At 72.3% G+C, this 54,777-nt stretch carries 42 protein-coding genes (1 of these 42 cut by a window edge); 27 read left to right on the top strand and 15 right to left on the bottom strand.

The window, feature by feature from the left end; genetic code table 11:
* Nucleotides 1-287: 287 nt before the first annotated feature.
* Nucleotides 288-1,070: a GNAT family N-acetyltransferase gene (locus Q8791_RS18215; RefSeq protein ID WP_330092927.1), complete on the bottom strand. Its 783-nt coding sequence runs from the start codon at nt 1,068-1,070 to the stop codon at nt 288-290.
* Nucleotides 1,071-1,630: 560 nt separating this feature from the next.
* On the bottom strand, nt 1,631-2,872 hold the full coding sequence (locus tag Q8791_RS18210) for an MFS transporter (RefSeq protein ID WP_330092926.1): 1,242 nt from the start codon (nt 2,870-2,872) through the stop codon (nt 1,631-1,633).
* 629 nt (nt 2,873-3,501) lie between these two features.
* On the opposite strand from Q8791_RS18210, the gene Q8791_RS18205 reads away from it, so the two are divergent.
* From Q8791_RS18205 to Q8791_RS18185, 5 genes are all read left to right on the top strand, one after another.
* Nucleotides 3,502-3,882 (top strand): hypothetical protein, encoded by a 381-nt coding sequence (locus Q8791_RS18205; protein ID WP_330092925.1) that lies wholly within the window; start codon nt 3,502-3,504, stop codon nt 3,880-3,882.
* 153 nt (nt 3,883-4,035) lie between these two features.
* Nucleotides 4,036-4,359 carry a putative quinol monooxygenase gene (locus tag Q8791_RS18200; protein ID WP_330092924.1) on the top strand — a complete coding sequence of 108 codons (324 nt, stop codon included), beginning with the start codon at nt 4,036-4,038 and terminating at the stop codon, nt 4,357-4,359.
* Between the two features lie 83 nt (nt 4,360-4,442).
* Nucleotides 4,443-5,492 (top strand): aldo/keto reductase, encoded by a 1,050-nt coding sequence (locus tag Q8791_RS18195; protein ID WP_330092923.1) that lies wholly within the window; start codon nt 4,443-4,445, stop codon nt 5,490-5,492.
* Between the two features lie 380 nt (nt 5,493-5,872).
* Nucleotides 5,873-7,957: a WD40 repeat domain-containing serine/threonine protein kinase gene (locus Q8791_RS18190; RefSeq protein WP_330092922.1), complete on the top strand. Its 2,085-nt coding sequence runs from the start codon at nt 5,873-5,875 to the stop codon at nt 7,955-7,957.
* Between the two features lie 309 nt (nt 7,958-8,266).
* On the top strand, nt 8,267-8,764 hold the full coding sequence (locus tag Q8791_RS18185; RefSeq protein ID WP_330092921.1) for a GerW family sporulation protein: 498 nt from the start codon (nt 8,267-8,269) through the stop codon (nt 8,762-8,764).
* 76 nt (nt 8,765-8,840) lie between these two features.
* Here the strand turns inward: Q8791_RS18185 and eccD are convergent, their stop codons facing one another.
* Nucleotides 8,841-10,175: a type VII secretion integral membrane protein EccD gene (gene eccD / locus Q8791_RS18180; RefSeq protein ID WP_330092920.1), complete on the bottom strand. Its 1,335-nt coding sequence runs from the start codon at nt 10,173-10,175 to the stop codon at nt 8,841-8,843.
* Between the two features lie 219 nt (nt 10,176-10,394).
* On the opposite strand from eccD, the gene eccCa reads away from it, so the two are divergent.
* From eccCa to Q8791_RS18115, 13 genes are all read left to right on the top strand, one after another.
* Complete coding sequence (eccCa, locus tag Q8791_RS18175) at nt 10,395-14,363, top strand: type VII secretion protein EccCa (RefSeq protein ID WP_407942022.1); 3,969 nt, start codon at nt 10,395-10,397, stop codon at nt 14,361-14,363.
* Nucleotides 14,364-14,710: 347 nt separating this feature from the next.
* Nucleotides 14,711-16,045 carry a PQQ-binding-like beta-propeller repeat protein gene (locus Q8791_RS18170; protein WP_330092919.1) on the top strand — a complete coding sequence of 445 codons (1,335 nt, stop codon included), beginning with the start codon at nt 14,711-14,713 and terminating at the stop codon, nt 16,043-16,045.
* Between the two features lie 369 nt (nt 16,046-16,414).
* Nucleotides 16,415-16,807 carry a hypothetical protein gene (locus Q8791_RS18165; RefSeq protein ID WP_330092918.1) on the top strand — a complete coding sequence of 131 codons (393 nt, stop codon included), beginning with the start codon at nt 16,415-16,417 and terminating at the stop codon, nt 16,805-16,807.
* Between the two features lie 411 nt (nt 16,808-17,218).
* Nucleotides 17,219-18,349, top strand: coding sequence for a hypothetical protein (locus Q8791_RS18160; protein ID WP_330092917.1), 1,131 nt, complete (start codon nt 17,219-17,221; stop codon nt 18,347-18,349).
* A 312-nt stretch (nt 18,350-18,661) separates the two neighbouring features.
* On the top strand, nt 18,662-18,988 hold the full coding sequence (locus tag Q8791_RS18155; protein WP_330092916.1) for a hypothetical protein: 327 nt from the start codon (nt 18,662-18,664) through the stop codon (nt 18,986-18,988).
* Nucleotides 18,989-19,136: 148 nt separating this feature from the next.
* Nucleotides 19,137-21,662, top strand: a complete 2,526-nt coding sequence (locus tag Q8791_RS18150; protein WP_330092915.1) for a TPR repeat region-containing protein — start codon at nt 19,137-19,139, stop codon at nt 21,660-21,662.
* Nucleotides 21,659-22,252: a hypothetical protein gene (locus Q8791_RS18145; protein WP_330092914.1), complete on the top strand. Its 594-nt coding sequence runs from the start codon at nt 21,659-21,661 to the stop codon at nt 22,250-22,252. Before Q8791_RS18150 ends, Q8791_RS18145 begins: the two co-directional genes overlap by 4 nt.
* A gap of 322 nt (nt 22,253-22,574) precedes the next feature.
* On the top strand, nt 22,575-22,910 hold the full coding sequence (locus Q8791_RS18140) for a hypothetical protein (RefSeq protein WP_330092913.1): 336 nt from the start codon (nt 22,575-22,577) through the stop codon (nt 22,908-22,910).
* A gap of 46 nt (nt 22,911-22,956) precedes the next feature.
* The gene (locus Q8791_RS18135; protein WP_330092912.1) at nt 22,957-23,250 is read left to right on the top strand and encodes a WXG100 family type VII secretion target; all 294 of its coding nucleotides are present in this window, start codon (nt 22,957-22,959) and stop codon (nt 23,248-23,250) included.
* Nucleotides 23,251-23,264: 14 nt separating this feature from the next.
* Nucleotides 23,265-23,612, top strand: a complete 348-nt coding sequence (locus Q8791_RS18130) for a hypothetical protein (RefSeq protein WP_330092911.1) — start codon at nt 23,265-23,267, stop codon at nt 23,610-23,612.
* Between the two features lie 104 nt (nt 23,613-23,716).
* The gene (locus tag Q8791_RS18125) at nt 23,717-26,245 is read left to right on the top strand and encodes a serine/threonine protein kinase (RefSeq protein ID WP_330092910.1); all 2,529 of its coding nucleotides are present in this window, start codon (nt 23,717-23,719) and stop codon (nt 26,243-26,245) included.
* Nucleotides 26,246-26,391: 146 nt separating this feature from the next.
* The gene (locus Q8791_RS18120; RefSeq protein ID WP_330092909.1) at nt 26,392-27,321 is read left to right on the top strand and encodes an AEC family transporter; all 930 of its coding nucleotides are present in this window, start codon (nt 26,392-26,394) and stop codon (nt 27,319-27,321) included.
* Between the two features lie 292 nt (nt 27,322-27,613).
* Complete coding sequence (locus tag Q8791_RS18115) at nt 27,614-29,530, top strand: serine hydrolase domain-containing protein (RefSeq protein ID WP_330092908.1); 1,917 nt, start codon at nt 27,614-27,616, stop codon at nt 29,528-29,530.
* Nucleotides 29,531-29,770: 240 nt separating this feature from the next.
* Here Q8791_RS18115 and Q8791_RS18110 read toward each other — a convergent pair whose 3' ends face one another.
* From Q8791_RS18110 to Q8791_RS18095, 4 genes are all read right to left on the bottom strand, one after another.
* Complete coding sequence (locus Q8791_RS18110; RefSeq protein ID WP_330092907.1) at nt 29,771-31,174, bottom strand: dihydrolipoamide acetyltransferase family protein; 1,404 nt, start codon at nt 31,172-31,174, stop codon at nt 29,771-29,773.
* A 22-nt stretch (nt 31,175-31,196) separates the two neighbouring features.
* The gene (locus Q8791_RS18105) at nt 31,197-32,177 is read right to left on the bottom strand and encodes an alpha-ketoacid dehydrogenase subunit beta (protein ID WP_330092906.1); all 981 of its coding nucleotides are present in this window, start codon (nt 32,175-32,177) and stop codon (nt 31,197-31,199) included.
* Between the two features lie 3 nt (nt 32,178-32,180).
* A complete protein-coding gene (gene pdhA / locus Q8791_RS18100; protein ID WP_330092905.1) occupies nt 32,181-33,296 on the bottom strand; it encodes a pyruvate dehydrogenase (acetyl-transferring) E1 component subunit alpha in 1,116 nt (371 codons plus the stop codon).
* Between the two features lie 869 nt (nt 33,297-34,165).
* A complete protein-coding gene (locus tag Q8791_RS18095) occupies nt 34,166-34,789 on the bottom strand; it encodes a sigma-70 family RNA polymerase sigma factor (RefSeq protein ID WP_330092904.1) in 624 nt (207 codons plus the stop codon).
* 291 nt (nt 34,790-35,080) lie between these two features.
* Between Q8791_RS18095 and purS the strand changes: the two genes are divergently transcribed.
* The 6 genes from purS to Q8791_RS18065 all read left to right on the top strand — a co-directional run bounded on the left by purS (nt 35,081) and on the right by Q8791_RS18065 (nt 40,773).
* Nucleotides 35,081-35,326 carry a phosphoribosylformylglycinamidine synthase subunit PurS gene (gene purS, locus Q8791_RS18090; RefSeq protein ID WP_330092903.1) on the top strand — a complete coding sequence of 82 codons (246 nt, stop codon included), beginning with the start codon at nt 35,081-35,083 and terminating at the stop codon, nt 35,324-35,326.
* A gap of 251 nt (nt 35,327-35,577) precedes the next feature.
* Nucleotides 35,578-36,054, top strand: coding sequence for an ATP-binding protein (locus Q8791_RS18085; protein WP_330092902.1), 477 nt, complete (start codon nt 35,578-35,580; stop codon nt 36,052-36,054).
* Between the two features lie 394 nt (nt 36,055-36,448).
* The gene (purQ, locus tag Q8791_RS18080; RefSeq protein ID WP_330092901.1) at nt 36,449-37,144 is read left to right on the top strand and encodes a phosphoribosylformylglycinamidine synthase subunit PurQ; all 696 of its coding nucleotides are present in this window, start codon (nt 36,449-36,451) and stop codon (nt 37,142-37,144) included.
* 31 nt (nt 37,145-37,175) lie between these two features.
* Nucleotides 37,176-37,709 (top strand): hypothetical protein, encoded by a 534-nt coding sequence (locus tag Q8791_RS18075; RefSeq protein WP_330092900.1) that lies wholly within the window; start codon nt 37,176-37,178, stop codon nt 37,707-37,709.
* 72 nt (nt 37,710-37,781) lie between these two features.
* Nucleotides 37,782-40,076: a phosphoribosylformylglycinamidine synthase subunit PurL gene (gene purL, locus Q8791_RS18070; protein WP_330092899.1), complete on the top strand. Its 2,295-nt coding sequence runs from the start codon at nt 37,782-37,784 to the stop codon at nt 40,074-40,076.
* A 457-nt stretch (nt 40,077-40,533) separates the two neighbouring features.
* On the top strand, nt 40,534-40,773 hold the full coding sequence (locus Q8791_RS18065) for a hypothetical protein (RefSeq protein WP_330092898.1): 240 nt from the start codon (nt 40,534-40,536) through the stop codon (nt 40,771-40,773).
* Between the two features lie 3 nt (nt 40,774-40,776).
* Here Q8791_RS18065 and Q8791_RS18060 read toward each other — a convergent pair whose 3' ends face one another.
* The 6 genes from Q8791_RS18060 to Q8791_RS18035 all read right to left on the bottom strand — a co-directional run bounded on the left by Q8791_RS18060 (nt 40,777) and on the right by Q8791_RS18035 (nt 50,513).
* Nucleotides 40,777-42,708: an endonuclease/exonuclease/phosphatase family protein gene (locus Q8791_RS18060; protein ID WP_330092897.1), complete on the bottom strand. Its 1,932-nt coding sequence runs from the start codon at nt 42,706-42,708 to the stop codon at nt 40,777-40,779.
* Between the two features lie 241 nt (nt 42,709-42,949).
* On the bottom strand, nt 42,950-43,891 hold the full coding sequence (locus Q8791_RS18055; RefSeq protein ID WP_330092932.1) for a glycine betaine ABC transporter substrate-binding protein: 942 nt from the start codon (nt 43,889-43,891) through the stop codon (nt 42,950-42,952).
* 127 nt (nt 43,892-44,018) lie between these two features.
* Complete coding sequence (locus tag Q8791_RS18050; protein ID WP_330092896.1) at nt 44,019-45,983, bottom strand: ABC transporter permease; 1,965 nt, start codon at nt 45,981-45,983, stop codon at nt 44,019-44,021.
* A 1-nt stretch (nt 45,984) separates the two neighbouring features.
* Nucleotides 45,985-47,226, bottom strand: coding sequence for a quaternary amine ABC transporter ATP-binding protein (locus Q8791_RS18045; protein ID WP_330092895.1), 1,242 nt, complete (start codon nt 47,224-47,226; stop codon nt 45,985-45,987).
* A complete protein-coding gene (locus Q8791_RS18040) occupies nt 47,223-48,797 on the bottom strand; it encodes a GMC family oxidoreductase (protein WP_330092894.1) in 1,575 nt (524 codons plus the stop codon). Before Q8791_RS18040 ends, Q8791_RS18045 begins: the two co-directional genes overlap by 4 nt.
* A gap of 189 nt (nt 48,798-48,986) precedes the next feature.
* Nucleotides 48,987-50,513, bottom strand: coding sequence for an aldehyde dehydrogenase family protein (locus Q8791_RS18035; RefSeq protein ID WP_330092893.1), 1,527 nt, complete (start codon nt 50,511-50,513; stop codon nt 48,987-48,989).
* A gap of 321 nt (nt 50,514-50,834) precedes the next feature.
* On the opposite strand from Q8791_RS18035, the gene Q8791_RS18030 reads away from it, so the two are divergent.
* Together Q8791_RS18030 and Q8791_RS18025 are read left to right on the top strand one after the other, a co-directional pair.
* Nucleotides 50,835-51,497, top strand: a complete 663-nt coding sequence (locus tag Q8791_RS18030) for a class II aldolase/adducin family protein (RefSeq protein WP_330092892.1) — start codon at nt 50,835-50,837, stop codon at nt 51,495-51,497.
* A 122-nt stretch (nt 51,498-51,619) separates the two neighbouring features.
* A complete protein-coding gene (locus Q8791_RS18025) occupies nt 51,620-52,027 on the top strand; it encodes a VOC family protein (RefSeq protein WP_330092891.1) in 408 nt (135 codons plus the stop codon).
* A gap of 51 nt (nt 52,028-52,078) precedes the next feature.
* On the opposite strand, the gene Q8791_RS18020 is transcribed toward Q8791_RS18025, so the two are convergent.
* Nucleotides 52,079-52,846: an alpha/beta fold hydrolase gene (locus Q8791_RS18020; RefSeq protein ID WP_330092890.1), complete on the bottom strand. Its 768-nt coding sequence runs from the start codon at nt 52,844-52,846 to the stop codon at nt 52,079-52,081.
* A gap of 154 nt (nt 52,847-53,000) precedes the next feature.
* Between Q8791_RS18020 and Q8791_RS18015 the strand changes: the two genes are divergently transcribed.
* Nucleotides 53,001-53,534 carry a DinB family protein gene (locus tag Q8791_RS18015; RefSeq protein ID WP_330092889.1) on the top strand — a complete coding sequence of 178 codons (534 nt, stop codon included), beginning with the start codon at nt 53,001-53,003 and terminating at the stop codon, nt 53,532-53,534.
* A gap of 331 nt (nt 53,535-53,865) precedes the next feature.
* Here the strand turns inward: Q8791_RS18015 and Q8791_RS18010 are convergent, their stop codons facing one another.
* Nucleotides 53,866-54,777: the 3' portion of a helix-turn-helix transcriptional regulator gene (locus tag Q8791_RS18010; RefSeq protein WP_330092888.1), read on the bottom strand. It continues 267 nt past the right edge of the window; the window shows 912 of its 1,179 coding nt (coding positions 268-1,179); the start codon falls outside the window, past its right edge; its stop codon occupies nt 53,866-53,868.

Here is a 54,777-nt window from a genome sequence, read left to right as displayed (position 1 = left end):
GTGGGTAGTGTGGGGCATCGAGGGCCTTCCGGCGAGTCGGTGCAGATGTCGCAATCCACACCGATACCGGAGGCCCTCTTCGCGTGTGTCAGGGGGGTGGGTGTTACCAACCTCCGTGGTCAGTACACCTAGGGCGTACCGGACCCGCGACGGGCGGGGCGGCCTTCCTGGCCGCCCCGCCCGTTCCGTGTGCGCGGGCTCGGACGCGGACGCGGGCCCGCCGCGGGCCAGCCCGTCCGGCCCGCAGGCGGACCGGACGGGCCGGAGGCACGCACGGGGGCCACGGCTCAGGGCGGGGACCAGACGTAGGGGGTCGTGGTGGTGACGCCCTCGAATCCCAGGCGCCGCAGGATGGGTGCGCTGTCGCCGGAGGCGTCGACCTGGAGGTAGCGGACACCGCGCGCGGCGGCGATGCGGGCACGGGCCGCCACGAGGGACCGGTAGATCCCCTTCCCCCTCCACTCGGGGAGGGTCGAGCCGCCCCACAGCCCGGCGAACTCGGTCCCCCTCCGGAACACCAGCCAGGCGGCCGACACCACCTCCCCGTCGGCCTCGGCGACCATGACGGCGACACCGTCCGGGTCGGAGGCGACCAGGGCGATCAGGTCGTCTCCCAGCCAGCTCCAGTCGCCGCCCCACACCCGTGACTCCATGGCGGCGATCCGGCGCATGTCGTCCGGCTCGGAGACCCTCAGGAGGGCGACCTCGTCGGGCGGCGCCCCGGAGGCGATCACGTCGGTCCGGCCGACCATGACGGTCTCCCGCTCCTCGGGCACGAAACCGGCGGCGCGGAGGCGGTCGACGAGCTCCTCCGGCCGGTCGTGCCCGTGGGTCTTCCACTCCACCGCCTCGCCCCGTGCCGCGAAGCGGTCGCGCTGCCGCACGATGAGCCTGTCCAGTGCGTCTCCGCGCACGCCCAGACGGGGCGGCGCGGTGACGAGCCCCCGCCGCCGGCCCACCAGGCGTGTCACCGGGCCGTCCCGCTCGGCCGTCACCCCGTGCGGGAGATCGGCGGGGACGCCCCGCAACTGCTCGTCATAGGCCGCGAGCAGGCCTTCGATGTTCGTCACAGGTCATGACACCACGGGTCCGGCGGTCGCGGTCAACCCGTTTTCGGAGCGCGCCGGACCTCGCGCCCGCCTCCGGTCGGGGCACGCCTCCCGGCCGCCGCCCGGCCCCTGGCGGGTCAGCGCCTCCACTCCGCCCCGGGACCTTCTTCCCCTTCCACCTCCGCGCGCACGCGCGCGAGGGACGGGTTGGAGCACGCCCGCGGTCCGGGATCGGGCTTCCCTCGCGGGTGCGCGCGGGGAGGAGGGCGCCTGCCCGCGAGCCCTCGCGCGCGCACGCGCGCGAGGAGGAGAGGTGCGGGGCCCCGAGGGCTGATCCAGCGGGCCACTCGCGCGTGCGCGCGTGTGGAGGAGACGACGGCTCGGCCGCCGGGCGGCTCCGACGGGCCCTCCCGGCGCCCGGGGCGTGTTTCTCCGGAGGCTCCCGGGTCGGCGGGCGGCCTTCCGGGCGGCCTCCCCGCAGGACGGTGTGCGACGTTCGGCCCGGCCGTGCCTCACGAGCGCGGAGGCGCAGCGAGGGGAAACCCCGCGGACGCGAGTCCGTAAGGATGCGAGAACACGACCTAAGCGCGGGAGCGCGGGCGGGCCAGCACGAAGCAGTAGAGCACGGCGGTCGCGGCGACCGTCGTCACGCACATCGGCACGAAGGCGAGCTGGTAGGACTCGGGCTCGTCCGGGAGCGCCTGGAGGATCGCCCCCGCGGCCACCGTGCACAGCACCGCGGTCGTGAAGCCGCTCATGTTGACCAGGCCGGAGGCGACTCCGGTCCGGCTGGCGGGGATCCCGTCGCGGGCGAAGTCGAAGGAGATCGTCGGCGCGAGGGTCTGACCCGCCGCGCTCACCGCCATCACCGTCAGCCCGACGGCGACGGGCGTACCCCCTGGCCACACGACCAGCAGCACCCAGCCGACGCTCAGCGCCGCTCCGAGTGTCAGGGCCAGCCACCGCCGCACGTGGGGGCGGCGGCCGACCAGGACGCCCACGAACGGGGCCACCCACAGCCCTCCCGCCGCAAGACCGGTCAGGGTGAGCGCCGCGGTGCCCTCTTCCAGCCCCAGGCCGCTCACGAGGAACGGGTAGCCCCACAGCACCATCATCATCGTGAAGGGCGCCATGACGGCCGCGTGGTGCGCCATCCCGATGAGCGGGCCGCGCGCGCGGAGCGCCTCCTTGAGCGACTCCCACACCGAGATCGGGTCGGCGACGGTGGAGTGCCCGGCCGCGCCGACGGGGCGGTCGCGCACGACCAGCAGCACGAGGAGCGCCATCAGCGCGGTCAGGGCCGTGGTGGAGAGGAACGCGACCACCCAGCCGACCTGGCCCAGGGCCCAGGCGAGGGGCGCGGCGCTGGCCACCTGACCGGTGCCGCCGACCACTCCGGTGAGGCCGCTGACGAGGGCGTAGCGCGCACGCGGGAACCACAGGGCGGCCAGCCTGATGACGTTGAGGAAGACCAGGGCGTCGCCGAGGCCGATGAGGAACCGTCCGGCGACCGCCGTCTCGATGCCGGGCGCGAGCGCGAACAGGCAGGACCCGACCACCATCGCCACCATGCCCATGACGAGCGTGTAGCGCGGGCCGAGCCGGTCGGCGAGGAGGCCGGCCGGAACCTGGAGGAGGACGTACACCAGGAGTTGGAGCATCGGGAGCAGGGACAGCAGCGCCGGGCCGACGTCGAACCTGGCCTGGGCCTCCAGTGCGGCGACGCCGAGGCCGTTGCGGTGCAGCATCGCCAGGAAGTACCCGCCGACGGCGACTCCCCACACGAGCCAGGCGCGGGCGCCGCCCGTGGGCTCGGCGGACATGGTTCTCCCGTTCGGGGTAGTCCGGTCACCGGATGTCTCAGTCTCTGTCACTGGGCGACTTCTCTCCGTTTTGTACGACCTTTCCAGTGTCCTCCAGACGCGCGACCGCCCTTTACACCGGGGTAACACGGTGTGCAAAACCGGCCGATGCCCGACGGCGCGGGGGAAGGCGGCGTCGGCAAGACCCGGACTTGACAGGGTCAAGAGCGCACAACCTGCATGTAGTGACTTTTAGTTACCGAAAGCGCGCCAAGAGTCGCCAAAACGGGTGAGACTCGCGACAGCACGCGCAGGACTAGAGGCTTTTTATCCATCCCTCACAACTCGAACTCCAGATCGAAAAGAATCTTCTGAACAGGAGGTTCTTGGTTTTGCCCAGTCGATACCCTTTCGTTAAATGTGACATTGGTCACTCGCCAAGGCCTCGACTGCGAGGGGTGAGTTGCTGCTAGCATCCGGAGCGCAAAGAATAACTACGAGGTAACGACACCGTTCACACCTCACCAACTTTGTGGAGGGAATCCCGCCAAGGTCCCAGGACGGGCGGAACCCCCTCGAACCGCGGCGACGTGGCCGCACCGAGCACACACGGTCAGCACCGCGGCAACCGAGACCTACTGGAGACGACCTTGAGTCACTGGCGCCTGAACAATCCCCGGGCCTCCCGGGCGAAGTCGGCTCTCGCCAGACGAATCAAGCACAAGCCCCGGCACGCGTTCTGTGCCGAGCGCGCGATCACCGCGCTCCTGGGAGAGCTCGTCGCCGCGACCCAGCGCCACTTCTACTGGTCGGGCACCACGGAGATGGCCGTCATGTCGGTCCAGCGCGACGTCAACGTCTGGTGCCGCGACGGCCGGTTCTTCTGGAACGACCTGTTCCACGGCGGCACGGTCTCCCACCCCGCGAGCGACCCCGTCGGCGCAGCCGAACTCCTCAACCCCTTCGCACGGGGACCCGAGCCCGTCTACAGCCACGGCTTCGGCGCCGCACGCCAGCCGGTCGCCGCCTGACGCCTCCGCGCTCCGTCCCCGCCTCTCCCGCACCTCCCGCCCGGGCCCACGCCCGGCGCCGCCGTGCGCCCCGACGCTCTGGAACACTGGTGCGGGGGACACCCGTGTCCCCCGCACCAACGCCCAGAGCACAGTGAGGAGAGACCGGGAACCATGATCCTGATCGTCGTCAAGTACAGGGTCAGGCCGGAGGCCGTCGACCGCTTCCTCGACGAGGTCGCCGACTTCACCGCCGCCACCCGGGCCGAGCCCGGAAACCTGTGGTTCGAGTGGTCCCGCAGCGTCGAGCGCGAGGACGAGTTCGTCCTCGTCGAGGCGTTCCGGGACGGCACGGGCGAGGCCCACGTCAACAGCGATCACTTCCGCGCCGGCCTGGCCAGCATGAAGCCGCTCCTCGCCGAGACCCCGCTCATCGTCAGCCGTGTCGTGGACGGCGAGGGCTGGGACCGCATGGGCGAGCTCACCGTCGACGAGTAGTCGTTCCGGTACGCCGCCCCTGCGGTCGGACCACCGGACGGGTTAGTCTGCCGGTCGGTCATCCGACGACGGGAGGGCGGTCCGTGGGCACCTACACGGCGCGCGAGGAACGGTACGACACGACGGAGTACCGCAGATGCGGTGACAGCGGGCTGCACCTGCCCCGCCTGTCACTGGGCCTGTGGCAGAACTTCGGCGCGGACCGCGACCAGCTGAACCAGCGCCGCATCCTGCGCAGGGCGTTCGACCTGGGCGTGTTCCACTTCGACCTCGCGAACAACTACGGACCGCCGCCCGGCGCCGCCGAGGAGAACCTCGGCCGCGCCCTCGCCGAGGACTTCGCCCCCTACCGGGACGAGCTGGTCATCACCACCAAGGCCGGGTGGGTCATGGGCCCCGGCCCCCACCAGCGGGGCGGGTCCCGCAAGTACCTGCTGTCGTCGCTGGACCGGTCCCTGGCCCGGATGGGCCTGGACCACGTGGACGTCTTCTACAGTCACCGGCCCGACCCGGACACGCCCCTGGAGGAGACCATGGGCGCGCTCCACCACGCGGTGGTGTCCGGCCGGGCGCTGTACGCCGGCATCTCGTCGTACGGACCCGCCGCCACCCGTGAGGCCGCCCGGATCATGCGCGAGCTCGGCACCCCGCTCACCGTGCACCAGCCGTCGTACTCGATGTTCAACCGGTGGGTGGAGGACGGGCTGCTGGACACGGCGGCCGACGAGGGGATGGGCGTGGTGGCGTTCTCGCCGCTGGCGCAGGGCGTGCTGACCTCGCGTTACCTCGGCGGGGACGTCCCGCCGGACTCCAGGGCGGGCGTGGGCCGCCCGAGCTGGCGCGACAACATGCTGTCCGAGGAGGTCCTGGAGCGCACCCGCGCCCTGAACGCGATCGCCGCCGAGCGCGGCCAGACGCTCGCCCAGATGGCGATCTCCTGGGTGCTGCGGGACCAGGGACCGCGCACCGTGACGACCGCGCTCATCGGCGCGTCGAGCGTGGAACAGCTCGAACAGAACCTCGCGGCGCTGGACTCGCCCGGGTTCACCCCGGAGGAGCTGCGGCGCATCGACGAGTGGGCCGTGGACTCCGACGTCAACATTTGGGCGGGGGCCACCGCCTCACGGCCGTAGGGCGCGCCGGGCCGGGGCCGTCCGTCGGCGGTCCGGGCCGCCTCGGGCGCCGGGCCGGGCGGCTCCGCCCGGCCCGGCATCGCGGGTGGACCGCCCCGGCGGGCGACCCTCGGCACGGCTTCCGCGCCGTCCGAACCGGCCGGGCGGACCCCGGGACCCGCCTTCACGGAGCCGTGGCGCGACGTCGAACGAAACAGATCTTCGGACCTGCGGCATCAAAGGGTGACATCAAGGCACACACCCCCTGCGAACGGGTCGGAATCGTGCTCTTCCAGCGATCTTCTCGGGTTACGGTGACTCCTGAGAACCCTCCGGCAGACGGATCGGGCCGGCCCTGACGGGCCCCGAGCCGTCCTCCGCTCCTGGCCCCCAGAGGACCCATGCGCCCCCTCAACCCCGACGAGCCCACCCGGCTCGGGGAGTTCCGACTCATCGCCCACCTCGGTTCCGGCGGCATGGGCCGCGTGTACCTGGGCGCCGACCCGCGGGGGCGCCCCGCCGCCGTCACGGTCGTCCGCGCCGCGTACGCCGTCGACCTGGACTTCCGCGCGCGCTTCACCCGCGAGGCCGCCCTCGCGCCGCGCATGCGCAACCGCTTCACCCCGCCCCACCTCGGCCACGACCTGTCCGCGCCCGTCCCCTGGACGGCCACCGCGTACGTGCCCGGCCCCACGCTGCGCGCGCTCGTCCGGCGCACCGGCCCCCTCCCCGCGACGGCGGTGACGACCGTCGCGCGGGGGCTCGCCGAGACCCTGGACGCGGTGCACTCCACGGGCGCCGTGCACCGCGGCCTCACGCCCTCGACCGTGCTGGTGGACGCGCACGGGCCCAGGCTCATCGACTTCGGCGTCTCCCGGGCCGTGGACGGCGCCCGGCTCACCCGCCCGGGCGAGGGCGTCGGCCGCCCCGCCTACCTGGCGCCCGAACACCTCTCCGGCGGTGCCGCCACCCCGCCCAGCGACCTGTTCTCCCTCGGCGGAGCCCTGCTGTTCGCGGCCACCGGGGCGGACCCCTTCGGGGAGGGGCAGCCCTCCGACGTCCTGTACCGGGTCCTGCGGGAGCCGCCCGCCCTGGACGGGGTCCCCGGTTCCCTGCGCCCGCTCGTCGCCGCGTGCCTGGACAAGCTCCCCGAGAACAGGCCGACCGCCCAGGAGGTCCTCGACCACCTCGGCGGTCCGCTCCCGGCCGAACCGCCCTCCGCTCCGTGGCTGCCGCCGCGGGCCCACGCCGTGGTCGCGGAGACCGAGGAGGCCTACCGCTCGACGGCGGCCCCGCAGTCCGAAGGCACCGCGTCACCCGACCCCTGGGCGGCTTTCGCCCCCGGCTCGCACCCGGCGCCCACCGCCCGCCCGGGATCGGGGCGACGGCGCCGCATCGCGCTCCGCGTCGTCTCGCTCCTCGGCGTGGTGGTCCTCCTCGCGGGCGCGGGCCTGTACGCCGTCGCGCTCCCCGCCTGGGAGGCGGCCGGGGGGACCGGCGCCGCGCGCGACTGCTCCGCCTCCGGACGGATCTCGGAGAACCTCGCCCTCACCGGACCGCCGCAGGTCATGTTCCCCACCGGTGTCCCCCTCGAACTGTCCTTCTCCCCCGACGGCACCGTCCTGGCCGTCTCCCAGGTCGACCGCGTGACCCTCTGGGACTGGGAGGCGTCGCGCCCCCTGGCCCGGATCGACAACGAGGCGGCCACGGTGCCGCCCACCCCGGCCGCGTTCAGCCCCGACGGCTGCCTGCTCGCCTACGGCACCCTCGACGGAGCCGCGGTCACCGACCTGGGCACGGGCAGGGCGTGGACCGTCGGCCCCCGGCAGCCCGCCCGGTCCGCCGCCTTCAGCCCCGACGGGACCTCGCTGGCCGTGGGCGTGCAGAGCGACCCCGGCGCACGGTTCCTGCACCTGTACGACACGGAGGACTGGAAACTGACGTCCGCCCTGCCCGGGTCCGGGAGCCTCGGCGCGATCCAGTACTCGCCCGACGGCACGACGGTGGCGGGCGGCGAGGTGGACGGAGGGGTCGCGGTGTGGCGCGCCGAGGACGACGGGATCGACCCGCTGGGACTGGTCAGCGAACGCGCGGGCGTGGGGGCGGACGCCTTCGACATCCTGCCCGACGGTTCGGGGGTGCTGCTCATCCGCTCCGACCGCGTCCTGCTGGTCGAACCGGAGAACGAGCGGGTCCTGCGCGAGTTCGTGCCCGACGACGAGGACCACTTCCTGGTGGACGTCGCGTACAGCGAGGCGAGCAGCCGGGTGTTCGCCGCCCTGCTGGCCCCGGGCACGGGGTCGGGCAGCACGATGGCGTGGGACTACCGCGACGCCGCCAGCGCCCGGCTCGGCCAGGACCTCCCCCGCCTGTTCCCGCTCGCCCTGTCCCCCGACGGGGCGAGGCTGGCCGGGCTGCGCGCGGACACCGGGGACCTGGCCGTCTACGACACCGACCTGTCGCTGCTCGGCGTGATAGGCGACTGACCCGGGCCGGGCGCCCGTACGCGTCCGGGCCGGTCGGGGAGGAGATGGCCCGCGACACGTGGTTCCGGACGCGGTTCGGCCGGGAGGCGCCCGCCGTCCGGCGGGTGCGCGGCCGTTCACCCGGGACGACGCCGACCACGGCACACCGGAGGTCGTCGACGCGCTGTTCCGACCGGGCCCCGGGCACCTTCCGCGCGGGCCGCGTTCCCTCCACGCCCCGGACGCGCCGAAGCTCCCCATTCCTCACGGTTCCGCCCCGGGCGCTATAGCGTGAAAGCCCGCGCCCACATCCCGAGAGGACCTGAGGCCATGCCGGAATTCGTCACCCGACGCATCAGAGAGTCAGCCCCCGGCCGCCGTACCAGCCCCGCACTGTCCGTCCTGTCCGATCTGGTCCACAACACCGGGGCGGCGGCGCGGTCCGCGACCGTCTTCGGTGACCCGGTGTCGTCGGGGGGCTCCACGGTCGTCCCGGTCGCCCGGATCACCTCCCTCACCAGCATGGGAGGCGGATCCAGCCGCCTGTTCGCGGCGGGAGGGGACGGCGCGGGCGGCGGCGGGTTCGTGCGGGCCAGGCCCGCGGGGTTCATCGTCCTCGACGACGCGGGGGTGCGTTTCCAGGGCATCCGCCAGCCGGTGACGATGCTCGTCCTCCCGCTCGCCGTGGTCGCCGGGCTCACGGCCGCCCGCATCGTCGGGGTCACGCTGCGCGAGGCTCGCCGCCGCCGCAACCAGCGGGCGCACTGCGCGCCCGCCGCCGAGGCCCCGTCCGGGGACTCCGGTTCCGACACGGAGCGGCCCGCCTGACCGGTTCCGGCCACCCGCCCGGCTCCGGCTCCAGGTCCCGCTCCGGCCCGAGGGGCCGGAACGGGACGGGGCCGGCCTAGCCGGTCATGCGGGCGACGAACGCGAACAGCCCCATCGCCCACGCGAACACCGCGGACATCCCGATGATGACGAGGATCTCGGTCCAGTTCAGGAGGCGGCGCAGCGAGGCGCGCGGCACGTCGGTCAGCCGCACCCAGCTCAGCACCCCGAGCACGATCCCCGCCAGGAGCACGATCAGCGGCAGCCACGGACCCATGAACGGGTACTCGCCGACGACCGCGACACCCGTCGCCCCCACGCCCAGCACCCCGGCCAGACGCAGCGGCAGCACGTGCCGGATCCGGTCGAACAGCCGCGAGCGCAGCACCAGCAGGATCGAGAGCAGTCCGCCCAGCAGCAGGTCGGGAGGCCCCTGGGCCAGAACGGCGAGCAGCACGGTGACGGCGCCGCCGCTCACCGACGCGCCCAGGACGATGCCCATGAGCAGCCGGTCGGTGTTGCCGTACGTGTCCTCGAACCGCTCCGTGGGCACCTGCCCCGAGCGCCCCACCTCGTAGTCGAGGCCGGAGAGCCCGCCCATGACCATGGCCACGCGCGGCAGCGCGCCCACGCACAGCGCCAGGGCGATGCCCATGGACCGCACGCCCTGGACCGGCTCGGTGAAGATGCCCACCACCACGAGGACGGACGCGGCCACCGCGACGATCCCGAGACCGGAGATGTACGCCAGTCCCGTCTCGTGCAGGGCCCAGCCGATCACCGCGACCAGCAGCGCCCCGGAGAGCGCGAAGGCCGCCATCACCAGGGGGTTCGCACTCGTCACCAGGTTGGCCGCGAGAACCGCGGTGACCGCCCCCCACACGCAGGCCGCCGCGAACAGCACGTGCGCGACGGCGGGGAGCGGCCGGCGCGCGGCGAGCAGCATGACGGCGACGGTGAACATGGTCCCCACGGAGGCGATGCCCAGGTGCCCCGCGGACGGGCGCAGCCACATCATCAGCCCCAGGAGAATCAGGGGGCCGATACTGGCCACGAGAAGGCCGAAGGACAGCGTCGTCGTCGGGTTCCAGATGCGCGCGGTCTCGTCGACCCTGTCCTCGACGGCGCCGCGGACGTCGTCCACGTGCGAGGGGCGGCTCGGCGCGGTACGGCGGTCCAGCAGCAGGACGTCGCCGTCGTAGACGCCCGCGCTCTCCAGGGGTTCGTCCGGGTGTACGGGCGCCCCGTCCACCGTGGTCAGCGACCAGGCGGCGGGCTCCGTCCGTTCCTCGTCGGGGGCACAGACCTCGATGATGCGGGGCATCAGAGTGGCCACGGGAACGGTGCCGGGGAGTGCCAGATCGGCCCAGCGCTCCGGCCCGGTGACGGTGACCCGGCAGTATCCACTCACACCAATGGTTCCTTCTGTCGTCGTCGTGGGCGGTATTCACCGCGAAGGGGGAGGACGGACGCGAATTAGGTGATTCGCGGGGTTCGCGAGATCATTCCTAGCGTAGTCACCCAGACACCAACCCCCGTAGGTGGACGGAAAGAGATCGCTGTGGCGACGAGACCTGTGCCCCGCCCTGCCCGCAGTGTCCCGCCTGCTCCCGGGAACACGCCCCTGGTCATCGCGGCCCCTCCGCAACTGCCGGAGAACGCGCCGGCGTCCAGCTCCGGGGCGATGATCATCATGCCGATCATCACCGGTTCGGGTTCCCTGCTGATGTCCATCACCATGGGCCACCGCCCCCTGATGGCCGTCGCGGGCGTCATGATCATGATGGCCAGCGTGGTCGTCGGCATCATCATGTTCGTGGCCCAGCACAACGGTCCCCGCAAGCGCATGCGGGAGCAGCGCGAGCGGTACGTCGACTACCTCGACCAGCTCCGCGAGATCGTCCGCGACGTCGCCTCCACCCAGCGCGCGGACAACGCGTTCCGCCACCCCGACCCGTCGCTGCTCACTGAACCGGCCCGGTCGCGGACGCGGAGGTGGGAACGGCGCCCCGCGGACCCCGACTTCCTCGACGTCCGCGCCGGCACCGGCACCCGCCCCCTCGCCCGGCGGCTGAAGCTCAAGGTCGACACCTCGTCGCCGCTCATCGAGTACGACCCCGTCTGCCAGGGCGCCGCCGACCAGCTCATCGAGCTGTACGCGGACGTTCCCGAGATGCCGCTGGTCGTCCCGCTCCGGGAGCACGGGGTGGTGTCGATCGTCGGTGACCGCGAGGCGGGACGCGGGCTCGTCCGCGCCATGGTCGCCCAGATGGCGACCTTCCACTCCCCGCACGACCTGCGGATCGGCGTGGTCCGTGACACCAAGCTGCGCGACCGGTGGGAGTGGCTCAAGTGGCTGCCCCACAACACGTTCGACGACGCCCAGGACGGGCCGATGCCCGCCCGGTTCGTGGCCGGCAACACCGTGCAGGTCGCCGAACTGCTCGCCGACGAGATCGAACGGCGCACCGTCGACCTCCAGCGGCGGCGCGGCAAGCCTCCGGGGCCGGGGACGCAGCGGCTCGTCGTGGTCCTCGACGGGGAGCACCAGTCGACCCTGTCCGGGCTGCACGCCGAACCCCCCGTGACCTCACTCGCCGACCTGGGCATCCACATCATCGCGCTGGTGGCGGACCGGCGCGAGGAGCCGGAGTCGGTGGACCTGCGCATCAACGTCGACGCCGACGGCACCCTCGCCGAGGACACCGAGAACCCGGGCGCCGACGACAGCACCGAGCGCACGCCGTTCCAGGGGACCGCCGACCGGTCGGGTGTCGCCCACCTGACGAGCCTGGCCCGCATCCTGTCCCCGTACGGGATCGCTGTCTCCGACGGCGACGACGCCATGCACGCCACCGTCGGACTCCCCGAGATCCTGGGGGTGTCCGACGTCGCCCAGCTGGACACCCGCCGCACCTGGCGCAAGCGCAGCACCGGCGACTACCTGCGCGTCCCCATCGGGGTGGGTCCCAACGGCAACGCCGTGCTGCTGGACCTGAAGGAGTCGGCGTTCGGCGGCATGGGCCCGCACGGGCTCGTGGTCGGCGCCACCGGTTCGGGCAAGTCGGAGATGCTGCGGACCATGGTGGCGTCGCTCGTCATCAACCACTCCCCCGAGTCGCTGGCGCTGCTGCTGGTCGACTTCAAGGGCGGCGCGACCTTCGCGGACACCGACCGGCTGCCCCACAGCACCGGGCTGATCACCAACCTGGCCGACGACGACTCCCTGGTGATGCGGTTCCGGGAGGCGACCTTCGGTGAGCTGACGCGGCGGCAGCAGATCCTCAAGGACGCGGGCAACCTGCCCAACCTGCACGCCTACGAGGCGGCCCGCGAGGACGACCCGGGCATGGAGCCGCTGCCCCACCTGCTGATCATCATCGACGAGTTCTCCGAGCTGCTCACCGCGCACCCCGACTTCGCGGAGCTGTTCGTGGCCATCGGCCGGATCGGCCGGTCCATCGGCGTGCACCTGCTCCTGGCCACCCAGCGGCTGGAGTCGGGCAAGCTCAAGGGCCTGGAGTCGCACCTGTCCTACAGGGTGGGCCTGCGCACCTTCTCCGAGGCGGAGAGCCGCGAGGCGATCGGCGTCGGGGACGCCTACCACCTGCCGCCCGAGCCCGGCTCCGGCTACCTCAAGGTGGACACCTCCGTCTTCGAGCGGTTCAAGGCCGCCATGGTCTCCCAGCCCTACGAGCCCCCGGCCGAGGAGGAGAAGGAGGAGCACGAGCCGGTGCTCCCCCTGCTGTCCTACAACGGCCTCAACAAGGTGACCGGCGAGGGCTCGCTGGTGGAGTCGCTCATGGCGTCGGTCCGCGCCAAGGGCGAGGAGTCCAAACCCAAGAAGGACAAGCGCACCACCCTCCAGGTCACCGTGGACCGGCTGGTGGCGTCGGGCGCGGACAAGGTCCGGCCGATCTGGCTGGAGCCGCTGCCCGAACTGCTCACCCTCGACACCGTGCTCACCGACCTGGGCGAGGGCGACGACCTGGAGGGCCCCGGGACCGAGCCCCCCGCCGCGGAGATGCGCGCGGTCCTCGGCCTGACCGACATCCCCCGCGAGCAGCGGGTCGTCCCCGCGGAGATGGACTTCACCGGGGCCGAGGGCAACGTCATCGTCCTGGGAGGGCCCCAGTCCGGCAAGTCCACGATGCTGCGCACGCTCGTCGCGAGCCTGGCGTGGCGGTACCCGCCGGGCCGGGTGGGCGTGTACGCCATCGACTTCGGCGGCGGCGCGCTCCAGGCCATGGAGGACCTGCCCCACGTGGCGGGCGTGGCGGGGCGGGCCGACCCCGAGAAGGTGCAGCGGGTGCTGGTCGACGTGCGCGCCCAGCTCGACCGGCGCCAGCGGGTGTTCCGCAAGTACAAGCTGGACTCCCCCGCGGCGCTGCGCCAGGCGCGCGCGGACGGCAAGGTGGCCGGGAACGTGGTCGGCGACCTGTTCCTGATGATCGACGGCTGGTCGTCGGTGCGCGACACCTTCGACGAGGCCGACGAGGTCCTGATGGACATCGCGACCCGGGGCCCGTCCCTGGGGGTGCACACGGTGCTGACCGGGGCCGCGACCTCCCAGGTCCGCTCCCGTCTGCAGGCCCTGTTCGGCGGCCGGTTCGAGCTGCGGCTGAGCGACCCCATGGACTCGGGGATCGGGCGCAAGGTCGCCGACGAGATCCCGAAGGACACCCCCGGGCGCGGCCTGACCTCGGCGGAGCACCACACGCACGTGGCGCTGCCCCGGGTGGACGGGGTCGCGTCCGACGAGGACGTCACCGACGGCATCCGCGACCTGGTCAAGCGGATCGGCGAACGGTGGCCGCAGAAGGCCGTCCAGGGCGTCAAGACGCTGCCCGTCAAGGTCGAACTGGACGAACTGCTCAAGGGCCGCCGTACTCCCCGGGGCCGCCGCGACACCGAGCTGGTGCTGGGCATGGCCGAGAGCTCGCTGGCTCCGGCCACCACGAACCTGGAGCGGGACCCGCACCTGGTCGTCTACGGCGACCCGCAGACCGGCAAGACCGCCCTGCTGCGCGGGCTGGTCAAGCAGATCGTGCGGCGCCCGGCCAACGAGGTCGGCATTGTCATGGTGGACTTCCGCCGCAGCCACCTGGAGCTGGTCCCGGAGGACCACCTGCTGGCGTACTGCACGAGCGCGGAGCAGACCAAGGCGGTCGCGGCGAACCTGGCCGGGTCGCTGAAGGAGCGCATGCCGGGCCCGGACGTCACCCCGAAGCAGCTGCGGGAGCGCAGCTGGTGGAAGGGCCTGGACCTGTTCATCGTGGTCGACGACATGGACATGCTGGGGGCGCGGTCCAACCCGCTCGCACCACTGGCCCCGTTCATCCCGCAGGGCGCCGACCTGGGGCTGCACGTCATCGCGGCCCGCCGGACGGGCGGTTCGGCGCGGGCGATGTTCGAGCCGGTGCTCCAGGCGCTGACCGACATGGCCACGCCGGGCATGCTGTTCTCCGGAGACCGGATGGAGGGGCGCCTGGCCAACGGCACGGCGTCCAAGCAGCTCCCGACCGGACGCGCCCAGCTGGCCCGCCGCGGTCAGCGTCCCGACCTGGTCCAGGTCGGCTGGAGCGAGTCCCCGGCGTAGACCGACCCGGCCCGGTGTGCCCTCCGACGTCCCGGAGGGCGCACCGGGCCGGATGTGTGCAGTGGGAGGCATGCGGCCGGGGCGGGCCGCCGGGACACGTGTGGCCGGATGCGGCCACGGCCGATCGCCCCTACAGTCCACCTGCGGGTTCTCCGCTCCTGTGTGCCCGGCCACGGACCTGTCGTGACATCCGTCCGGTTCACTATCCTTCGTCCCCGGGGTTACGCGCCGATCCGCCTGCTGCGACACGGCGACGGGGACCACGGGGACGTGCGGAGAACAACCCGGCCCGGACTGGTCGGACCCGCTGAACGACGAGATGAGACCTGAGAGCGACCTGGTTGAGCATGCGCACAAGAACTGCCGGTTTCAGGGCGGCGACCGCCGTGCTCCTCCTCGGCTCGACCGGGTGCGCGCTCCTCTCCGGCTCCGGGCAGGAGACCCGGGAACTGGCCGGTTACGAGGTCGTCCACGAGATGTCCGGTGACGACCTCGACGAGCTCCCGGTGCCGACCACGGTCTCCGAGGCCTCCTGGGTGTGGGAGGGCCCTCGGCACGGCGCACTCCTCGAAATCCTCCCCGTGCCCACCGGCGCGGTCCTGCACCTGGACGACGGAGCCGTCGGGCTGGACACCGCGACGGGCAAGGAGGCGTGGAGCTACCGCCTCCTGGAGTCCGAGGCCGATGTCGCCGTCTCCCCCGACGGTTCGCTGGTCGCCGTGGGCACGGGCGGCTCCCTCGCCCTCCTGGACTCCGGCACGGGGGTGGTGCTGCGGGTGGTCGAACACGGCAGCACCGGAGAGGACCCCCTGTCGGTCGGGGGCGCCGGCCTGGTGACCGACGACGGTCTGGTCACGGCGGAGGCCGACGACGCGGGGGTCGCCGTCTCCTTCACCCCGTGGGAGGGCGAGTCGGAGTGGCGCGACGGGGACCTGCGGTGTCCGGAGGTCACGGGGACCCCCCGGGTCGAGGACGGCTTCCTCACCCCCAGCGGCGTCGTGGTCGTCCACTCGTGCGGCGGCTCCGACCTGCGCATGACCAGCCTCGACACGGCCACCGGGCAGGAGCAGTGGAACCTGGTGCGGGGGGAGGACTTCGACGACGCGGCCGAGCACCCGGAGGAGCTGGAGGAGGAGAGGTTCGCCGCGGTGGGCGACGTGGCCGTCCTCCAGAACATGGCGCTGCTCCGCGGCACCGTCGTGGTCGACACCGTGCACGGGGACGTCCTGGCCGACGCCCTCCCTGCCGGGCTAGAGGACACCGTGCTGCGCGTCCTGCCCCACGGATACCTGGCGGTCAGCTCCGAACGCCTGGAGCACGGGGGCTGGGAGGACCGTTTCGAGGTCCGCGACTTCACGGGCACGGTGAGGGACACGGTCGTCACCGACGAGAACGGCGCGGGGAACACCGTCTCCGGCCAGCTCCCCCTGAAGGACTCGCTGCTCAAGCCGAGGTGGTCCGAGGAGGAGAAGAACCTGGAGATCGCCGTCTTCGACTGGGACGCGGAAGGCCCCGAGAGGACGATCACGCTGCCCGTGGAGATCGATCTCAGCGGGATCGACAGCATCTGGAGGGTCGAGGAGGCCCTGGGCCCGGGAACCTTCCAGGAGGTCCCCGGCGCCGTGCTCGTGCGCGAGCACGCGCGCGGGGAATCGGTCCCCCGTGTGGCGGGGCTGACGTGATCCCGGTGGGAGCGCCCGTTCCCGCAAGATCGTCGTTGCACTGGACCCCGAAGCGGCCTTGTCCGAAAGTGGCCACGCCGTCAAAACCCATTCGTCCCTGACTACACGAGTGCCTACGACATGACACTTCTTCGATAGCCAGCGCACAGAGGAAGACGGCAACTGACGTTCGACGGAATTCGACTGACCTGCCGGTCCCCTGCCCTGGCTCGACACACCACGGAGTACCCGTTGTCCCACCGCGAACGCCGGTTGTCCATCTTGCTGGCGACCGCTCTGTCCTCCCTGATCCTGTCTGCGTGCACGTCAGAGGGACGTGAGGAGCCCACCGGCACACGCGGTGCCGAAGAAAGCCCCTCCCCCGCGTACGTGTCCTATTACTGGGTCGAGCGTGAGGTGCAGGTACTCACTCTCGACCGCATGATGAGCGAAGGCGACCCGCAGATGGTGGTGGACAACACTGGTGATCTCAGCGAGCGGCTGTTCGCCACCCACATCATCCAGGAGGGTGAGGACGGGTACCGCGTGGAGTTGAACAAGGACGAGTGGACACCCGAGGCCGTGACATCCATCAACCACATGGACTCGGCTCTGACCGCAGCCATGTCCGGCAACGAGGTCGCCTGGTGTGGAGAACCCATAGCAGGCGACGACTTCGTCGAGGGCTACACCGACCGGTTCTGGGAAGCCTACGAGGCCAGGTCGGAGTACGAGGAGAGCATTACCGACTATGTCGACTGCGGCACCGGTGAGCTGGGCTGATTCCGGTTCCGTCTTCCGATCCCGGTCTGGAGCGCACACCGCCCTGTTGATGTGCGGCTGCTCCCACCCTGTCGGGCAGTGGGCCGACCTTGCTGACGTCAGGCGGCCCAGGGTCCATGAAGCAACCGGGATGCGACCAGGTTCCTCTGCCAGAAACTTTCGTCCACGCTTCCGGAACCGCCCTCTTCCGAGGACACTGCGCCACGGTGGGGAGGGCGACGGGAGCGTCCGCGCCGGCCGGGACTCACCGGAGCGGTCGGACGCCGCCCTCCCTGGCCCTGGATGCCCTGTCGCGAATCGAACCATGACACCCTCGGGGTGATCCCACCCCCTGTGCCACCATCGTCACGGCCGCACCGCTCCACCCCGGCCCGTCCCGCACATCACCGCCATTCCCCGAAAGGCAGCTCCATGCGGCGTTCCCCCGCCCTGTCCCCGGCCGTGTGCCTGCTCGCCCTCGCCACCCTCACCGCCTGCACGGACACGTCCAGCACCTCCGACGGGGCCGCCGAGACGGTCGAGGAGCTGGCCGAGGAGGGACTGACCGGGCTGGCCCTGCTGCACCGGGGCTTCGAGGGCGGCGACCCGGAGACCGACCAGGTCCTCGTGTTCCACGACCCCGGGACGGGGCAGCCCCTCCACCGGATCGCGCTCCCCGACGGGGCGGTCGACCCCATGGCGTCAGCGGTGCCCGTGCACTCCCAGTTCTCCGAGGACTGGACGTTCTTCGCGTACGCGACCGCGGAGCCCAACGCCGTGCACGTCGCCGTGCTCACCGACCCGGAGGAGACCGACGTGGAGGAGATCTCCTACCAGCCGGTCGAGACCGTCACACCGGGGGCGGGCGAGGTCCTGTCGCGTCCCGTCGTCCACGGCGACAGGCTCTGGTTCGTCTCCGACAACGAGCAGGGCGGGGCGCCGCCCCAGGTGCTGTCGGTCCCGCTGGAGGCCCCCACCGGAACCCCCAACCAGGAGGGGGTCCTCGCTCTGGGGGAGGCCCAGCGCCCCAGCGACTGGGCGCTCACCCCCGGCGGGGCGCTGCACATCCGCAACAGCGTGCAGACCCAGCAGGTGAACGGCTCGGGCGGCGGCAGTCTCGTGGTGCGGCAGACCGACGACAGCGTGGTGAACGCGACCCTCAACGTCGACGGCGGCCAGTGGCAGACCTTCGACGGGGCCCCGGTGTGGGGTGAGGGCACCGCCCTGCTCCGCCCTGACGCCGTGGGCGGAGCCGACGCGCCTCCGGGCGCGTACCTGGTGACGGTGGAGGGCCAGAGCCACGAGGGGACCCGGCTGTTGGAGGACGCCGACGGGCCGGTCGTGCAGTACGCGCCCGCCCCCGGGCGGGAGTCCGTCCTGCTCCAGACCGACGAGGCCTGGTTCCGGGTGGACTTGGCGGACGGCGCGGTGGAGGAGACCGCCGAGGCCTTCCCCCGGTTCCACGACGCGTCCATGGACGGGTGGCCCCTCGCGGTCCGGTGGGCGACGGAGCCGGTGTCCGGCGACCCGGGCGCCGACCCCTCCGAGTCCCCCTCCTCCTGACGCCCCGCCCGTCGCAGCGGTCGCCCCCACGGCCGGTGCGGCGGACGCCTCCCCTCCGCCGCGACGGCCGCAGGGGCCGCACCGGCGCCCCGAACCGCGCACCGTCCGGTACCCGATCCCGACCCCGCCCTGCTCACGGCGCTGTCGTCCGGCAGGGGCCCGGCCCGCCGCGGAGTCCAGCCGATACCGATCCGTAATGAACTTCGCGATCGGCTCGCAACTCACATAGCCGACGATGCGTCGCAGAAGACGGCACGTCGACCGCGTCGGACCGACCACGGCCGGCGTCGAACGACGACGAGGGGCACGCGCATGACCGAGGCAGGCGGCAACCCGATCGAGGGGATGCAGGGCGGCGAGTACGCCGAGACCCTCGCGTCCGCCATGGCCGGGCTGGCCGACATGTTCGACCACATCATGGAGGACGCGGAGAGCGCCGCCAGGAACAGCGACGTCGCCCTCGGCTTCTCACTGTTCCGGCAGGACATGCTCCCCGTCTTCCAGGGCGTGCAGGACCACGGTCTCCAGCTGGCCGAGAACATCCAGGTGGGAGCGGGGGAGGTCGCCCTGAACGACGTGCAGTCGGCCGAGGTCTACGAGACCCCCTGGGAGTCCCACCGGGCGATCAACACCCCCTGACGCACTCGGGACGCCGCCCGGGTCCGACCCGCGCCCTCCCCGCGCCCTTCCTCCGCCCCAGGCCCCTGACCCCGCTCCTGGCACGGCCCCCGAACCGGCCCCACCCGATCCCGGTCCCCCGTTTCCTCCCCCGCTAGGTGTACTGACCATGGCCTCGTTCCAGCTGTTCTTCTCGCCCCGCTCCATCGATTCGTTCGAGAGCCGGATCCGCCCGGTGAGCGAAGACCTCGTCACGCTGGAGGCCCGGCTCCTGGGCAGGGCGGACGACCTGGAGGGCGGCTTCGACTCCGCCGCCACCCACTTCACGGACATCGTCGGCTGGGACATCACGGCCCTCGGCTCGGAGAACTACCAGCAGTGGGTGGACGCCGCGGTCAACCTCAGGTTCGCCATCGACGTGAACGACATGTGGGCGGACTTCGTCAAGGACTTCTGGGACAAGCGCGAGGCCATGTGGGACGACTGGGACGAGGCGGTCGCGTCCAAGGTCTCCCAGGTCCCCGCCGAGTACCGGGGCACGGTGATCACCGCGCAGTCACCGACGCCGGACCACTGGTTCGACTCCGACGCCAGGAGGTGCCGCGAGCTGTACGACGAGCTCAGCGGCTACCTGGAGGACGTCGAGGAGCGCGAGCGGGACAACTGGGACGCGCACGAGGAGAACGCCCTGGAGATCCTCGGGATGCTGCTCGGAGGGCCGACGGGCGAGAACGTCCAGAAGCTCATCGACGGCGGCTACGCGAACATGGCCTACGCCAACCTCGACCCCGAGAAGTACCTGTCCATGGAGACCGACTTCGAGCTGACCCCCGAGTCCGCGGAGGAGACGGCGTCGGAGCTCGCCCCGTACTGGTCGGGTGACAAGCCCCTCGACGACCGCTACCACGAGCTGATGCTCGTCATGAGCATGATCGGCACCAACGCCCGCAACGCCCAGAACGACGGCAGCGAACTGCGGGACGAGGAGGCCGACTTCCTGGAGGCGTTCTACTCCCAGCTCGAGATGGAGGGCGGCCCGTACACGGGCGTCCTCTCGGTCCCCGGCTGGATGGAGGGCGACCACATGACCGGGGAGGAGCGCGAACACGCCCTCGGGACGCTCGGCGACGGCCTGCTCGCCCTGTCCGACCCGGAGCTGGGCGGGGGCTACGAGTCGCTCCCCGAGAGCGTCCGCAGGGCCGCCGAGGGCCCGTTCCTCAGGACGGACCCGAACGAGCCGGTCTACGCCCTGGTCACCTACAAGGACGACGTGGAAGCGCTCACCGAACTGCTCCGGCACACCGACGAGGACCTCCGGGGCGGCTACACCCTCTCCACCAACCTCACCATGTCGGCGGGCTCCTACAACTACTTCTGGGGCTCGGCCGGGGAGGGCGGCTACGTCATGTCCGAGGAGCTGGCCGTGCTCGCCGACGTGGGCACCCGCAACGAGGACTCCAACTACTACGTCCTCACCGGGGAACACCCGTCCCCTGTGCCGGAGACCGGCCTGGACTACCCCGAGAAGTTCCGCCAGGACGCCGTCCAGGGCCTGTTCACCTACGAGTGGCACGATCAGGGGGAGGCCGCCGCGGGACTGATCGACTGGATCTCGGAGGACTCCCTGAGCGAGGACGAGGACGTGCGGAACATGGCGGGCGAGGCCGCCTCGGGGTTCATCGGCATGGTCACCACCCCCGAGATGCAGCAGGCCCTCACGGACACCGGAGTGGACGTGGGCGACAGCGAGGACGCGTCGTTCACCGAGTTCAACTCCGCCGTCGCCGAGAGGTTCGCCGACGTCTTCGACTCCTACCTGTTCAGCTTCGCCGCGAGCGAGATCAAGTCGTCCGCCGAGGGCAACCCGCTCCTCACCGGTGTCACGGACTACAACCCGCAGACACGGGCGTTCAACATCGGCGTCCAGGAGCGCGCCGCGTACATGCAGTACCTGATGGGCGACGACGACAGCGCGACGCGGGCCATCAACTCCGCCATGGCCTACGAGCAGGCGCAGATCGAGCTCTACCTGGGGACGGGGGACACCGACCTGACGGCCCCGGGGGCGGCGAGCCTGTACTCCCTCATCGATCTCGGCCTGGAGATGGAGGTCGAGGACCGCACCGGGGACCTGGAGGCCGCCCAGGAGCGCAAGGAGCAGCTGTACACGTTCGCGCTGAAGGAGGGAGGGAACCTGGCGGAGAAGATCCCGCTCGCCGGCAAGGCGATCAACACGGGGCTGAGGCTGGGCGCCGACGCGATCGTGCAGCAGCTGGTGGAGACCGACATCGAGATCACGCCGAAGGTGCCCAGGAACGAGGACGAGGAGATCCGCCGGATCAACCAGCAGGCCGAGTTCCTGAACTACGTCACGTCCTCGGGCAGCGACTCCATCGTGACCCCTCCGAGCCGGGAGCACCTCGACGTCCTGGAGGAGTACGGGGTGGTCTCCTACGGGGAGGACGGCTCCGTCACCGTCCGGACCGACTCCACCGGGTGGGACGTCACGGACGAGCCGGGCGGCGGCAGGTCCGACGTGGTCAACGCCCTCCACGGCGCCCTGAACAGCACGCAGATCGACCCGTCGAGCAGGGAGCAGGACAACGGGAACGTCTTCTACAACGAGTTCTCGGGTCCGTACAACACCCGTTACGACCTGATCCAGGCCGAGGGCAAGCGCGAGGAGGGGAAGTGACGGAGGGATCCGGGGGCGCGTCCGCGGGACGCCGGAGGCGGCTCGTCCTGCCCGCCGCGGCGGGAGCCGCCGCCGTGCTGGCCGCGGCCGTGTGCCTGTTCCTCCTCACGGGGCGGGACGACGGCTCGGGGCCGGAGGGCCCGGAGGAGCCCTCTCCCGGGGCGGGCGCCTCGACGCCCCCCGACGCGGAGTGGGTCCGGCAGCAGGTCAGGATCCTCGTCCTGGAGAGGATGCTCACCGAGGAGGACCCTGCCGAGATCGTCGGGAGCGCCACGGAGGACGCCAGGAGCGCCCTCCTGGAGGGCGGGGCGGTGGTCGACGACGGCCACGGGTACCGGGTGGAAACCGACCCCGCGGCGTGGACCGTCGCGGACCATCTCGGGGAGGAGGGGGTTCGGCGCGGCAGCGTCGACGACGCCATGGACGCCCTCCTCTGGGAGAACGAGGTCACCTGGTGCGGCGGCGAGGTCGTCGGCCGCGATTTCGTGCACACCTACATGGACACCTACCAGGAGGCCTTCGACACGCGGGAGGAGTACCGGGAGAGCATCGCCGGCTACGTCGACTGCGGCACCGGGGCGATCGACTGACAACGCCCGGGCCTCCTGCTTCACGTGGCCGGAAGCGGCCAACCGCGGCGGGGTCCGCGCCCGGCCCCCGGCGTGTGACCGTCCCGGAGCTGCGGGGGAACACCTGTGCAGGGTGGTCCGATGCCGCCCCGGGGCCGTCCGACCGAACGCCTGCGTCGTCGGTGGCCGTCGCCCGATGTCACAAGACACGCACCTCCGTTGACCGAGAGGTGAGATCCTTACTATCGTCCGTATTCTCCCCTTCTCACTGTGGCCACAGGCATCCCCATGTGAACACGGCCCCCGAGGGGCGAGCCCCATCCGACTTTCCGGAAAGGTCCAGATGTCGCACGTCGGTCTTGAAAACGTCAACAGCCTCTCCACCGGCGGTGAGCAGCTCGGGCAGGAGTCCGACGGTCTCCGCACCCAGATGAACCAGCTCATCCAGGACATGGTCAACGACGCCGACTCCCTCCAGGGGCAGGCGCTCAACGACTTCCGTATGGCCCGTGAGCAGCTGACCGAGCGCTTCGACGAGCTCATGTCCTGGTGCAGCCAGAACGGCATCAAGCTCAACGAGGGCCAGCAGGAGTTCAACGTCACCGACACGGACTCCGGCGCCGAGTACTCGCAGGCCGGGAACGACCTCGGCGGTCTCAGCCGCCCGGTCAACGTCTGACCGCCTCCCCCCTTTCCCCGCGTTCCCCCAAGAAAGGCGTTCCCCCATGGGTTCCCAGTTCGACGTGTACGGCGATGTCGCCGGTCTCCAGGGCCTGGCCGAGGACCAGCAGGCCCACCTCGGCCGCTTCTCCGCGATCATGAGCCAGATCAACGAGCAGTCGGAGTCGACGGTCAGCCAGTGGGAGGGCTCCGGCAGCTCCCAGTTCCAGGCCAAGGCGTCCGAGTTCGACACCCAGTTCTCCGAGGTCAACTCCGCCTTCGCGAAGGTGATCGCGGCGACCAGCAACACCGCGGACAACTACGGAAGGCTGACCAAGTACCTCGACGGTCTGTTCTAGTAGGCTGACCGGCGATGTCCACCCCGCCCCCGACGTCCCCGCCGGCCTCCCCCGACCCGGACCCGCAGCTCCCCGAGGCGTTCCACTACACGCCCAACGAGGAGAAGTACGTCCTCCAGGCGGACGCCCTGCGGCACCGGCAGCTGCGGTCGGCGCTGCTGTACGGTTCGAGCCGCTACTGGCGCCGGAGGCAGCAGGTGTGGCCCGCGGTGATCGGCGGCCTGATCCTGGTCGCGCTGATCTGCGGGGTCATCGCCCTCATCGGGGCCTTCGGCAGACAGCAGGAGGTCAACGAGGAACGCGGGTGGGGGAACACCACCCGTCAGCAGATGATCCAGAGCCCCCTCACCGACACCCCCTGATCCCGTGGCACCCGTGACACCGGTGCCGACGGGTCCCACACTCCCCCGCCACCCGACGGGCGGGGAATCCTCCACCACGAACGCCACAAGGGGGTCGCTCTCCCGTGTCCGGCTCCGAGAACGCCCCCTGGGCGCCCGGGTACGACACCTCCGCACTGCTCCACCAGGGGCGGCGCGCCCGGATCATCCGTGCGACGCGCTCCACCAGCGGTGCCGACGTCGTCCTCAAGGTCCTCCCCGAGGCCCTGGGCCGCGCCGAGCTGAACCAGCTGCGCGACCTCGCCGGGGTGCCCGGTGTGGTGCCCCTGCTGGACGCGGGGACGACCGCCGACGGCGAACTGTTCGTGGTCCTGCCGTTCTACGCGGACGGCTCCTTCGGCGACATGCTCGTCCGCAAGGGTCCCGCGCCGGTGCAGGAGGCCGCGGCCGTCGCACGGAGCGCGGCGGCGGCGCTGGGGTCGATGCACGGGCGGGGACTGCTGCACAACGACGTCTGCCCGGGGAACATCCTGCGGGCCGGACGGACACCGGTCCTCACCGGTTTCGGTTCCGTCCGGCGGTCCGGTGAGGCCCTGCCCCCGCCCGCCCCCGGCACGGAGGCGTTCCTGCACGCGGCGCCGGAGGCCCTGCGCGGCGAGGTGCGCACGCCCGCGACCGACGTCTACCAGCTGGCCTCCACCGTCTGGACGATGCTCGCCGGACACGCGCCGTTCTCGCCGACCGACGGCGGCCCGTTCGACGCGCGGGCGTACGCGGAGCGGGCGCTCTCGGAGGAGCCGAGGCCGGTTCCGCGGCCGGACGTCTCCCGCAAGCTGCGCGGTGTGCTCACCCGCGCGCTGTCCAAGCTCCCGGAGGAGCGCTTCCAGACCGCGGCGGCGTTCGCCACGGCGTTCGAGCAGGCGCGCACGGCCCGGCCCTCCGCGCCCGCCCCCGGTTCCACCGGCGGGCAGGCCCCCCTCTCCGGGGCGCAGCCGCCGATGGGCGGGACGTCCGCCCCGGCGACCGGACCCCAGGTCCCCCCGCCGGGGCCGCAGGCCGCCCCGGCCGCGCAGTGGTTCCCCAGCGGCCCCCAGACCTCGCACGCACCGGCGCCCACGGATCCGGAGGCGCCGGTGGGCGGCCCGGAGGCCCCCCACACAGGCCAGGGGCTCCCGCAGGCCCCACCGACCGGGCCGAACGCGCCCGCGGCCTCCACCACGGGCCCGCGCACCTCCCACCCCGTGCCCACCGGGGCGCAGAACCCCTACTCCGTGCCCTCGGGCACGTGGAAGCCCCCGGCTGCGCCGTCCGGGCCACAGGTCCCGTTTGGCACCCACGCGCCGCCCGCTCCCTCGGGCCCCCAGGTCCCACCGGTCGTGCCACAGACGCCCCAGGCCCACGTACCCAGTGGACCCCAGGCTCCGGGCCCCCACATGCCCTCCGGCCCCCAGGTGCCGCCGGGCGTGCCACAGACCACCTACTCACCTCACGCACCCAGCGGACCCCAGGTGCCCCTGGGCCCCCACATGCCCTCGGGACCCCAGGTGCCCCTGGGCCCCCACACACCCAGCGGACCCCAGATCCCGCCTGGCGTGCCACGGACGACCCACACACCCAGCGGCCCCCAGGCCCCGCCGGAGACCTCCTGGTTCCCCGGTGGACCACCCGCGCCGCACGCAGCAGCGGCACCGCCCGAGACCGGCCCGCAGGCTCCTCCCGTCGGCCCTCCTCCGACGACGGGCCTGCTCGGGGTTCCCCGCGACGGCGTCCACCCCCCGGGCGGCCCGCAGGCTCCCCCTCAGGACCTGCCCGCGGGCCCCGAGCGGCGGGAGCGCCTGCGCCGCCCCACCGGCCTGGAGGGGAGCAGGCTCCCCGCCCTCGACGCGGGCGGCACGGCCGAGATCATGATGGCCAAGATGCGCGGCGAGGAGATCTCCCCGCTGCGCGCCTGGTCCCGGTTGGAGGGGTGGTCCGGCACCGCCGAGTCGTCGTTCCTCCCCGTGGACGAGGGCCCGGCCGAGAAGGACGAGGTCCCCGAGTGGAGCCCCGTGCCCGACGGCCACCAGAACCAGGCCCGCTGGCGCCGCCACCTCCACATCGGCGTCACCGTCTGCGGCATCCTGCTCGCCACCAGCGTCTCCGGTGTGTTCGCCGCGACCGGCCCCGAGGAGCCCGTGGTGACGGCCGCCGCCGAGGAGCCCGAACCGGAGGCCCCGGCCGCGGACGGCCCCGCCGGCGAGACGGTCGCCCCCGAGGCGCCGCCCGAGGTCTCCGCCCCGTCCCAGGTCCTGCTCTCCGACAACTACGGCTCGGTCGAGCTGAACTGGACGGACAACAGCGGCGGCACCGCGTCGTTCTTCGTTCTGGGCGGCCCCCGGGACCATCCCCCGGCCACCCTGGCCCGGACCGGCCCGGGTGTGGTGTCGGCGCAGGTCGTCACGGCCAACACCGCCGTCGAGTACTGCTTCACGGTCGTCGCCGTGGACGGTGCGTCCGCTCCCGCCGACGAGGTGTGCACGACCCGCGCGGCCGACCAGGCGGAGGCCGACCGCCTGGAGGAGGAAGAGGAGGAGCGTCAGCGCGAGGAGGAGGAAGAGCGGGAGGCGGAGGAGGCCGATCCGTCGCCCTCGCCCAGCCCCGACGCCGCCGAGTGACCCCTCCGCACCGGTCGGGGACGCGAGGCCGACGCCCCGGGGACGCCTCCCCGGTCACCCCTCTGTGACCGGGGGCATACCGGGGCACACCGTCCTCAGATAGCGTTTGCTGACTTCAGCCGCACGTCTACTCTGGGGGCCGTCCCTTGTCCGGGGTCATCATCGGGTTCGGCGTCATCGCCAGCATCGTCGTCATCGGCTACATGCTGGGTCGCCTGCCCATCCTTGGCCCCGGGGCCAAGGAGGTTCTCAGCAAGCTGGCCTTCTTCGTGGCCGGGCCCGCGCTGATGTTCACCATCCTGGCCGACACCGACCTGTCCCTCCTCGCGTCCGGACCGGTCCTGGTCAGCGCGCTCAGCGTCGCCCTGGTGGCCGCCCTCTTCATCGCCGTGGGCGCGGTGCGGCGCTGGGGAGTCGGCCGGACCACCGTGGGCGCCCTGGCAGCCGTCTACGTCAACGCGGGCAACCTGGGCATCCCCATCGCCGCGTACGTCCTCGACGACGCCTCGCTGGTCGCGCCCATCCTGCTCATGCAGCTCCTCTTCCTGGCCCCGGTGGCGCTCACCGTCATGGACCTCAGCCGGGGCGAGGTGCGCGGGTTCGGTCCGGTGCTCCGCCGGGCGCTCGGCACCCCCTTCCGGAACCCGGTGGTGATCGCCTCCCTCGCGGGCGTGCTGCTGTCCCTGTCCGGCTGGGAGCCGCCCGCTCCCCTGATGGAGCCCTTCGAGCTTCTCGGCGGCATGGCGGTCCCGGCGATGCTGCTGGCGTTCGGGATCTCCCTGCACGGCGGCGGCATGCCCGGGCGGGGCCCGGACCGGGGGAAGGTCCTGTTCGGCGTGGTCCTGAAGTCCGTGGTCCTGCCACTGACCGCGTGGGCGCTGGGCTCCCTGGCGTTCGGGCTGACCGGGCCGTCCCTGTTCGCGGTGGTGGTGCTGGCGTCCCTGCCCACCGCGCAGAACGTGTTCACGTACTCCGTCCAGTACCAGGTCGGCGAGAACATGGTGCGCGAGGTGGTGCTGCTGTCCACCTTCCTCACCGTCCCGGTCCTGTTCACGGTCGCGTTCCTGCTCGGATGACGCCCGGCCCCGGCGGGCGGCACGGGAACGGCCCCTCCCCCGGCGGGGCCGGCCGGGCCGCGTCGCGTGACCCCCTCTCGGAGACCGGCGGCCACCTCCCCGTCGAGCGCCGCGTGCGGACCGTGCCCGCGTGCGGGGCCCCGCCGCGACCGGCCCCGAGGGTCCCGCCGGCGCCTGTGGACACCGCGTGGTGGTGCTGGCTGTAGTACCGGGACGCCCGGCCGTACCAGTGTTCGCGGGGCCCCTGATCCCTAGGTTCGAGGTGTAGGAAGACCACCTCTCTGGAGCCCACATGCACCACGTCCCCCGCGCCCTGCCGCTGCTGGCCGCACCCCTGTTGATCGCCGCCGCGCTCCTTCCCGGAGCGGTCCCCGCCGCCGCCGCGAGCGGCGCCGCGCCGGGCGCCCCCGCGGCCGAACCCGTCCCGCTGACCCCCGAGAGCGCACAGGAGTTCGTCGACACCCGCGTCGCCGAACTCCTGGAGGAGCACGGGGCGCCCGGGGTGGCCGTCACCGTCGTCGGCGGCGGCGAGCAGCTGGCCTCCGCCTCCCACGGCTACTCCGACCTGGCGGAGCGGACCCCCCTCGACCACACCGCCCAGACGTTCCCCCTGGCCTCGGTCTCCAAGTCCCTGACGGCCGCGGCGGTCCTCACCCTGGTGGACAGCGGGGAGATCGACCTCGACGAGGACGTCAACACCTACCTGCCCGGGGACGCGCAGCTCTCCACCGACGGCATCACCATGCACCACCTGCTCACCCACACCGCGGGGTTCGAGGAACTGGTCGACATCCCGCCCGCGGACGACACCGCCGCCCACCTCACACTGGACGAGGTCGTCCGTACGAGCGACCCGGAGTCGCTCCACGAGCCCGGCCGGTTCCCCGGCTACTCCAACCACGGGTCGGGGCTGGCCGGGTTCATCGCCCAGGAGGTGAGCGGGGTGCCCTTCGACGAGTTCGTGGAGCAGGCCGTGCTCGCCCCGCTCGGCATGGAGGGCAGCGGGTTCGTCCAGGTCCACGAGGCCCGGGAGACGTTCGACCTGCCGACGTTCCACCTGGCCGACGGCTCGGTCGCCGGGGACCTGCACGTGTCCGCGACCCCGGCCGGCGCCGCCCTCGCCACGACCGACGACATGGCGAGATTCATGCTGGCCCTGCTCGGCGGCGGCGAGCTCGACGGCGAGCGGGTCCTGCCGGCGAGCGTCCCCGCCCTGATGACGGACCGGCAGTTCGAGGTCCACCCCGACCTGACGTCGGTCGGCTACGGGACCTACCAGTGGCGCGGCGGGGACTCCCCCGTCATCGGCCACGGCGGCGACCTCGTGGGCATGCACACCGCCTACACGCTGATCCCCGCCATCGACGCGGGCGTGTTCGTCGCGGTCAACGGCGCCGACACCGCCCCGGAGGCGCAGGCCAACCCGATGAAGGACCTGCGCATGGAGGTGGCGAGCGCTTTCTCCGAGACGTTCGACCCGCAGGACCCGCCGACCGGCGAGGCCGACCCCGCCGCCGACCTCGGCGCCTACGCCGGCAGCTACATCAGCAGCCGGCGCGCCGGGAGCGGCCCCGCTCAGCTCAGCGTCCTCCTCGGCACCATGGTCGTGCGGGACGCCGGCGACGGCTCGCTCTCGATCAACGGCGGGATGGCCCTCGACGACCGCTGGCTCCCCGCCGGGGACGGCCGCTTCGTCGCCGAGAACGGCGAGGACGAGCTGGTCTTCCTGGAGGAGGACGGCGAGGTCGTCGCCCTCGCCACCGACTCCAACCCCACCCAGGTCTCCGAGCGGACCGCGTTCCTCGACAACCCCCTCGTGCACGGTGTGGCCGCCGCGGCCTCCCTGCTGATCCTGTTCACCGCGTTCGTCCAGTTCAGCCGGGCCCGCGACCGGTTCACCGTCGTCGCCCGCGTGCTGGGCTCGCTGACGGCGCTGGCCTGCTACGTCGCCGTCGGGGTGCTGGCGTACGGGATGTTCGTCGAGACCAGCAAGCTGGAGGAGTGGATCCTCGGCGGATCCCTCCTGCTGACCGCGCCCCTGGCCGTCGCCGTCCCCCTGACCGTCGCCACCGCCGCCGTGGCCGTGTCCGCCTGGGTGCGGGGGCGGCTCACCGCGGCCGGGCGGGTCCACCTCTCGCTGGTGGTCGCGGCCGCCGCCGTCTTCCTCCTGGTGGGCGCCCAGTACGGCTTCGTGTGGGGCCTGTCCTGACGGTCGGCGCCCGCCCCGTCCGCCGTCCCGGCGGGCGGGGCGCCGTGGTTCCCGGAGGCCGCGCCCCCACATGCCGGCGGGCCGCCCGGGGGAACACCTGCCCGGTGGGGGTCCGTCCCCCGCCCCTTGCACGGGAAGGGGCCGGTGCCTTCGGGCACCGGCCCCTCACCTCCACCGCGTCACCCCGGGTCTCCGTCCGCCCTCGGCCCCGTGCCGCGGACACCGGACCGCCCCGGGGTCCTAGCCCCAGGCCAGCGCGGTCAGTTCCGGGTCCTCCAGCGCGGTGCCGATGTCACGCAGCACCTTGGACCCCAGCTCACCGTCGACCAGCCGGTGGTCGAAGGACAGGGACAGCGTCGTGACCTTGCGGATCTTCAGCTGACCCTTGTGCACCCACGGCATGTCCCTGATCTGCCCGAAGGCGAGGATCGCGGCCTCGCCCGGGTTGAGGATCGGGGTGCCCGCGTCCACGCCGAACACGCCGACGTTGGTGATGGTGATGGTGCCGCCGGACATGTCGGCCGGGGAGGTCTTGCCCGCCCGCGCCGTCTCCGTCAGTTGCTTGAGCCCCGCCGCGAGTTCCGGCAGGGTCATGGCGTCGGCGTCCTTGACGTTGGGCACCACGAGACCGCGTTCGGTGGCGGCCGCGATCCCCAGGTTCACGTAGTTCTTGACCACGATCTCCTGGTTGTCGCCGTCCCAGGTCGCGTTGATCTCCGGGTGGCGCCGGACCGCCATGAGCAGGGCCTTGGCGATCAGCAGCAGCGGGGACACCCGCACGTCGGCGAAGTCGGGCCGGGCCCGCAGCCGCGCGACCGCCTTCATCGTCTTCGTGACGTCCACCTGGAGGAACTCGGTGACGTGCGGCGCCGTGAAGGCGCTGCCGACCATCGCCGCCGCCGTGTGCTTGCGCACCCCCTTGACGGGGATGCGCCGCTCGCGGGCGGTCCGGTCCACGGCGACCGGCTGCGCGGCCCCCGGTTCCGTCCCCGTCCGTTCCGGGGCGAGGACGGCCTCGGCCGCGGCGTGGACGTCGTCGCGGGTGACGATCCCGCCGTCCCCCGTGGGGGCGACGGCCGCCAGGTCCACTCCGAGGTCCTTGGCGAGCTTGCGCACCGGGGGCTTGGCCAGCGGCCGACCCGCCGGTCCGGACGCCGGGGCCGGAGCCGCGGGGACCGCGACCACGGCCGGCGCGGGTGTCGCGGGCTGCGGCGGCACGGGCGGGGACGCCGGGGCGGACGGCGCGGGGCGTCGGCGGGCGCGGCGCTGGGTGGAGGCCGCCTTCTCGCCGTAGCCGACCAGCGGCTTCTCCCGCTCCTCCGTGTCCTCCTCGGCAGCGGCGGCGGAGCCGCTGTCGGACGAGGAGCCGCCGGTGCCGTCGTCCACGGTGATGATCACCGCGCCGACGTCCACCGTCTGGCCCTCCTCGGCCAGGAGCTCCCTCACCGTGCCCGCGTACGGGCTCGGGAGCTCGACGACCGCCTTGGCGGTCTCGATCTCGCAGATCATCTGGTTGACCTTGATCTCGTCACCCGGCTTGACGTACCAGGTGAGGAGTTCGGCTTCGATCAGCCCCTCGCCGACGTCGGGCAGCCTGAACGACTGCACGCCGTTGACGGCGGGCGCACTCTTCTGAATCGCCATGTGCTTCGGTTTCCCCGATCCCCTAGTACGCGAACGCCCGGTCAACACCGTCCAGAACCCGATCAAGGTCCGGAAGGTAGTACTCCTCCAGACGCGACTGCGGGTACGGGGTGTCGAAGGCGGCAACACGGATGACCGGCGATTCCAGGTGGTAGAAGCACTCCTCGGTGACCCGGGCGGCGATCTCCGCGCCGGGGCCCCCGGTGAGGACGGCCTCGTGGGCGACGACCAGGCGCCCGGTCCGGCGGACCGACTCGACGATGGTCGGGTAGTCCACCGGGGACAGGGAGCGCAGGTCGATGACCTCGATGGAGTGCTCGTCGTCGGCGTCGGCCGCCTGGAGCGCGGTCTTGACCATGGGGCCGTAGGCGAGCAGGGTCACGTCGGTGCCGGGACGGGCCACGCGCGCGGCTCCCATGGGGGTGGCCTCGGCGAGGGGGATCCCGGTGTCGACCTCGGACTTCTCGTAGTAGCGCCGCTTGGGCTCCAGGAAGATGACCGGGTCGTCGGAGCGGACGGCCTGCTGGATCATCCAGTAGGCGTCCTCGGGGTTGGCGACCGAGACCACGCGCAGGCCGGAGGTGTGCGTGAAGTACGCCTCCGGGGACTCGCTGTGGTGTTCGACGGCGCCGATGCCGCCGCCGTAGGGGATGCGCATGACCACGGGCATGCTGAGCTTGCCCGCCGAACGCCTGCGCATCTTGGCCAGCTGCGTGAAGGTCTGGTTCGCGGCCGGGAAGAAGAAACCGTCGAACTGGATCTCGACCACGGGGCGGTAGCCGCGCATGGCCAGGCCGATCGCGGTGCCGACGATGCCGGACTCGGCGAGCGGGGTGTCGATGACCCGGTCGGCGCCGAAGTCCTTGTAGAGGCCGTCGGTGACCCGGAAGACACCGCCGAGCCTGCCGACGTCCTCGCCCATGACGAGGACCTTGGAGTCGTGCTCCATGGACGCGCGCAGGCCGGCGTTGATGGCCTTGCCGATCGTGAGGTTGGTACCCATGGCCTAGCGGCCCCCTTCCGCGCCGGCGGCCTCGAAGGAGGCCAGGTAGTCGGCGAACTCGGACCGCTGCCGGTCGATGTGGACGTTGGGCTCGGCGTACACCTCGTGGAAGATGTCGAGCGGTTCCGGGTCGGGCAGGGCACGGCACTCGGTGCGCACCTGCTCCCCGATCGCCTCGGCCTCGGCGTCGACGGAGGCGAAGAACTCCTCGTCGGCGAGGGCGTTCTTCTCCAGGTAGCGGCGGACCCGCAGGATCGGGTCCTTGGCCTTCCACTCGTCCAGTTCGGCGGAGGCGCGGTACCGGCTGGGGTCGTCGTTGGTGGTGTGGGCGCCCATCCGGTAGGTGAACGCCTCGACCAGCGTGGGGCCGTTGCCCTCGCGGGCGTTGTCGAGGGCGGCGCGGGTGACGGCCAGGACGGCGAGGACGTCGTTGCCGTCCACGCGCATGCCCGGGAAGCCGAACCCGGCGGCGCGCCGGTAGATGGGCACGCGGGACTGGCGCTCCAGCGGCTCGGAGATCGCCCACTGGTTGTTCTGGCAGAAGAACACGACCGGGGCGTTGTTCACGGAGGCGAAGTTGAACGCCTCGTTGGTGTCGCCCTGGCTGGTGGCCCCGTCGCCGAAGTAGGAGATGACGGCGGTGCCGTTCTCGCCGACGGCGCCGTCGCGCTGGACGCCCATGGCGTAGCCGGTCGCGTGCAGCGCCTGGCTGCCGATGACGATCGTGTACAGGTGGAAGCCGTGCTCGTGGGGGTCCCAGCCGCCGTTGGTGACGCCGCGGAACATGCCGAGCAGTTCCTTGGGCTCGATGCCCCGGCACCAGGCGACTCCGTGCTCCCGGTAGGAGGGGAACGCCATGTCGTTCTCGTGGAGCGCGCGGCCGGATCCGATCTGCGCGGCCTCCTGGCCGAGCAGTGAGGCCCACAGGCCCAGTTCGCCCTGGCGTTGCAGGGAGACGGCCTCGCTGTCGACCCTGCGTACGAGTACGAGGTCTCGGTAGAGCGCGCGGACCTCCTCCGCGCTGATCTCCAGGGGGTAGTCGGGGTGCCCCGTGAGCTCCCCTTCCGGTGTCAGGAGCTGGATGAGCTCCGGTTCCTCGTGCGCGGTGGTGTCCGACACGTCGCTCCTCGGGTTCTCGGGGCCGAATTCGCGTGGGTGAACGCTGATCGGCCGTTTCACGGTCCGCCCTACCCGGGGGTGGTGGGTGAGGGCGGACAGCCCTCCCCATATCGTGACAGACCTCACTATGGAGAGCGCAAGCCCTCAGCGTCACCTTTTACGCTGTGAGCCCCATGATCCACGACGGCGCGGCAGCCCGATTACCAGGGCTTCCTAGCATGTACAAGGCCTTCCAACAACTTTGTGGCCGCTTGTCGGAGCGGAGAGCACGACGCCCGGACGGCCCCTCGGCGAGGGGCCGTCCGGGCGTGTCGACGGGAGGGGCACGAGAGGCCTGGACCGTGCCGGATCTCGGAACACGGATCGGGACGCGTCGGGCGCGCGTGGCGGGGACGCGTCAGGGGTCGGGGCTGCTCACGGGTCGGGCGAGGCGTGCGGGGCGTCCGCGGTCGGGTGAGGGCGGCGCGGCCTCCGGGTCCTGTGCCGCTCGGAGGCGGGATCGCCGCGGGAGTCCGCGGCGGGGACGGGGACGCCGCGGTGGACGGCGGGTTCGCGGTCCCGCGCCGGTCTGTGACGGGGCGCCGGATCGGTTCGGGTCGCCCGGCGGGACACCTGCGGCGCCGAGCGTCCGGGTCCGGCCACGGGGGCCGGAGACGGGGGACCGAAACGGTCTCGGGGCGGGCCTGCCCGCCCGGGACGGGGCCACCGGTGTGGTGGCCCGGGGCGTGTTTCTCAGAGGGCTTCCGGGTCGGCGGGCGGTCTCCCGCGGAACGAGGTGCGATGTTCGGCCCGGCCGTGCCTCACCGGCGCGGAGGCGCGGCGAGAGGAAGCCCGGCGGGCGCGAGCCCGGAAGGATTCAAAAACACGACCTAGCCCGCGGGCTGCGCCGGAACGCGCATGCCGCGGTCACGGGCGTAGTCGGAGAGCATCTCGCGGAGCTGGCGGCGGGCGCGGTGCAGGCGGGACATCACCGTCCCCAGCGGGGTCCCCATGCGCTCGGCCACCTCCTTGTAGGCGTAGCCCTCGATGTCGACGAGGTAGATGACCTCCTGGAACTCCTCCGGCAGGCGGGCGAGAGCCTGCTTGATGTCGGAGTCGGGCAGGTGGTCCAGGACCTCGTTCTCGGCGGACCGCATGCCGGACGAGGTGTGCGCCTCGGCGGCCGCCAGCTGCCAGTCCTTGATCTCGTCGGTGGTGTCCTGGCGCGGCTCGCGCTGCTTCTTGCGGTAGCTGTTGATGAAGGTGTTGGTCAAGATGCGGTACAGCCAGGCACGCAGATTCGTACCCGCACGGAACTGGTGAAAATTGGCGAACGCCTTGGCGAAGGTCTCCTGCACGAGGTCCTCGGCGTCGGCCGGGTTGCGGGTCATCCGCAGGGCCGTGGGGTAGAGCTGGTCGGCGAACGGTGTCACCTCGGTGGCGAAGTCCAGTGTCTTCTCTTCGCTCTCGGGGCCACCGGTCGTGGAGGCCTGGTCCATTTCGATAGTCGTCAAGATTCCCCCTCCGTGACGACCGGACGATCACTTCCACACTGTTAGACGCCACCACGTGCTCCCGATGATGACATCGATGCACGTGATACGAGTCACGAACGTACCGAAAACGTCCCCGGCACCATTAAACGTGCGGTAAAAGCCCGGCGTGCCGCCTGGTCAGAACCTGGTCCGGAGCCATACCCGCTCGCGCGTGCCGTACGCTTGCGTCGCCCCCTCCGGCCCGTCCGGGGAGTGTGGCCCGCCAGCCGCAGGCACATGCGGCACAACCGTTTCCTTGTGGAGGACCCTGTGGCCCGCGTCGTTGTGGACGTCATGCTCAAGCCCGAGATCCTGGACCCCCAGGGCCAGGCGATCGCCGGGGCCTGCCCCCGTCTGGGCTTCGAGGGGATCGGCCAGGTCCGCCAGGGCAAGCGCTTCGAGGTCGAGGTCGAGGGCGAGGTGGACGACGCCAAGATCGCGGACGTCCGCCGCCTGGCCGAGACGCTCCTCGCGAACACCGTCATCGAGGACTTCCGGGTCCACGTCGAGGCCTGACGCCGACCGCTCCGAACGGGCCCGCCGTGAGATCCGGCACACCGGACACCGGTGTCACACCGGAGACCGGCCCCGACCTCGGAAAAAGGGTGGCACCGACCAGGACCTGAGTGTCCAGAGTGTCGGAAGTGTCTGGATACCACCAGCCGCGTCCCCAGGGGGCGCGGCTGTTCGTTTTACCCCGGCCACCCTCGGGAAGGTTCTTTACCGTGCCGGGCTGACCACGACAACGGAGCACGAGAGGCTTACGGATGGACACCGTTTTCTCGATCTCCCTGCCAAGGCAGGCGTACACGGTCTCCGTGGTGCGCGACGTTCTCGGCACGCTTCTCCACAGAGCCGGGCTCTGCGGCAGCTGCGCCGACGACGTCCTTCTGGCCGTTTCCGAGGCCAGCGCCAACGCGATCGACCACGGCGGTCCCGCCCGCGACTACGTCGTCGAGGCCGACCTCGGCGGACGCTGGTGCGAACTGCGGGTGTCCCACACCGGAACGGCGCCGGACCCCGAGGCCGTCGCCCGACGCTTCACCACGGACCACACGCCCCTCCCGGGCCTGGACTCGGAATCCGGCCGGGGCATCCTGCTGATGCGGTACCTGATGGACGAGGTCGCCTTCGAGGGGGAGCCGCGCACGACGGTGATGCTGCGCAAGCAGGTCGCCCTGTGCGACGGGGAGTCCCCGGCGGCGGTCGGCCGCGCCCCTGAGCCGAGCTACGTACTGCTCTGAGCCGGCCGTACCCCGCGCACCGTCCGCGCGGGGCAGGTGCGCGTCCGCGTCCCCCGCCCCCTCCGGATGTGTCGTACGCCATGCGGACGGCACGCTTCCCGATCCCCGCGTCACCGCGACCGCGACCGCCGGACGACGCCTCTCCCACCACCGCACGGAGCCCGGCTCCTGTGGGGTCGCACACGCGAACCCCCGCCGAACGGGGTCCGACTGGGAGGATCACACAGGACGAGGGCCCCCGGAGGGGGTGACCGTAGTACCCGAGCACAGGTGAGCGGGTACGCTGCGGAGTGCGGAAGCCCCCGTCCCGGTTGGCGGGGCCAGGCACCGGCATCTCCTCGCCGAACGCTCCCCGCGTACGCGGGGACGGATCCCAACCTCTCGGAGTGTGCTCATGACAGCCCGTGTGGGCGTCGTCACCTTCCCCGGCTCCCTCGACGACAAGGACGCCGCGCGCGCCGTCGCGCTGGCGGGTGCCGAACCCGTGTCGCTCTGGCACGCGGACGCCGACCTCAGGGGCGTGGACGCGGTCGTCCTGCCCGGCGGCTTCTCCTACGGCGACTACCTGCGCTGCGGGGCGATCGCCCGGTTCGCGCCGCTGATGTCCGAACTGGTCCCGGCCGCCCGTTCGGGCGCACTGCCGGTCCTCGGCATCTGCAACGGCTTCCAGATCCTCTGCGAGAGCCACCTGCTCCCCGGGGCGCTCACCCGCAACTCCTCGCTGCGGTTCGTCAACCGCGACCAGGTGCTCCGGGTCGAGAACACCGGCACCGCCTGGACCGGCGACTACGCCGAGGGCCAGGAGGTCCTGGTCGTCCTCAAGAGCGGTGAGGGCAGCTACGTCGCCGACGAGGCGACCCTGGACGAGCTGGAGTCCGCCGGCCGCGTCGTCGTCCGCTACGTCGGCGGCAACCCGAACGGCTCCCGCCGGGGCATCGCCGGGATCACCAACGAGCACGGGAACGTCGTCGGTCTGATGCCGCACCCCGAGCACGCCGTCGAGGCGCTCACCGGCCCCTCCACGGAAGGGCTCGGCTTCTTCACCTCGATCCTCAGCCACATGGCCGCCGGTTCGCCGGTGAACGCCTGACCCGCACCCCGAACAGGAGACGATCCCCGCGATGATGGCACTGCTGCGCTCCCGCAGGACGATGTTCATCCTCGCCTCGGTGGTCATCGTCGGCCTGGTGGTCTCGGCGGGACTCGGCCTGTTCAACGCGATCGGCTCCGCCCCCACCTCTCCCGCCGCCCCTCCCCAGGGGCAGGGACAGGAGGGGCAGGGCGGACAGGGCGGGGGCCCGTCCCCCGCCGCCCCGCCGGAGGTGGACGTGCTCGGCCAGGCCCCGGCGGGCCTGTCCTACGTCTCCGACCCGGAGGCGGACGTGTACTGCGAGCAGAACGAGTGCGTCCGCCTCGTGATGGTCCTCACCGAGGGCGGCGAGCTGCCCGAGGACTCCCGCGACACCGCCGAGGCGGTCCTCTCCCACCTCACCGAACGCGGGTGGGAGGAGGAGGCCGCCCAGGGCGCGCCCGAGGGCCGTTCCTTCCTCACCGACGGCGACCACCTGCTGGCCGACACCTCCTCGCACGATGCGGCCGACGCCCCCGCGATGCTGATGCTCGGCAACGCGGGCGAGGTCACCGCCACCCCCTGACCACGACCTTCCGCGCCGGTCGGCGGACGCCACGGCTCGGCTCACATCCGCACATCCCGAACGGAACCACGCATGTCTGAAGTACCTGGTCTCGACACCGTCGCCGTGGCGCACGAGAACCCGGACACCCCGCAGCCGTACGCCGAGCTGGGCATGGCCAAGGACGAGTACGAGCGGGTCAGGGAGATCCTGGGGCGCCGGCCGACCGCCGCCGAGCTGGCCATCTACTCGGTCATGTGGAGCGAGCACTGCTCGTACAAGTCGTCCAAGGTCCACCTGCGCCAGTTCGGCGAGAAGGCTCCCGAGAACGACGCCCTCCTCGTCGGCATGGGCGAGAACGCGGGCGTGGTGGACGTCGGCGACGGCCGTGCGGTCACGTTCAAGATCGAGTCGCACAACCACCCGTCGTACGTGGAGCCGCACCAGGGCGCGGCCACCGGCGTGGGCGGCATCGTCCGCGACATCCTGACCATGGGCGCCCGGCCCGTCGCGGTCATGGACGCGCTGCGGTTCGGCCCCGCGGACGCCGACGACACCAAGCGGGTCCTGCCCGGCGTGGTGTCCGGCATCTCCTTCTACGGCAACTGCCTGGGCCTGCCCAACATCGGCGGTGAGATCGGCTTCGGCGCCGGCTACATCGGCAACCCGCTGGTCAACGCCCTGTGCGTCGGTGTGATGCGGCACGAGGACATCAAGCTGGCGCAGGCGCCGGGCCCGGGCAACAAGGTCGTCCTGTTCGGCTCCACGACCGGCCCCGACGGGATCGGCGGCGCCTCGGTGCTGGCCAGCGCCACCTTCGACGACGAGTCGCACACCAAGCGGCCGAGCGTGCAGGTCGGCGACCCGTTCATGGAGAAGCTCCTCATCGAGTGCAGCCTGGAGCTGTTCGAGAAGGACATGGTCGTCGGCATCCAGGACCTGGGTGCGGCGGGCGTCTCCTGTGCCACCACCGAGCTCGCGGCGGGCGGCACCGGCGGCATGAACATCCAGCTGGACCGCGTTCCGCTGCGCGACCACCGGCTCACTCCCGAGGAGATCCTCATGAGCGAGTCGCAGGAGCGCATGATGGCGATCGTCGAGCCGTCGAAGATGGAGGCGTTCCTGGCCGTCTGCGACAAGTGGCAGATCCTGGCGACCGAGATCGGCGAGGTCACCGACGTCACGGCGGAGGAGGCCGCGCGCGGCGGTCGCCTCGTGATGACCTGGCACGGCGAGACCGTGGTGGACATGCCGCCCCGGACCGCCTCGGACGAGGGCCCCGTCTACGAGCGCCCGTACGCGCGCCCCGCCTCGCAGGACGCGCTGCAGGCCGACGACGCCGCCCGGCTGGACCGCCCCGGAACCGACGCCGAGCTGCGCGGACAGCTGCTGCGCGTCCTGGGCGCCCCGGGCGTGGGCGACCCGAGCTGGGTCACCCAGCAGTACGACAGCTACGTGCGCGGCGACACCGTGGTGTCCACCCCCCACGACGCCGGGATGATCCGCATCGCCGACGACTCGCACCGGGGCGTGGCCCTGTCCACCGACGGCAACGGCCGCTTCACCCGCCTCGACCCGTACACGGGCACGCAGCTGGCGTACGCGGAGGCCTACCGCAACGTCGCGGCGACGGGCGCCCGCCCGCTGGCCGTGACCAACTGCCTCAACTTCGGTTCGCCTGAGGACTCCGGGGTGATGTGGCAGTTCGCCGAGTCCACCCGCGGGCTGGCCGACGCCTGCCTCCAGCTGGGCACCCCGGTGACCGGCGGCAACGTGAGCTTCTACAACCAGACGGGCGACGTGGCGATCAACCCGACGCCGGTCATCGGCGTGCTCGGCGTGATCGACGACGTCCGCACCCGGCTGCGGACCGCCTTCGCCTCCGAGGGCACGCGGGTGTTCCTGCTGGGCGAGACCCGGCCCGAGTTCGGCGGTTCGGCGTGGGCCGACACGATCCACGCCCACCTGGGCGGGCTCCCGCCCCAGGTGGACCTGGCCGCCGAGGCCGCGCTGGGCGAGGTGCTGGCCACCGCCGCCGAGCGGGGGCTGGCCGACGCCGCGCACGACCTGTCGGACGGCGGCCTGGGGGTCGCGCTCGCCGAGTCGGCGCTGCGCGGCGGCCTCGGCGTGCGGGTGACCGTGGGCGGCGACGCGTTCACGGCCCTGTTCAGCGAGTCCGGCGCCCGTGCGGTCGTCGCGGTGAAGCCGGGCGAGGAGGAGGCGTTCGTCGCGCTCGCCGCCGCGCACGGTGTGCCCGTCGAGCAGATCGGCATGGTGGGCGGCGAGTCCCTGTCGGTCACGCACCCCGGCGGCACCGTGGAGATCCCGCTGGCCGAGCTCCGCGAGTCCTACGAGGGGACCCTGCCCGCCCTGATGAGCGGCGTGTAGTCACGGTTCCGCGAAGCGGGGACGCCCTCCGGGGCGTCCCCGCTTCCGCGTCTCAGCCGTGTCCCGTCCTCGGCCGTGCCCCTTCCCGGGAGCCCGCCGCCCCTGCGGAGCACAGGGCCGCGTCCCGTCCGGGGTGCGGCCCGCTCCTGTCAGGGGGACGGCGACACGACGGGGAGGCCGGCCGCTTCGGCCGCCTCGGCCGCCTCGGCCAGCTGCTTGTCATAGGTCACGAACCCTGTCAGTGCCGGGCCCGGTTCCAGCGCACAGGACACGTGCAGGGCGTCGAGTGAGCGCAGTCCCGTCCCGGGCGCAGGATGACCGGCGATGTCATGCGCTGTCCGAGAGTGACTGACGTTCCCTTCGGTTGGCAGGCGTGCAGGGCCGGTGGCGGTGGGGCGGGACCGGTGGGGCCGCCCCGGGAGCCTGGGGTAGGACTGGGGGGAGGAGGTGGTTCCGCATGCGGCGGGGCAGGTTGAAGGGACCGCTCGGCAGCCCCGAGCGCCCGGCGAGCGCGTTGGGGTTCCGGCTGGTCCTGGCCGTGTTCGGCGTCCTGGTGATGCTGGTCGGCCTGGTCCTGGCGTTCGCCTGGAACGCCGAGGCGTGGCTGGTCGTCCTGCTCGGCGCCGGGCTCGTCGGCACCTGTGTGAACGTGTACTGGGTCAGTCGGCGCCTGAGGTACGAGCGACCGCGCCGCTGACGGTCAGTCCGCGGCGCCGGGGACCGGGGTGAGGGTGACGGCCACCGGGCGGTGGTCGGAGTGCGGCACGTCCGGGTTGGCGGGGTCGCCCGCCTGCAGGTCCCCCGTGTGCAGGACGTGGTCGATCTGCTGGTCGGAGCCGGTCCCACCGGGAAGGGTGGGGAACGGCCGCACGTCGTCGAACGCGTCGGCCAGGCCGTGCTCGGTGAGCAGGGCCCAGGCGGGGTTGTCCGGTTCGACGTTGAGGTCCCCGGCGACCACGACGGGGGTGCCCCGCTCCCCCGCGTCGAGGGCGATCCGCGCGATGTCGCGCAACTGCTGCCGTGAGCCGTCGTCCCCGAAGCCGTAGTCCCGGGGCTGCACGTGGGTGGAGACGACCGTGACGGCGGTGCCCTCCCAGTCCACGGTCACCTCCAGGGCCTGCGCCCCCGTGGGTCCGCTGGGCGTGAGCCTGTGGGCCCGCTGGCGGGTGACCGGCAGGGAGGTGAGGACGGCGTCGCCCCAGAACGGCCCGTCCGCGGGGCCCCAGTAGGCGGTCATGCCGAGTTCGGCGGCGAGCATGGACAGCCCGTCGTGGCCGCCGTTGAGCATCCAGCCCCGGTCGACCTCGCTGAGGACGACGACGTCGGGGGCCAGTCCCCGCAGGGCGACGGCCTGTTCGCGGACGGCGAGGCGGCCGTCCATGCCGTAGCCCATGCGCACGTTGTAGGCGGCGACCCGGAGGCCCTCCCCCCGGGTGTGGACCGCGGGCGGGGGCGCCGTGGCCAGGGGGTGCAGGGCCGTGGTCGCCAGGGTGAGGGCCCCGATTCCGGCGGTGGCCGCGAGCGCGCGCCGCGTCGGGACCTCCCGGGGCCGCGCGGTGGCCCCTCCGCGGGAGGCCACGGCCGCCGCCAGGGCGGCCAGTGCCACGAACGGGACGTACCCGTTGGGGGCGTACAGGTCGTAGGCGGCGTAGAACGCGAAGACCAGGACCACCAGCAGCAGGAGTCCCCCCGAGGCGCACAGCCCGGTGCGCGTCGCCGTCGCCTCCGACCTGACGGGGCGTACCGCCCATCCCGCGCACGCGGCGAGGGCGAACTGGCCGACGACCGGCGCCGCCGTGGAGAGGACGGCGCCCGCGCCGGAGGAGGGCGCCCACCCGAGGCAGAGCAGGGCGGCCAGGAGGGCGGCGAGCGCCGCCCACCGGCGGCCGGAGAGGGCGCGCGGGTACAGGGCGGCGGCGACCGACAGCACGGCGCCGGTGGACACCGCGGCGGCGCCCAGGGGCGATTCGGCGAGGGTCTGTCCGACCGCGGGGTTCGCCGTGTACAGGCCGCCGAGGAAGAGGAGCGGGCCCAGGGCGAGCCAGGCGCGGGGCGGTGCCGGACGCGCCGGAGCGGGGCCGGTGCGGTGGACCCGGACGAGGAGCAGGACGAACAGGGCGACCGCGGCGGCGACCGGCCCCCACGCCACAGGGGCCGGCCGCCACGCGAGGTCGACCGTGCCGACGAGGGTGTGGACGACCGCGCTCGCGGCGACACCCGCCACCACGCCGACCATCACCTCGGCGCCGCGCAGGCGCCCGTCGACGGCCGTCGCCGCCGCGGTGCACGCCAGCCAGACGGTACCGGCGCCGACCGTGGCGGAGGCGGCGTAGAGCTGGGCGTCCCCGCCGTCGGTCGCCTGGAGGCCCAGGCGGCCCGCCGCCAGGAGGCCCGCGGCGGCGAACGCGGTCGCCGCGGGCGGCACCCGGCGTGCGAGGAGCACGAAGGGGAGCGGCGCCAGGAACCAGGCCAGCGCGTACGCGCCCATCAGTGCGGGGCTGGTCGAACCGGCCTGTCCGAACAGGGTGATCAGCGACGGGAGGAACACCCGGAGGGCGTCCAGGAACAGGACCGTTCCCACTGCCGTGGCGAGCCGGTCCTGGCGCATGCCCCTCCGCTCCTCGACGAACATGAGTGATTCTCATGTCTTGCGCCCGTCGGGGCAAGGGGTGTGGAGCGGATCTTCCCCGGGCCGGCCGGGGTTCGCACAGTGTGGCGCCGCCCTTCCGCGGGTCGGCGGGAGCGGCGCCGGGATCGATGCCGGAGTAGATGCCGGGGGCTTCGAGGCGCCGGGGCAGGAGGGACGCCGGTCCGGGGGGCGGACGACACCGCCGGGGCGGGGCCGCCCGCGCCCCGGCAGCGGGACGCGCGGGTCAGCGGCCCGCGGCGCCCTCCGGGATCCAGGGCTCCCAGACGTCGCGGTTCTCCTCCACCCAGATCGCGGCGGCCTCCTCGGAGTCGAGCCCCTCGTCGGCGATCATCCGGGCGACGTCGTTCTGCTGCCCGTTGGTCCAGGTCCAGTTGTCGAGGAACTGGTACGAGGGTTCGTCCGCCTCCACGAACCCGGTCCGGAAGATCTTGTTCATGTGGTACTGCGGGTAGTCGCAGGGAATCCACTCCAGGTCCTCGTCGCACCCGGGCTTCCACGGCGGGAAGTCGACGCGGACCAGCTCCAGTTCCTCCTGGAGCCACTGCGGGTCGTAGAAGTAGAAGAGCACCGGCTCCTCGTTGGCGTAGCGCCGCCGCACCTCGGTGATCTGCGAGGCCTCCGACCCCGCGAAGACGATCTCCAGGTCCAGGTCGAACGCGTTGATCATCCCCTCGTCCTGGGTGACGAACCCGGGGGCGCCGCCGAGGAACTCGCCCTTCTCCCCGGTCTCGGCGGTCCGGAAGATGTCGGTGTGCTCCCTCAGCCCGTCCGCCGTGGTGATCCCCGGGTACGCGTCCGCCACGTAGCCGGGGATGTACCAGCCGATACCGCCGACGTTGCCGTTGGGGCCGCCGTCGACCACGGTGCCGTTGCCGTCCGGTCCGTAGAGCTCCATGAGGTCGTCGTGGCCCCAGTTCTCCACGATCACGTCCAGCACGCCCTGGTCCAGGGCCTGCCACGACGGCTGCTCGTCCGTCCGGATCAGCTGGACGTCGTAACCCATCTCCGTGCGGAGGATGTACGCCAGCACCTCCGCGCTGGCCTCGTACCCCACCCAGCCGTTCAGGGCCATGCGGACGACGCCCGGGTCCCGGGCGATCTGGTCGGTGCGCACCGCGCACGAGCTCACCGTCACCAGGGCCAGGCCGACCGCGAGGACCCTCACCAGGGGACCCCTGCGGCCCGGAGCGTCGGACGGCCCCTGCCCCGGGGTACGGGTTCGGGGAGCGCCCGGGGTGCTGGGCACGAACGGCGCCCGGACACGGGCGAGGAACGAGCCCCACGAATACTGTCTAGGCACGGGGTGCCCTCCTTCCCTGCGTCAGACGGTCCAGGAACAGGCCGAGGCAGACGATCGCCAGACCCGAGGCCAGACCGAGGCCGAGCTGGTTCTGCGCCAGGCCGAACACCACGTCGAAGCCGAGCGACCCGGCGCCCACGAGGGCGCCCATCACGACCATGGACAGCACCAGGATGATCCCCTGGTTGACGGCGAGCAGCAGCGAGCCGCGCGCCATCGGCAGCTCCACCTTGGTGAGCAGCTGCCACTTGGTGGACCCCTGGGAGCGGGCCGCCTCCAGCGTGGCGGGCGGTACGCCCCGGATACCGTCGTTGACCAGGCGGATCACCGCCGGCAGGGCGAAGATGACCGCCGCCACCAGAGCCGGCACGCGGCCGATCGTGAACAGCGCCACCGCCGGGATCAGGTACACGAACGGCGGCAGGGTCTGCATGGCGTCGAGGATCGGCTTGAGGATCGCGGCGAACACGTCGTTGCGGGACATCAGCACGCCGACCACCACGCCGAGCGCGATGGTGAGCACGGCCGCCACGAGCACCTGCGAGAGCGTGTCCATGGCGTTGTTCCACACGCCCAGCAGGCCCACCACCACGAACGCCGCGCCGGACACGAGACCCGCGCCGAATCCGGAGAAGATCCACGCCAGGGCGGCCGCGGCGAGCGTCACCAGCCACCAGGGCGACCCGGTCAGGAGCTCGCTCAACGGGCTCAGCACCCAGTCGAGGGTCCACGTGGCCAGGGCTGCGGTGGTGGAGCCGATCGCCCCCTGGATGGCGTCGTAGACGGCGTTGACCGGGGTGGCGAGGTCGACGGAGACCTCGCGCGGCCAGCCCTCCACCCCCATCAGCCGTGCGACCACGACCACGGCGACCGTCAGGAGGAGCCCGCCGGCGAGGAGCGGCAGCCCCCACGGCGCGGGGACGTGCGGGGTGCGCGCGCCGTGGCCGACCGCGCCCGTCACCCGGTCCAGGGCGATGGCGAGCATGACGATCGCCAGGCCCGCCTGGAACGCCTGGCCGACGTTCACCTTGGCGAGTGCCTGGTAGATCGCGTCGCCCAGTCCGCCCGCGCCGATGACCGACGCGATCACGACCATGGACACGGCGAGCATGATGGTCTGGTTGACGCCGAGCAGGATGGTGCGCTTGGCCATGGGCAGCTGCACCTTGGTGAGCACCTGCCACGGCGTCGAGCCCAGCGACGTCGTCGCCTCGACCGCGCCCTTGGGCACCTCGCGGATCGCCAGCGCCGTGATCCGGACGGCGGGCGGGATCGCGTACACGGCGGTCACCACGGCTGCGGCCGGGTTGCCGATGCCGAACAGCAGCACGAACGGCAGCAGGTACGCGAACGCGGGCATGATCTGCATGAAGTCCAGCACCGGGCGGATACCCCGGTAGAACCTCTCGCTGCGTCCGGCGAGGATGCCGAGCGGGATGCCGAACAGCAGGGCGATGAACACGGACGTGATGATCAGCGCCAGGGTGGTCATCGACTCGGTCCACAGCCCGGTGAGCGCGAAGACCCCGAAGGTCACGAGCACCAGGATCGCCACCCGCCACCCGGCGACCCGCCAGGCGGCGAGGACGCCGAGGACGGTCACGCCCGGCCAGGTGAGGAAGTCCAGGAACTGGTTGATCAGCACGACGGCCGACCCCAGCCCCACGGACACGTAGTTGAAGAAGTACAGGAACATCGGGCTGTCGTTGCGGTTGACGACGATCCACCCGTACACGCCGTCGAGCCACGCCATGAAGGCGTCGCCGATCCCGGTCGGGAAGGCGCCCGCCCACGCGGGATTGCCCAGCGCGCGGGTCACCCAGTAGCCGGCCACGAGGACGGCGACGACCAGGAGTGCCTGCACCCATGTGTTCCGGAGGAAGGACGGTTCGCCTTCCGCCCTGCCGCCGGAGGCGGGCGCCCCGGTGCCTGCGCCGGGTTCGGTCACAGTGGCCATGTCACCCACCGCTCCCGGCCGGGGCGGGACCGTCGTGTTCGCCGGTCGCGCCGTCGCCCTGCTGCTCGGCGGCCTCCCCGAAGTCGGCGACGTGGCTGGCCGACGCCGGGTCGGTGGCCTCGTCGGACAGCTCCTCCGAGGTCTCCCCCTCGATCGCGGCGGCAGCCGCGGCGTTCTCCAGCTGGTCCTCGGCGATGGCGCGCAGCACGTCGTCGCGGCCCACGTAGCCCAGGAGGGTGTCGCCCTCCACGACCCGGACGGGTGCGGTGCTCGCGGCGAGCATCGGCAGGACCTCGGCCAGGACGGTGCCGGGCTCGGTGGTCGGGCCGTCCGTGCGCTCCCCCGGGAAGGGCTCGCGCACCAGCCACCGGGCGGTCAGCACGGTGGTGCGGGCGACGTCGGAGGTGAAGTCGGCGACGTAGGCGTTGGCGGGCCGCCCCACCACCTCCTCCGGGGTGCCGACCTGGACGAGTTCGCCGTCGCGCATGATGGCGATGCGGTCGCCCAGTTTGAGCGCCTCCTGGAGGTCGTGCGTGATGAACACGGACGTCTTGTCCAGTTCCTCCTTGAGCCGCAGCACCTCGTTCTGCATGTCCCGGCGGATCAGCGGGTCGAGGGCGCTGAAGGGCTCGTCGAACAGCAGCACCTGCGGTTCGACGGCGAGTGCGCGGGCCAGGCCGACCCGCTGCTGCATGCCGCCGGAGAGTTCGCCGGGCCGGGAGTACTCGTAGCCGCTCAGGCCGACCATGTCGATCATCTCGCGTGCCCGCGCGTAGCGGTCGGTGCGCGACATCCCCCGCACCTCCAGCCCGTAGGCCACGTTGTCGATGATCCTGCGGTTGGGCAGCAGCCCGAAGTGCTGGAAGACCATCGCCATCTTGTGGCGGCGGAGCTCGCGCAGGCGGTGCGGCTCGGCCTCGCCGATGTTCTCGCCGTCGAGGATCACCTCGCCGAACGTGGGCTCGATCAGCCGGGTCAGGCACCGGATCAGCGTGGACTTGCCCGATCCGGACAGGCCCATGACCACGAAGGTCTCCCCGGGCCGCACGTCGAAGGACACGTCGCGCACCGCCACGGTGCAGCCGGTCTCGTCCCTGATGCGGTCGCGGTCCGCGTGCTCCAGGTCGGTGCCGATCACGTTGTCGGCGTTCTTCCCGAAGATCTTCCACAGGTGGCGCACCGAGAAGGTGACGTCGGAGGAGCCCGCCGGTGGGACGGCCCCCTCTGCTGCCTGCGTACTCATCGGCTCTCCTCGCTCTCGGCCGAACCGTCCTCGCGGATCAGATCGGCTGCGCGCTCACCGAGCGCCAGGACCATGACCATGGGGTTGGGGGTCGGGAGGGTCGGGAACACCGACGCGTCGGCGACACGGAGCCCGCGCAGACCGCGCACGCGCAGGCGCGGATCGACCACGGCGGTGTCGTCGGCGGCAGCTCCCATGCGGCACGTGCCCGCCGGGTGGTACACCGTGTGGGCGGCGCGGCGTCCGTACTCGGAGAGCTGCTCGTCGGTCCTGACCTCGGGGCCGGGGGCGACCTCGCGTTTGATCCAGGAGCGGAACGGCTCGGTGGCGGCCACCTCGCGGGCGATCTTCAGGCCGTCCACGACGGTCTTCTCGTCGTACCCCTCGGGGTCGGTGAAGTACCGGAAGTCCAGGGCGGGCTTGACCGCGGGGTCGGCGCTGGTGAGGGAGAGCTTGCCGCGTGAGCGCGAACGGGGGATGTTCGGCGTCATGCACACCGCGTACCCGTCGGGTGGTGACTCGTAGCCCAGCCGCTTCGTGTTGTCGTCGAAGGGGATCTGGTAGATGTGGAACATCAGGTCGGGTCGGGGGTCGGTGTCGTCGCGCCGGACGAAGAGGGCCGCGTCCGAGTCCATGACCGTGTTCTGCGGGACCGGCCTGGCGGTCTCCCACATGATGATCGACTCGGGGTGGTCGAGCAGGTTCTCGCCGACGCCCGGCAGGTCGTGGCGGGGCTCGACGCCGACGGCGCGCAGTTCCTCGGCGTTCCCGATGCCGGAGAGCATGAGCAGGCGGGGCGTGTCGATCGCCCCGGCGGACAGGACGACCTCGCGGCGCGCGTTCACGGTGACGCGGGTGCCGTCCGCGGACGTGGCGCTCACACCGGTGGCCCGGTCGCCGTCGAGGAGCAGCCGGTCGACCCAGGTCTCCAGCATGACGGTGAGGTTCTCGCGCACGTCCATGATCGGGTGCAGGTAGGCCACCGACGCCGACGAGCGGTACCCGGTGTAGGGGTCGTAGGCGATGGACAGGAACCCCGCGCCCTCGACGAAGCCGCCTCCGTGGGAGGTGAGCGCGTTGAAGTCCCGGACGACCGGCACGTCCGCGGCCTCGGCGGCCGAGGACACCCAGTCCTTGACCATGGCGTTGCGGTCCTTCTCCGCGATCGGGACGATGTTGCACTTGATGCGGTCGGCGTAGGCCTGCACGGTGGCGTTGTCCCAGCCCTCGGCCCCCGCCGCGACCCAGTCGTCCAGGTCCTCGGCGAACGGCCGGAAGCTGATGAGCGTGTTGTGCGAGGAGCACCCGCCGAGCACGCGGGCCCGGGAGTGCAGGATGTGGGAGTTGCCGCGCGGCTGCTCGACGGTCGTGTACTGCATGTCGAGGTCGCCGCCGAGGACGCTCAGCCAGTCGCGGAGGCGGAGCACGTGCTCCAGGTCGCGGTCGTCCGGCCCGCCCTCGATGAGGCACACGGTGGTGCCGGGGTCCTCGGTGAGGCGGTTCGCGATCACCGAGCCCGCTGTGCCTCCGCCCACGATCACGTAGTCGAAGGTGGATTCGGTTGTGGCCACGGTCTGCGTTCCTCTCGTTGTCTTCAGCCCAGGGGATGCCGGAGGGAGACCGACCTTGGTGGGTTCTGTCGTGGTGCAGTCGCGGAGTGGGGGCCCGCGGAGGTGGTGGAGGGCCCGTCGGCGCGGAGGACGGAACCGCGCCGACGGGCGTCCGGGCCCCGGTCCGCCGGGGCCCGGGGCCGGGTGTCCTCAGCCGAACCAGCGCTGCGGTTCGGGCGCCAGGTTGCGGTAGACGTGCTTGGCCTCGCGGTACTCGTCCAGTCCCGCCAGGCCCAGCTCCCTGCCGACGCCGCTGCGGCCGAAGCCGCCCCACTCCGCGCCGGGGAAGTAGGGGCCGTAGTCGTTGATCCAGACGGTGCCGTGGCGCAGGGCCGCCGCGACGCGCTCGCCGCGGCCGGTGTCGTCGGTCCACACGCCGCCGGAGAGCCCGTAGTCGGTGTCGTTGCCGAGCTCGACCGCCTGGGCCTCGGTCTCGAACCGCTCCACGGTGACGACCGGGCCGAACACCTCGGTCTGGACGATGTCCATGGACCGGTCGCAGTCCACGAACACGGTGGGGCGGTAGAAGTAGCCGTCGGCGAGGCGGGGATCGTCCGGCCGCCTGCCCCCGGCGATGATCCGGGCGCCCTCCTCGACGCCGCGCGCGACGGCGGCCTCGACCTTGGCGCGGTGCTCGGCCGAGACCAGCGGGCCGCAGCGCACCCCCTCGTCCTGGCCCCTGCCGATGCGGATGGCGTCGGCGCGGCGGGCGAGTTCGGTGGTGAAGGCGTCGTGGATGTCGTTGTGCACGATGAGCCGCGCACCGGCGGAGCACACCTGTCCGGAGTGGAAGAACGCGGCGCTGAGCGCGTAGTCCACGGCGGTGTCCAGGTCCACGTCCGGGAAGATGATGTTGGGGTTCTTGCCGCCCAGTTCGAGGGCGATCTTCTTGACCGTCTCGGAGGCCGCCGCCATGATCCGCCTGCCGGTGGCCAGGCCGCCGGTGAAGGAGACCAGGTCGACGTCGGGGTGCTCGGAGAGCGGGGCGCCCGCGTCGGGGCCGCTGCCGGTGACCAGGTTGACCACGCCGGCGGGGATGCCCGCCTCGGTGGTGAGCTCGACCAGCTTGGCGGTGGTGACGGGGGTGATCTCGCTGGGCTTGACCACCATGGTGTTGCCCGCGGCGATGGCCGGCGCCATCTTCCAGGCGAGCTGGAGCAGCGGGTAGTTCCAGGGGGTGATCATGCCGCAGACGCCGACGGGTTCGTAGACGACCTTGCTGTGCACCCCTTCGGGCGCGGACACGAGGCGGCCGGCGTCCTTGTCGGCGAGACCGGCGTAGTAGCGGAAGACGTTGGTGACGTCGTCGACGTCGATCCCGCCCTCCTCGATGGTCTTGCCGGTGTCGAGCGACTCCATGACCGCGATGTCCGCGCGGTCGCGCTGAAGCAGGTCGGCGATGCGGCCGAGGACGGCTCCCCGCTCCTCGGCGGAGGTGCTGCGCCACTCTCCGGTGTCGAAGGCGCGCCTCGCCGCGGCGATGGCGTCCTCGGCGTCGGCGCGTCCGCCCTCGCTGACGATGGTCAGGACGGAGGCGTCCGCGGGGTCCAGGATCTCCCGGACCCGGCCGTTCCTCGCCGCCCGCCACTCGCCGTCGATGTACAGGCTGGTGGCCGTCGCCGAGCCCGGTTCGGACAGGTACGGGACGGACGGCAGGGTTACGTAGGGTTCGTTCACGGGTCCGGTTTGCCCAAGATCGGTAGTCACAAACAGCCTCGTCTCATAAGACGCGCACGTCACAACGTCCCCACAACCCCTACTGGACCGGAAGAACTCCTCCGTCCGCCGGAGCGGTCATCGGCACACCTCACGTCACACGCAGGCAGAAAACTACGCTGAGTGACGACAGCTCCTCCGGAGAACACTCGCACCTGGGGAATACCGGGCCGAGTCTTTGACGTACATTTAGGTGTACCTAAGTGGGTTCGTCCGCACCTCGGCGCTCTCACCACACGGCCCGCCCGGAGCCGCGCCCGACCGCGCAACCCTTGAGGAAGCATGCTGCTCGAACAGGAACGCCGCGATGTCTGCCTGACCGCCCGCGCCCTCGCCGGCGGCTCCGGTTCCGCCCCCGGTGAGTCGGGAACCGTCAGCGTCCGCAGCGGCGACCTCGTGGTGGTCACGCCGCACGGGGTCCCCCTCGACCAGATCCAGCCCGCCGACTGCCCGGTGATGTCGCTCGACGACCGGGTCCTGGAGGGCCTCCGCGACCCCGCGGCCGAGGCCACCCTGCACATGGCCGTGCACCGCCGCGCCGTGGAGGGCGGGCGCGACGTGACGGCCGTCGTGAACGCGTTCACCGCCGACACCGTCGCGGTGTCCTCCGTGCTCGCCGAACTGCCGCCGATCCACCACCGCGCCGCCTCCCTGGGCGGGGCGATCGCCGTGACCCCCTACACGACCTACGGCGGCGGCGAGATCGGCGACTTCGCGGCCAAGGCCCTCAAGGGCCGCGACGCCGCCCTGCTCGCCCACCACGGCGGACTCGCCCTGGGCCGCGACCTCACCCACGCCCTGGAGAACCTCCGCCTCCTCGACTGGCTGTGCGCGGCGTACGTCAGGGCCCGCCAGATCGGCGAGCCCCGCGTGCTCTCCGAGGACGAGCTGGCCCAGGTGCGCCGACGCGACGCCTACGGGTGGGCCGGCCCCGACATCTGGTAGCCGCCGCACCCGCGGAAACCGGGGTGGCGGACGCGTGCGAACCAGGTACGGATACTCGGTGACACTCCACCCGGAAACGCCACAATGGTCTGGACGACCGACCCCTGCCGGTGGGAGACCCCATGCGCTGCAGCTACATCAGGCTCCTCGTCAACGACTTCGAGGCCTGCTTCCGCTTCTACTCCGACGTGCTCCACCTCCCCGTCCTGTGGGGGGACGAGACGGGCCGCTACGCCGAGTTCGACGTGGAGTCGGGGACCAGACTCGCCATCAACCAGCGCGAGGTGATGGCCGAGGCCCTGGAGACCGACACCGCCGACCCCGCCCTCCCCCACCAGGACCGGCTCGCCGTCGTCTTCCAGGTGGACGACGTCGACGCGACCGCCGCCAAGCTGGTCGCGGACGGCGCCCGCCAGGTGATGGAGCCGCGGAACTGGACGGCGTGGGGGGTGCGCGCGGCCCACTTCCGCGACCCCGACGGCTACCTGCTGGAGATCAACCAGCCCCTGGTACGGGACATCGGCGCCTGACCCCGGCAACCTCCGCGCCCCCGGCCCCCGCGGGCTCCCCGGCCCGGCCCCTCAGCGACCCAGGTGCTCCACCAGCAGCTCGTTGACCCGGTCCGCGCGCTCCACCCCGAGAAGGTGCGCGGCGCCGTCGACCACCTCGAACCGGGCATCGGCGATCCCGTCGGCGAGCCTGCGGCCGTGGCCGGGCGGCAGCAGCGGGTCGTGGGCGGCCGACGCGACCAGGGTCGGCACCCGCACTGCGGCGGCCAGGTGCCGCTGGTCCACCTTCGCGACCGCGTCGCACACCGAGGCGAACCCGCCCGGGTCGAGCCTGCCGAAGTCCTCGGTGAACCTGGCCACGACCTCCGGCCGGTCCTCGACCATGTCGGGTGTGAACCAGGGCCGGGCCACGTCGGCGGCCACCGACTCCAGCCCGACCTCCCGCACACGCGAGGCGATCCGGTCCCACCGGTGCGTGGCGGGCGTGCGCGGCGCCGCCGCGAGCAGCGCCAGGCGGTCCAGGCTCCGCGGCGAGTTCGCCGCGATCCAGACCAGCAGCGAGGCACCCAGGCCCGCGCCGACGGCCGACACCCTCTGGACCCCGCGGTCCTCCAGGACGCCGAGCAGGTCGAGGGCGAGGTCCGCCACCGTGTACGGCCCCGCGGGGGCCGGGGAGGAGCCGTGCCCCCGGTGGTTGACCCGCAGGACCCGGCGGTTGCGGGTGAGCGCCGGCATCTGCGGTTCCCAGACCGACATCGTCGTGCCGAAGGGCGGCACGAGCAGCACGACGGGCGCGTGCCCGGGTCCGTCGAGTCGGTACTGGAGCGGGATCAAGGCCATGGAACCTCCGAGTCGCCAGAACGCCAGGTTATCCGGTGCCCTCCCGGACGTTCCAGGAAAGCCCGGACCGCCGCGTGGAGTGGAGGACAGTAACTGACCTGCACGCTTCGTAGGGTCGTGACCACGAGCTTCGGAGCAACGGAAAGCGGTGGTCATGATGGTGGCGACGACGGAGACGGCCCTGGACGCCGAGCGCGCGACCCTCCTGCGGTCCCTGGGGGAGCAGCGCGACTTCCTCCGGTTCACGCTCCGGGGGCTGGACGACGAGCAGGCCGCGCGCCGCACCACGGTGAGCGAGCTGACCCTCGGAGGCCTGGTCAAGCACGTGACGCAGACGGAGCGCAACTGGGTCGCCTTCATCCGCGAGGGCGCCCCGTCCATCTCCTCGGACTACGAGGACCCGTCCACCTGGCAGGAGCAGGCGGACAGCTTCCGGCTGCTGGACGGCGAGACCCTGGCCGGCGCCCTGGAGGACTACGCCCGGGTGGCCGAGGAGACGGAGAGGCTCGTGGCCGAACTGCCCGACCTGGAGGTCTCCCACCGTCTCCCGCCCGCTCCGTGGTTCCAGGAGGAGGCCTCGTGGTCGGCGCGCGACGCGCTGCTGCACATCATCCGCGAGACCGCGCAGCACAGCGGCCACGCCGACATCATCCGGGAGTGCCTGGACGGGCAGAGGACGATGGGCTGACTCCGGCCCCGCCCCGCCGACCGGCGCGGGCGGTCCGTCGGCGACACCCCCGGAGCCTGGGCGGACACACGACGGGGGCGGGTCCACCGCCTGGTGGACCCGCCCCCGGAAAAAGGTGGCGAGGGTCGCTCCCGCATCCCGTGCGGCCAGCTGGACGGGGAGCATCCGGATACCACCAGGTCCAGGTGAGGACGAGTAGGGCACCACCCCTGACACGTCCGGGAGCTTCCCGGCACACCTTGATACTCAGGCAGCGGTATCCGGTGAAGTACCAGCGGCGGGGCCTCTGAGCTGGAAACGGCTCGGGTGCCCCGCCGTCCCGTTGCCGTTCCTACCGCAGGGCGTCGACCAGGTCCCGGCCGGTGCGTGGCGCGCGCCTGGTGACCGTAGCGGCGATGTCCCGCAGTTCGTCGACCGCGTAGGCGTTGACCGCCAGCGCGTCACCGGCCGTGTCCGTCGCTACGCCGACCGCCGCGTCGAGGTCCCCGGCAACCGTGTGCGCCTTGGCCAGACAGGCGCGGTACCACGCCCGGTCGCGCCGGTAGTGCTCTGGAAGTCCGTCGAGCGCACGGGTCAGCATGTCCACGGCACCCTCCCCGTTGCGTAGGTCGAGTTCGACCATGCCGCGCTGGGCGAGGAACCAGGTGTCCCCATAGAAGTACATCCAGTCCGGTTCGTCTTCGGGACGCTCGGACGCACCCCGGATGAGCGTCTCGGCTTCGTCGAGCGACCGGCGTGCGGCGTCCGGCTCGACCAGCAGGGCGTGTCCGCGCGCCTGCATCTGCGCGGCCATACCAGCGATTCCCGGCGTGGTCCGGCCGTTGTGCCAGCGCGCCGCCTCGCCCAGCCGGACACAGCCGGGACCGTCACCGACGCTCCACGCGATGTGCGCCTTCATGGAGAGAGTCGTCGCCGCCATGTTCGCGTCGGCCGCCTCCATGGCCCATCCGTGCGCCCGGTCGTACCAGGCGAGCGCGGACGCCTTGTCACCCTGGTCGTTGCACAGCCACGCCATGAACTGCCCGTACTGGGCAGCGAGGGAGACCAGCCGGTCACGGACGTCCGTTCGCGCTTCGCGGCCGAGTTCGGTGACGGTGGCCAACTGGGCGCGAACCACGCCGACGACCGGTCCGCTGCCGAGCGTGTCCTCCGCTCGCCGGTGCTCGGCGAGGCACCTCTCCAGCCACTCGACGGCGTGCGCGTCGACGCGCCGGGGAGTCTCCACGACGGCCGTCAGACGCTC

It is taken from the genome of Nocardiopsis codii (genome assembly GCF_036327455.1).
Lineage (GTDB): Bacteria > Actinomycetota > Actinomycetes > Streptosporangiales > Streptosporangiaceae > Nocardiopsis > Nocardiopsis codii.
The sequence above is the reverse complement of the archived record's forward strand: the minus strand, read 5'-3'. Positions and strand labels throughout refer to the sequence as shown.

Coding starts and splice junctions, on each gene's coding strand:
- Q8791_RS18210 (WP_330092926.1), bottom strand. CDS start 2,872: ATGTCCGCCGAGCCCACGGGCGGCGCCCGCGCCTGGCTCGTGTGGGGA.
- Q8791_RS18200 (WP_330092924.1), top strand. CDS start 4,036: ATGATCCTGATCGTCGTCAAGTACAGGGTCAGGCCGGAGGCCGTCGAC.
- Q8791_RS18190 (WP_330092922.1), top strand. CDS start 5,873: ATGCGCCCCCTCAACCCCGACGAGCCCACCCGGCTCGGGGAGTTCCGA.
- Q8791_RS18185 (WP_330092921.1), top strand. CDS start 8,267: ATGCCGGAATTCGTCACCCGACGCATCAGAGAGTCAGCCCCCGGCCGC.
- Q8791_RS18170 (WP_330092919.1), top strand. CDS start 14,711: ATGCGCACAAGAACTGCCGGTTTCAGGGCGGCGACCGCCGTGCTCCTC.
- Q8791_RS18160 (WP_330092917.1), top strand. CDS start 17,219: ATGCGGCGTTCCCCCGCCCTGTCCCCGGCCGTGTGCCTGCTCGCCCTC.
- Q8791_RS18155 (WP_330092916.1), top strand. CDS start 18,662: ATGACCGAGGCAGGCGGCAACCCGATCGAGGGGATGCAGGGCGGCGAG.
- Q8791_RS18150 (WP_330092915.1), top strand. CDS start 19,137: ATGGCCTCGTTCCAGCTGTTCTTCTCGCCCCGCTCCATCGATTCGTTC.
- Q8791_RS18140 (WP_330092913.1), top strand. CDS start 22,575: ATGTCGCACGTCGGTCTTGAAAACGTCAACAGCCTCTCCACCGGCGGT.
- Q8791_RS18135 (WP_330092912.1), top strand. CDS start 22,957: ATGGGTTCCCAGTTCGACGTGTACGGCGATGTCGCCGGTCTCCAGGGC.
- Q8791_RS18130 (WP_330092911.1), top strand. CDS start 23,265: ATGTCCACCCCGCCCCCGACGTCCCCGCCGGCCTCCCCCGACCCGGAC.
- Q8791_RS18115 (WP_330092908.1), top strand. CDS start 27,614: ATGCACCACGTCCCCCGCGCCCTGCCGCTGCTGGCCGCACCCCTGTTG.
- Q8791_RS18110 (WP_330092907.1), bottom strand. CDS start 31,174: ATGGCGATTCAGAAGAGTGCGCCCGCCGTCAACGGCGTGCAGTCGTTC.
- Q8791_RS18105 (WP_330092906.1), bottom strand. CDS start 32,177: ATGGGTACCAACCTCACGATCGGCAAGGCCATCAACGCCGGCCTGCGC.
- Q8791_RS18085 (WP_330092902.1), top strand. CDS start 35,578: ATGGACACCGTTTTCTCGATCTCCCTGCCAAGGCAGGCGTACACGGTC.
- purQ (WP_330092901.1), top strand. CDS start 36,449: ATGACAGCCCGTGTGGGCGTCGTCACCTTCCCCGGCTCCCTCGACGAC.
- Q8791_RS18075 (WP_330092900.1), top strand. CDS start 37,176: ATGATGGCACTGCTGCGCTCCCGCAGGACGATGTTCATCCTCGCCTCG.
- purL (WP_330092899.1), top strand. CDS start 37,782: ATGTCTGAAGTACCTGGTCTCGACACCGTCGCCGTGGCGCACGAGAAC.
- Q8791_RS18065 (WP_330092898.1), top strand. CDS start 40,534: ATGCGGCGGGGCAGGTTGAAGGGACCGCTCGGCAGCCCCGAGCGCCCG.
- Q8791_RS18060 (WP_330092897.1), bottom strand. CDS start 42,708: ATGTTCGTCGAGGAGCGGAGGGGCATGCGCCAGGACCGGCTCGCCACG.
- Q8791_RS18050 (WP_330092896.1), bottom strand. CDS start 45,983: ATGGCCACTGTGACCGAACCCGGCGCAGGCACCGGGGCGCCCGCCTCC.
- Q8791_RS18045 (WP_330092895.1), bottom strand. CDS start 47,226: ATGAGTACGCAGGCAGCAGAGGGGGCCGTCCCACCGGCGGGCTCCTCC.
- Q8791_RS18030 (WP_330092892.1), top strand. CDS start 50,835: ATGCTGCTCGAACAGGAACGCCGCGATGTCTGCCTGACCGCCCGCGCC.
- Q8791_RS18025 (WP_330092891.1), top strand. CDS start 51,620: ATGCGCTGCAGCTACATCAGGCTCCTCGTCAACGACTTCGAGGCCTGC.
- Q8791_RS18020 (WP_330092890.1), bottom strand. CDS start 52,846: ATGGCCTTGATCCCGCTCCAGTACCGACTCGACGGACCCGGGCACGCG.
- Q8791_RS18015 (WP_330092889.1), top strand. CDS start 53,001: ATGATGGTGGCGACGACGGAGACGGCCCTGGACGCCGAGCGCGCGACC.